This is a genomic window from Shimia aestuarii, from assembly GCF_900114635.1.
Classification (GTDB): Bacteria; Pseudomonadota; Alphaproteobacteria; order Rhodobacterales; family Rhodobacteraceae; genus Shimia; species Shimia aestuarii.
The window spans coordinates 1-55,275 of the sequence record NZ_FOTQ01000013.1; the positions used below are offsets into that span (position 1 = coordinate 1).

The 55,275-nt window shown below is 60.4% G+C and carries 54 protein-coding genes and 1 tRNA gene; 34 read left to right on the forward strand and 21 right to left on the reverse strand.

All coding sequences use genetic code 11. The annotated features are described in order from the left end of the window. Nucleotides 1–24: 24 nt before the first annotated feature. The gene (locus BMZ35_RS19140) at nt 25–1,203 is read left to right on the forward strand and encodes an acyl-CoA dehydrogenase (protein ID WP_093096787.1); all 1,179 of its coding nucleotides are present in this window, start codon (nt 25–27) and stop codon (nt 1,201–1,203) included. Here BMZ35_RS19140 and BMZ35_RS19145 read toward each other — a convergent pair. From BMZ35_RS19145 to BMZ35_RS19155, 3 genes are read right to left on the reverse strand one after another with little or no spacing between them, the layout of a single operon-like run. Further along, complete coding sequence (locus BMZ35_RS19145) at nt 1,200–2,942, reverse strand: hydantoinase B/oxoprolinase family protein (RefSeq protein ID WP_093096660.1); 1,743 nt, start codon at nt 2,940–2,942, stop codon at nt 1,200–1,202. The genes BMZ35_RS19140 and BMZ35_RS19145 overlap by 4 nt on opposite strands. Continuing rightward, complete coding sequence (locus tag BMZ35_RS19150) at nt 2,939–4,996, reverse strand: hydantoinase/oxoprolinase family protein (protein WP_093096663.1); 2,058 nt, start codon at nt 4,994–4,996, stop codon at nt 2,939–2,941. The genes BMZ35_RS19145 and BMZ35_RS19150 overlap by 4 nt, the downstream gene beginning before the upstream one ends. Before the next feature lie 60 nt (nt 4,997–5,056). After that, a complete protein-coding gene (locus BMZ35_RS19155; RefSeq protein ID WP_093096666.1) occupies nt 5,057–5,842 on the reverse strand; it encodes a copper chaperone PCu(A)C in 786 nt (261 codons plus the stop codon). Between the two features lie 28 nt (nt 5,843–5,870). Here BMZ35_RS19155 and BMZ35_RS19160 point away from each other — a divergent pair, with 28 nt between their 5' ends. The 6 genes from BMZ35_RS19160 (at nt 5,871) to BMZ35_RS19185 (ending at nt 12,051) form a co-directional block, all read left to right on the forward strand. Further along, on the forward strand, nt 5,871–7,289 hold the full coding sequence (locus BMZ35_RS19160; RefSeq protein ID WP_242654863.1) for a hypothetical protein: 1,419 nt from the start codon (nt 5,871–5,873) through the stop codon (nt 7,287–7,289). Between the two features lie 106 nt (nt 7,290–7,395). Continuing rightward, on the forward strand, nt 7,396–8,700 hold the full coding sequence (locus BMZ35_RS19165; RefSeq protein ID WP_093096669.1) for an ABC transporter substrate-binding protein: 1,305 nt from the start codon (nt 7,396–7,398) through the stop codon (nt 8,698–8,700). An 84-nt stretch (nt 8,701–8,784) separates the two neighbouring features. After that, a complete protein-coding gene (locus tag BMZ35_RS19170; RefSeq protein WP_093096672.1) occupies nt 8,785–9,711 on the forward strand; it encodes a branched-chain amino acid ABC transporter permease in 927 nt (308 codons plus the stop codon). After that, a complete protein-coding gene (locus tag BMZ35_RS19175; protein ID WP_093096675.1) occupies nt 9,708–10,652 on the forward strand; it encodes a branched-chain amino acid ABC transporter permease in 945 nt (314 codons plus the stop codon). Before BMZ35_RS19170 ends, BMZ35_RS19175 begins: the two co-directional genes overlap by 4 nt. Next, a complete protein-coding gene (locus BMZ35_RS19180; protein WP_093096678.1) occupies nt 10,649–11,356 on the forward strand; it encodes an ABC transporter ATP-binding protein in 708 nt (235 codons plus the stop codon). Before BMZ35_RS19175 ends, BMZ35_RS19180 begins: the two co-directional genes overlap by 4 nt. Beyond that, a complete protein-coding gene (locus BMZ35_RS19185) occupies nt 11,356–12,051 on the forward strand; it encodes an ABC transporter ATP-binding protein (protein WP_093096681.1) in 696 nt (231 codons plus the stop codon). Before BMZ35_RS19180 ends, BMZ35_RS19185 begins: the two co-directional genes overlap by 1 nt. Before the next feature lie 57 nt (nt 12,052–12,108). On the opposite strand, the gene BMZ35_RS19190 is transcribed toward BMZ35_RS19185, so the two are convergent. Then, nucleotides 12,109–12,534, reverse strand: a complete 426-nt coding sequence (locus BMZ35_RS19190) for a MarR family winged helix-turn-helix transcriptional regulator (protein ID WP_093096684.1) — start codon at nt 12,532–12,534, stop codon at nt 12,109–12,111. Nucleotides 12,535–12,646: 112 nt separating this feature from the next. On the opposite strand from BMZ35_RS19190, the gene BMZ35_RS19195 reads away from it, so the two are divergent. The 6 genes from BMZ35_RS19195 to BMZ35_RS19220 all read left to right on the forward strand — a co-directional run bounded on the left by BMZ35_RS19195 (nt 12,647) and on the right by BMZ35_RS19220 (nt 20,177). Continuing rightward, nucleotides 12,647–13,489 (forward strand): FAD binding domain-containing protein, encoded by an 843-nt coding sequence (locus tag BMZ35_RS19195; RefSeq protein ID WP_093096687.1) that lies wholly within the window; start codon nt 12,647–12,649, stop codon nt 13,487–13,489. Continuing rightward, nucleotides 13,486–16,218, forward strand: coding sequence for a molybdopterin-dependent oxidoreductase (locus BMZ35_RS19200; RefSeq protein WP_093096690.1), 2,733 nt, complete (start codon nt 13,486–13,488; stop codon nt 16,216–16,218). Before BMZ35_RS19195 ends, BMZ35_RS19200 begins: the two co-directional genes overlap by 4 nt. After that, nucleotides 16,215–17,675 (forward strand): 6-hydroxynicotinate reductase, encoded by a 1,461-nt coding sequence (locus BMZ35_RS19205; protein WP_093096693.1) that lies wholly within the window; start codon nt 16,215–16,217, stop codon nt 17,673–17,675. The genes BMZ35_RS19200 and BMZ35_RS19205 overlap by 4 nt, the downstream gene beginning before the upstream one ends. After that, nucleotides 17,672–18,517, forward strand: a complete 846-nt coding sequence (locus tag BMZ35_RS19210) for a UPF0280 family protein (RefSeq protein ID WP_093096695.1) — start codon at nt 17,672–17,674, stop codon at nt 18,515–18,517. The genes BMZ35_RS19205 and BMZ35_RS19210 overlap by 4 nt, the downstream gene beginning before the upstream one ends. Next, nucleotides 18,510–19,091 (forward strand): amino acid synthesis family protein, encoded by a 582-nt coding sequence (locus BMZ35_RS19215; RefSeq protein ID WP_093096696.1) that lies wholly within the window; start codon nt 18,510–18,512, stop codon nt 19,089–19,091. Before BMZ35_RS19210 ends, BMZ35_RS19215 begins: the two co-directional genes overlap by 8 nt. Nucleotides 19,092–19,166: 75 nt before the next feature. Then, nucleotides 19,167–20,177, forward strand: a complete 1,011-nt coding sequence (locus BMZ35_RS19220) for an AraC family transcriptional regulator (protein WP_165610138.1) — start codon at nt 19,167–19,169, stop codon at nt 20,175–20,177. Nucleotides 20,178–20,183: 6 nt separating this feature from the next. Here the strand turns inward: BMZ35_RS19220 and BMZ35_RS19225 are convergent, their stop codons facing one another. Beyond that, nucleotides 20,184–20,918 (reverse strand): hypothetical protein, encoded by a 735-nt coding sequence (locus BMZ35_RS19225; RefSeq protein ID WP_093096701.1) that lies wholly within the window; start codon nt 20,916–20,918, stop codon nt 20,184–20,186. A gap of 504 nt (nt 20,919–21,422) precedes the next feature. Here BMZ35_RS19225 and BMZ35_RS19230 point away from each other — a divergent pair. Then, on the forward strand, nt 21,423–22,283 hold the full coding sequence (locus BMZ35_RS19230; RefSeq protein WP_093096704.1) for a YihY/virulence factor BrkB family protein: 861 nt from the start codon (nt 21,423–21,425) through the stop codon (nt 22,281–22,283). Here BMZ35_RS19230 and cls read toward each other — a convergent pair. Then, nucleotides 22,243–23,652 carry a cardiolipin synthase gene (gene cls, locus BMZ35_RS19235; protein ID WP_093096706.1) on the reverse strand — a complete coding sequence of 470 codons (1,410 nt, stop codon included), beginning with the start codon at nt 23,650–23,652 and terminating at the stop codon, nt 22,243–22,245. The genes BMZ35_RS19230 and cls overlap by 41 nt on opposite strands. 124 nt (nt 23,653–23,776) lie before the next feature. On the opposite strand from cls, the gene BMZ35_RS19240 reads away from it, so the two are divergent. Both BMZ35_RS19240 and BMZ35_RS19245 read left to right on the forward strand, forming a co-directional pair. After that, nucleotides 23,777–25,375, forward strand: coding sequence for an AMP-binding protein (locus BMZ35_RS19240; RefSeq protein ID WP_093096710.1), 1,599 nt, complete (start codon nt 23,777–23,779; stop codon nt 25,373–25,375). 86 nt (nt 25,376–25,461) lie between these two features. Beyond that, on the forward strand, nt 25,462–26,619 hold the full coding sequence (locus BMZ35_RS19245) for an alpha-D-ribose 1-methylphosphonate 5-triphosphate diphosphatase (RefSeq protein ID WP_278247171.1): 1,158 nt from the start codon (nt 25,462–25,464) through the stop codon (nt 26,617–26,619). A gap of 132 nt (nt 26,620–26,751) precedes the next feature. On the opposite strand, the gene BMZ35_RS19255 is transcribed toward BMZ35_RS19245, so the two are convergent. From BMZ35_RS19255 to BMZ35_RS19265, 3 genes are read right to left on the reverse strand one after another with little or no spacing between them, the layout of a single operon-like run. Then, complete coding sequence (locus BMZ35_RS19255; RefSeq protein ID WP_093096719.1) at nt 26,752–27,831, reverse strand: methyltetrahydrofolate cobalamin methyltransferase; 1,080 nt, start codon at nt 27,829–27,831, stop codon at nt 26,752–26,754. Nucleotides 27,832–27,854: 23 nt separating this feature from the next. Next, a complete protein-coding gene (locus BMZ35_RS19260; RefSeq protein WP_093096790.1) occupies nt 27,855–28,781 on the reverse strand; it encodes a methylenetetrahydrofolate reductase in 927 nt (308 codons plus the stop codon). Nucleotides 28,782–28,810: 29 nt separating this feature from the next. Then, nucleotides 28,811–29,107, reverse strand: a complete 297-nt coding sequence (locus BMZ35_RS19265) for a virulence factor (RefSeq protein ID WP_093096722.1) — start codon at nt 29,105–29,107, stop codon at nt 28,811–28,813. Between the two features lie 281 nt (nt 29,108–29,388). On the opposite strand from BMZ35_RS19265, the gene BMZ35_RS19270 reads away from it, so the two are divergent. Next, a complete protein-coding gene (locus tag BMZ35_RS19270; RefSeq protein WP_093096725.1) occupies nt 29,389–30,501 on the forward strand; it encodes a Ppx/GppA phosphatase family protein in 1,113 nt (370 codons plus the stop codon). Nucleotides 30,502–30,537: 36 nt separating this feature from the next. Then, nucleotides 30,538–31,254 carry an RlmE family RNA methyltransferase gene (locus BMZ35_RS19275; RefSeq protein ID WP_093096728.1) on the forward strand — a complete coding sequence of 239 codons (717 nt, stop codon included), beginning with the start codon at nt 30,538–30,540 and terminating at the stop codon, nt 31,252–31,254. Here the strand turns inward: BMZ35_RS19275 and BMZ35_RS19280 are convergent. Both BMZ35_RS19280 and BMZ35_RS19285 read right to left on the reverse strand, forming a co-directional pair. Then, on the reverse strand, nt 31,244–31,441 hold the full coding sequence (locus BMZ35_RS19280; RefSeq protein ID WP_093096731.1) for a hypothetical protein: 198 nt from the start codon (nt 31,439–31,441) through the stop codon (nt 31,244–31,246). The genes BMZ35_RS19275 and BMZ35_RS19280 overlap by 11 nt on opposite strands. A gap of 127 nt (nt 31,442–31,568) precedes the next feature. Further along, on the reverse strand, nt 31,569–32,465 hold the full coding sequence (locus tag BMZ35_RS19285; protein WP_093096733.1) for a lysophospholipid acyltransferase family protein: 897 nt from the start codon (nt 32,463–32,465) through the stop codon (nt 31,569–31,571). Between the two features lie 160 nt (nt 32,466–32,625). Between BMZ35_RS19285 and BMZ35_RS19290 the strand changes: the two genes are divergently transcribed. Then, the gene (locus tag BMZ35_RS19290) at nt 32,626–33,330 is read left to right on the forward strand and encodes an acylneuraminate cytidylyltransferase family protein (RefSeq protein WP_093096736.1); all 705 of its coding nucleotides are present in this window, start codon (nt 32,626–32,628) and stop codon (nt 33,328–33,330) included. A gap of 3 nt (nt 33,331–33,333) precedes the next feature. Here BMZ35_RS19290 and BMZ35_RS19295 read toward each other — a convergent pair whose 3' ends face one another. The 7 genes from BMZ35_RS19295 to BMZ35_RS19325 form a co-directional block, all read right to left on the reverse strand. After that, nucleotides 33,334–34,647 (reverse strand): 3-deoxy-D-manno-octulosonic acid transferase, encoded by a 1,314-nt coding sequence (locus BMZ35_RS19295; RefSeq protein ID WP_093096739.1) that lies wholly within the window; start codon nt 34,645–34,647, stop codon nt 33,334–33,336. Then, nucleotides 34,644–35,882, reverse strand: a complete 1,239-nt coding sequence (locus tag BMZ35_RS19300; RefSeq protein WP_093096791.1) for a 3-deoxy-D-manno-octulosonic acid transferase — start codon at nt 35,880–35,882, stop codon at nt 34,644–34,646. Before BMZ35_RS19300 ends, BMZ35_RS19295 begins: the two co-directional genes overlap by 4 nt. A gap of 28 nt (nt 35,883–35,910) precedes the next feature. Beyond that, entirely contained in the window at nt 35,911–37,032 is a 1,122-nt protein-coding gene (gene neuC, locus BMZ35_RS19305) for a UDP-N-acetylglucosamine 2-epimerase (RefSeq protein ID WP_093096742.1), read from the reverse strand. Between the two features lie 70 nt (nt 37,033–37,102). Beyond that, nucleotides 37,103–37,774: a sulfotransferase family 2 domain-containing protein gene (locus BMZ35_RS19310; protein ID WP_093096745.1), complete on the reverse strand. Its 672-nt coding sequence runs from the start codon at nt 37,772–37,774 to the stop codon at nt 37,103–37,105. Further along, the gene (locus tag BMZ35_RS19315) at nt 37,771–38,442 is read right to left on the reverse strand and encodes a sulfotransferase family 2 domain-containing protein (protein WP_165610139.1); all 672 of its coding nucleotides are present in this window, start codon (nt 38,440–38,442) and stop codon (nt 37,771–37,773) included. Before BMZ35_RS19315 ends, BMZ35_RS19310 begins: the two co-directional genes overlap by 4 nt. Nucleotides 38,443–38,446: 4 nt before the next feature. Beyond that, nucleotides 38,447–39,490 carry an N-acetylneuraminate synthase family protein gene (locus BMZ35_RS19320; RefSeq protein WP_207503031.1) on the reverse strand — a complete coding sequence of 348 codons (1,044 nt, stop codon included), beginning with the start codon at nt 39,488–39,490 and terminating at the stop codon, nt 38,447–38,449. A 245-nt stretch (nt 39,491–39,735) separates the two neighbouring features. Then, nucleotides 39,736–39,825 (reverse strand) — tRNA-Ser (locus tag BMZ35_RS19325). 118 nt (nt 39,826–39,943) lie between these two features. Here BMZ35_RS19325 and BMZ35_RS19330 point away from each other — a divergent pair. The 9 genes from BMZ35_RS19330 to BMZ35_RS19370 all read left to right on the forward strand — a co-directional run bounded on the left by BMZ35_RS19330 (nt 39,944) and on the right by BMZ35_RS19370 (nt 47,115). Continuing rightward, nucleotides 39,944–40,786: a DUF2059 domain-containing protein gene (locus BMZ35_RS19330; RefSeq protein WP_242654865.1), complete on the forward strand. Its 843-nt coding sequence runs from the start codon at nt 39,944–39,946 to the stop codon at nt 40,784–40,786. A gap of 65 nt (nt 40,787–40,851) precedes the next feature. After that, nucleotides 40,852–41,214, forward strand: a complete 363-nt coding sequence (locus tag BMZ35_RS19335) for a YybH family protein (protein ID WP_093096750.1) — start codon at nt 40,852–40,854, stop codon at nt 41,212–41,214. A gap of 238 nt (nt 41,215–41,452) precedes the next feature. Beyond that, the gene (locus BMZ35_RS19340; protein ID WP_093096752.1) at nt 41,453–42,049 is read left to right on the forward strand and encodes a 50S ribosomal protein L21; all 597 of its coding nucleotides are present in this window, start codon (nt 41,453–41,455) and stop codon (nt 42,047–42,049) included. Between the two features lie 26 nt (nt 42,050–42,075). After that, nucleotides 42,076–42,345: a 50S ribosomal protein L27 gene (gene rpmA, locus BMZ35_RS19345; RefSeq protein ID WP_093096755.1), complete on the forward strand. Its 270-nt coding sequence runs from the start codon at nt 42,076–42,078 to the stop codon at nt 42,343–42,345. Nucleotides 42,346–42,436: 91 nt separating this feature from the next. Continuing rightward, the gene (locus tag BMZ35_RS19350; RefSeq protein WP_093096757.1) at nt 42,437–43,030 is read left to right on the forward strand and encodes a LysE family translocator; all 594 of its coding nucleotides are present in this window, start codon (nt 42,437–42,439) and stop codon (nt 43,028–43,030) included. An 11-nt stretch (nt 43,031–43,041) separates the two neighbouring features. Continuing rightward, nucleotides 43,042–43,587 (forward strand): GNAT family N-acetyltransferase, encoded by a 546-nt coding sequence (locus tag BMZ35_RS19355; protein WP_093096760.1) that lies wholly within the window; start codon nt 43,042–43,044, stop codon nt 43,585–43,587. A 61-nt stretch (nt 43,588–43,648) separates the two neighbouring features. Then, a complete protein-coding gene (gene obgE / locus BMZ35_RS19360) occupies nt 43,649–44,686 on the forward strand; it encodes a GTPase ObgE (RefSeq protein WP_093096763.1) in 1,038 nt (345 codons plus the stop codon). After that, on the forward strand, nt 44,674–45,780 hold the full coding sequence (proB, locus tag BMZ35_RS19365) for a glutamate 5-kinase (protein WP_093096765.1): 1,107 nt from the start codon (nt 44,674–44,676) through the stop codon (nt 45,778–45,780). Before obgE ends, proB begins: the two co-directional genes overlap by 13 nt. 69 nt (nt 45,781–45,849) lie before the next feature. Continuing rightward, nucleotides 45,850–47,115 (forward strand): glutamate-5-semialdehyde dehydrogenase, encoded by a 1,266-nt coding sequence (locus BMZ35_RS19370; RefSeq protein ID WP_093096768.1) that lies wholly within the window; start codon nt 45,850–45,852, stop codon nt 47,113–47,115. Here BMZ35_RS19370 and BMZ35_RS19375 read toward each other — a convergent pair. Beyond that, nucleotides 47,112–47,708 (reverse strand): histidine phosphotransferase family protein, encoded by a 597-nt coding sequence (locus BMZ35_RS19375; RefSeq protein ID WP_093096770.1) that lies wholly within the window; start codon nt 47,706–47,708, stop codon nt 47,112–47,114. The two genes, BMZ35_RS19370 and BMZ35_RS19375, sit on opposite strands and share 4 nt — an antisense overlap. Nucleotides 47,709–47,738: 30 nt before the next feature. Between BMZ35_RS19375 and BMZ35_RS19380 the strand changes: the two genes are divergently transcribed. The 3 genes from BMZ35_RS19380 (at nt 47,739) to olsA (ending at nt 49,680) form a co-directional block, all read left to right on the forward strand. After that, complete coding sequence (locus BMZ35_RS19380) at nt 47,739–47,918, forward strand: DUF3553 domain-containing protein (protein WP_093096773.1); 180 nt, start codon at nt 47,739–47,741, stop codon at nt 47,916–47,918. Between the two features lie 134 nt (nt 47,919–48,052). After that, nucleotides 48,053–48,832, forward strand: coding sequence for an L-ornithine N(alpha)-acyltransferase (gene olsB, locus BMZ35_RS19385; protein WP_093096775.1), 780 nt, complete (start codon nt 48,053–48,055; stop codon nt 48,830–48,832). After that, the gene (gene olsA, locus BMZ35_RS19390; RefSeq protein WP_479725470.1) at nt 48,829–49,680 is read left to right on the forward strand and encodes a lyso-ornithine lipid O-acyltransferase; all 852 of its coding nucleotides are present in this window, start codon (nt 48,829–48,831) and stop codon (nt 49,678–49,680) included. The genes olsB and olsA overlap by 4 nt, the downstream gene beginning before the upstream one ends. Here the strand turns inward: olsA and BMZ35_RS19395 are convergent. Continuing rightward, complete coding sequence (locus BMZ35_RS19395) at nt 49,665–50,939, reverse strand: porin (protein WP_093096778.1); 1,275 nt, start codon at nt 50,937–50,939, stop codon at nt 49,665–49,667. The genes olsA and BMZ35_RS19395 overlap by 16 nt on opposite strands. Nucleotides 50,940–51,058: 119 nt before the next feature. Here BMZ35_RS19395 and rpsB point away from each other — a divergent pair, with 119 nt between their 5' ends. After that, nucleotides 51,059–51,841 (forward strand): 30S ribosomal protein S2, encoded by a 783-nt coding sequence (gene rpsB, locus BMZ35_RS19400; RefSeq protein WP_093096780.1) that lies wholly within the window; start codon nt 51,059–51,061, stop codon nt 51,839–51,841. A 115-nt stretch (nt 51,842–51,956) separates the two neighbouring features. Further along, nucleotides 51,957–52,832: a translation elongation factor Ts gene (tsf, locus tag BMZ35_RS19405; RefSeq protein ID WP_093096783.1), complete on the forward strand. Its 876-nt coding sequence runs from the start codon at nt 51,957–51,959 to the stop codon at nt 52,830–52,832. Between the two features lie 379 nt (nt 52,833–53,211). Here the strand turns inward: tsf and BMZ35_RS19410 are convergent, their stop codons facing one another. Then, nucleotides 53,212–53,976: a LuxR family transcriptional regulator gene (locus BMZ35_RS19410; RefSeq protein WP_093096785.1), complete on the reverse strand. Its 765-nt coding sequence runs from the start codon at nt 53,974–53,976 to the stop codon at nt 53,212–53,214. A 247-nt stretch (nt 53,977–54,223) separates the two neighbouring features. Here BMZ35_RS19410 and BMZ35_RS19415 point away from each other — a divergent pair, with 247 nt between their 5' ends. After that, complete coding sequence (locus BMZ35_RS19415; protein ID WP_093094197.1) at nt 54,224–55,249, forward strand: IS30 family transposase; 1,026 nt, start codon at nt 54,224–54,226, stop codon at nt 55,247–55,249. Nucleotides 55,250–55,275: the final 26 nt, after the last annotated feature.

Below are 55,275 nucleotides of genomic sequence, written 5' to 3' on the forward strand. Positions count from 1 at the left end.
CTCGCCCCCCAATCGAAACCCGACCTGAATGCCTTCAACTGGGAAGATCCCTTCCTGTTGGAAAGTCAGCTGCTTGAAGACGAGCGGATGATCCGTGATGCGGCCAAGGCCTATTGCGATGAAAAGCTGATGCCGCGTGTGACGGCGGCGTTCGAGAACGAGCAGACCGACCCCGAGATTTTCCGTGAAATGGGCGAAATGGGCCTGTTGGGCACCACGATCCCCGAGGAATACGGCGGCATTGGCGCGGGTTATGTGAGCTATGGCCTGGTCGCGCGCGAGGTTGAGCGGATTGACTCAGGCTACCGCTCGATGATGTCGGTGCAAAGCTCGCTGGTGATGTACCCGATCTATGCCTATGGCAGCGAAGAGCAGCGTCAAAAATACCTGCCCAAGCTGGCCAGCGGTGAATATATCGGATGTTTCGGCCTGACCGAGCCGGATGCGGGCTCTGATCCCGGCAGCATGAAGACCACCGCCAAGAAGGTTGACGGCGGCTATGTGCTGAACGGATCGAAGATGTGGATTTCCAACGCGCCGATCGCGGATGTGTTCGTGGTCTGGGCCAAATCGGATGCGCATGGCGACAAGATCCGCGGCTTCGTGCTCGAGAAGGGCGCCAAGGGTCTGAGCGCGCCCAAGATCGCGAACAAGGCCTCGTTGCGGGCCTCGATCACGGGTGAGATCGTGATGGACAATGTCGCGGTGGCTGACGATGCGCTCCTGCCCAATGTCGAGGGTCTCAAGGGGCCGTTCGGCTGTCTGAACCGGGCGCGCTATGGCATTGCCTGGGGCGCGATGGGCGCGGCCGAGTTCTGCTGGCACGCGGCGCGTCAATACGGGCTGGATCGCAAGCAGTTCAACAAGCCGCTGGCGCAGACGCAGCTGTTCCAGCTCAAGCTGGCCAACATGCAGACCGAGATCTCGCTGGGCCTGCAGGCGGCGCTACGGGTGGGCCGGTTGATGGACGAGGCCAACGCTGCGCCGGAGATGGTGTCGATCATCAAGCGCAACAACTGCGGAAAGGCGTTGGAAATCGCCCGCCACGCGCGCGACATGCATGGCGGCAACGGCATCAGCCTCGATTTCCACGTGATCCGTCACATGGTCAACCTGGAAACCGTGAACACCTACGAAGGCACTCACGACGTCCACGCCCTCATCCTCGGCCGCGCACAGACCGGACTGCAGGCGTTTGCTTAAGCCTTGCCGCGAAGCCGGGCCGTGGCCCGGCTGTCGACCTCGGGCGGCGATCCCGTGAATTCCACTCCGAACAGGTCGCGGGCCTGTTCGGGGGTGTAACGGCCCAGCCGAACATCATTTCGAACATCGTCAACCGACCTTTCAAACGGGTCGCCATAGCCGCCGCCGCCCGGCGTACGGACATGAACCCGATCCCCAGGTCCGAGCGGAATATCCTGTTCCTTGGAAAGGTGTTCGGGGGTGTAGGGTGCGCCGTCGCGATAAACCGTGACAGTATTCACGCCGCCATCCTTGCCTCCGAGAACCCCCTGAGGCCCGAACCGGCCATGATCCATCACGAAACTTGCCTTGGCCGCGCCGCGGCGCAGTTCGACTTCGTAGTCCAGTCCAAAGCCGCCACGGTGCAGTCCCGCGCCGCCTGATCCTTCGTGTAGTGCATATCGGTGGTAAAGTACCGGGAAAGCCTGTTCCATGATTTCAACGGGCGGGGCCTTGGAAATACCGATGGTGGAACAGCCATTGGACAGGCCATCGTGATCGGCATTGCCGCCATAGCCACCGCCAGAAATCTGGTACATCACGAAATCCCGCCCGCGTTGGGGATCATGACCGCCCAGCGCAAAATTGCCGCTGGTGCCGGCCGGAGCCGCGGTGACACGATCGGGCAGGGCGGGTACGAGGGCGGCAAAGACAGCCTCGGCAATACGTTGCGAGACCTCGGCCGCGCAGCCCGACACAGGGCGTGGGTATTGTGCATCAAGGAAGGTGCCCGCGATGCCGGTGATTTTCAGAGGCTCAAATGCTCCGGCGCTCATCGGCACTTCGGGAAAGATATGCCGCATGGCGAGGTAGACTGCGCTGTAGGTGGTGGCCTGAACCGAGTTCATGGGCCCCTGACAGGGCGGACTGGACCCGGCAAAGTCGAAGACAAGCGTGTCGCCATTCTTGGTGATCCGCAGGCGGATTTCCAGAGGATCGTTGATCACGCCATCACTGTCGATCCAGGCCGACGAGGTGTATTGCCCGTCCGCGATGTCGGAGATGAAGGCGCGCATCTGGATGGCAGCACGCTTGCGAAGTTCTGAAATGGCCTCGGAGACGGCCGCGTCCCCGTAGCGATCAAGCAATTCGTTGAGGCGCTTTTCACCGACGAGAAGTGCTGCCGCCTGTGCCTTGACGTCTCCGATCCTCTGGTCGGCCACCCTTATGTTGGAGGAGATGATCGCGAAGATCTCTTCGTCCAGAACGCCCTCTTTGAATAAACGCACCGGGGGCAGGCGCAGCCCTTCTTGTTCGACCGCTGTTGCCGAGGCAGAGAAACCTCCGGGTACGACACCTCCGGTGTCCGGCCAGTGCCCCGTGTTGGAAAGCCAGCAAAAGAGCTTGCCATTGCGGTAAAACGGGCGGGCAAATCGCACATCCATCAGATGCGTGCCCCCAAGATATGGGTCGTTGACGATATAGATGTCGCCGGGCTTGGGCTTTGCAGCTTTGCCCTCGTCGATCATTCGGATCAGAGTGCGGGTGGAGTATTGCATCGTGCCAACAAACACCGGAAGGCCACCGGCCCCCTGTGCGATCAGGGCGCCGTCTTCGGCCGCATAGATCCCGTCCGAGCGGTCATTGGCTTCGGCGATCACAGGGGAAAAGGCGGCGCGGGAAAAGCTGAGGTCCATCTCATCACAGACCTGCTGCAGACCGGCCTGAATGACGGTGAGGGTGATGGGATCAAGGCTCATGAGATGTCTCCGATCCGAACGATGATATTGCCATCCGCGTCGCCCTGGGCGTGGTCGCCCGGTTCAATGAGGATGGTCGTATCCATCTGCTGAAGGATGGCGGGGCCGTCGAGGGCAAAGCCGATAGGCAGGTGTTCGCGCTGGAAGATAGGTGTATTCACCCAAGTCCCTGCAAAAAACACAGGGCGGGTGCCGATTTGCGCCTCGTCCAGCGTGGATTTTCGCAAAGCCGGGTCAAGGAGCACCGAGAGGTCAAGCGCGGCGCGAGTGCCAATGATCGAGCAGTTCACATTGACAACATTGGCGCGGATATTGTCGAGAGCCACATGGAATCGGTCGAAATACGCGGCTTCGAACAGGGATTGTAGTGTGTCTAGGTCGATGTCGGGGCGTTCGAGGGGTACCCGCAGAAGATGCGTTTGACCGACAAACTGCATATCGACCGAATAAAGGTGGCGCACTTCGGAGATGGCGATGTTTTCTTTGGAAATGACCAGTTCGCCCTGTTTGGCCTGGTCCGCGAAGATGCCGTGCAGGTGGGAGGGGTCCAGGGCGTTGAGCGGCGTGTTGATGGTGCGGACGAAATCATGTCGCAGATCGGCAACCACACAGCCAATGGCATTGGTGATACCCGGGCGAGACGGGATCAAAACGCGAGGAATGCCAAGTTCGCGCGCAAGGGCACAAGCATGCGACGGCCCCGCGCCGCCAAAGGCAAACAGCGCAAAATCGCGAGGATCGGCTCCGAGAGAGATCGACACCATGCGGATTGCCCCGGCCATCTTGGTATTGGCAATCCTGATCACGGCTTCGGCGGCCTCCGTCGGCGAAAGCCCGAGCTTGCTGCCAAGCCGGTCTGCAAAGATGTCCTTTACCTGTTCAAGCGTTACGCCGCCTTTGACGGAATTGAGGCGTGCAGGGTCCAGTCGGCCAAGCAGCAGATTGGCATCGGAAATGGTGGGTTCCGTGCCGCCTAGCCCATAACAGATCGGGCCGGGCGTGGCGCCCGCGCTTTCAGGGCCGACTTCGAGAAGGCCCGCCGGGTTCACGCGTGAGATCGAACCGCCTCCTGCACCTACCGTGCGGACATCAACCATGGGCACATGGATCGGCATGGCGTACTCGACCTCGATCTCGTTCGAGACCGAGGGTTCGGCATTTCGGATCAAGGCGACGTCGGTTGACGTTCCACCCATGTCATAGGTGATCAGGTTGCCTTGTCCGGCTTTGCGTCCGACATAAGCTGCGGCCATGACTCCAGAGGCCGGGCCAGACATCACCGTCTTTGCGGCCTCCAAGGCCACGCGGGAGGAGCTGACCATCCCGCCATTGCCATTCATGACGAGCACATCCCCGTCATATCCATTGGCGCCCAGTTCCGAGACAAGGCGGCGGATGTAGCGGTCGAGCAGGGGTTGCACAGCTGCATTGGCGGCCGCAGTCACTCCCCGTTCGAATTCGCGGCTTTCCGACAAGAGCGCATGCCCCATCGTGATGTGGTCATTGGGCCAGAAGGTGCGCAGGATGTCGGCGCTGCGGCGTTCGTGATCGGGATTGGCATAGGCATGAAGGTAGTGAATCACGACGGATTCACAGCCCATGTCAAGGAGTTGCCGCCCCGCATCGCGCACGGCGTCTTCGTCGAGCGCGGTCACAACCTTTCCGTCACAATCCATCCGCTCGGGGACCTCAAGTCGCAGGTCGCGTGGGATCAGTGGCTGAAACTCCCCCTTCATTCCATAAGGCTGCGGTCGGGTGCGTCGGCCGAGTTCAAGGATGTCGCGGAAGCCGGCCGTCGTAATGAGACCGGTTTTGGCAAGCTTTCGCTCCAGCACAGCGTTGGTTGTGGTGGTGGTGCCATGCACGATCAGGTCAAGCGCGGCGAGGTCGCATTCTGCCGCCTTCAGCGCGTTCAATACCCCAAAGGCCTGATTGTCCAGCGTGCTGGGCACCTTGGCGAGCTTCACTTGCCCTGTGGTCTGATCCAGTGCGACGAGATCCGTGAAAGTACCGCCAACATCGACGCCAACAACGGCCCGCGAAGATTCGCCCATCCGGTCCTCCGTTAGAAAACTTGTTTGTGTACGAATGATGTGCGCAGGTCACGCCACCTGTCAATCCACGGTGAGTCGCGCTGTTGCAGTCACAGGCACATCGTCCAGAACATAGGCGCGGTGATCGTTCGTGTTGAGCGTGACCCGGATTTCGTAACTTCCCGCGGGCAAAACCCCGAGCGACGCGGAGGGTGCATAGAGCCGCTGAAGCTTGAGACCGTCCAGATAGAGATGGCCATGCCCGGTGCCCGGTACATGCGGGCCGTCGACCAGATCAGGGGTAAATTCGAAGTCGCTTGAGATGACGCCAACCTCCCAGCCTTGCGCCGTTTGGTTCACGCGCAAAGCGATTTTTGGCGCAGGTTCTCCTTCGCCGACCTGGCAGATATCGCCGATGCCAAACAGACCAAAGGATGCCGCTGCGCCTTTGGTTTTGGGCGCGACAAGTCTTGCCCGCGTCGTGATATCTCCAGCCTTTTCGAATTTCAGCGTCACGGGCAGGGTGCGCCCGTCGTCCAAATCACCTTTTATATCAGACAAATACAGGAATGCGCCGTCTGCCGAGAGCGACGGGGTGCTTGCCGAAGGTACCGCCAAGGTTGGCATTGGGCCCTCGATCCGCGTTGTCGCGGCGACCTCGGAGGATGCTCCAACAAGCCGGTCCGGTCCGCCCGTGTTGGTCAGCTTCAAAAACACGCCAATAGCGCCCGGGTCCCCGTCTATCGGGGCCGCAACGGCATCGGAGATCAGGATTTCATGGGACGTTCGCGGGACGAATTGCCAGATTGCCATAGCGATGAGCATCATCGCGGCGAGAACAAATCGCAAAGTGTTTGTGGCTTTCATCCAATTGCTCCGACGCTATGATCGCGCCATGATGATCCCCCATGCAAATCTGCGGATCAAGTCCGCGACGCCTTTTGCCTCTTTCTTGATTGCGTTGGCCGTTCCCAACCTGGCGCAGGCACATGCCTCAGAAGGGGGATTCGTGCTGCTGCTCCCCACCGATGTCTACATTTTTTCCGGGGCGGCCAGTGTTGCGCTGACCGTCTTGCTTCTGGCCCTCTTGCCGGAACGCCTGCTGTCTCCGATGTTTTCTTCTGTTCCCATGTCGAGGACGCGGGGATCGTTGGCGCCACTGATCACGAGCACGCTTGTCTGCCTGTTCCTGTTCTGGTTGGTGCATGTCGGCAGGACCGGGCCACGCGATCCCTTGGCAAACCCGTTGCCGTTGACGATCTGGTCGTTGTGGTGGATTGCGTTCGTGTTTCTTCAAGGCATGTTTGGTAACCTCTGGAGATGGATCAACCCTTGGACGGGGCCGGTGGCTCTTGCGCGCAAGATATTGGGAATAAAGCCGTTTATGTCGTTTCCCTCCAAGCTGGGGCACAGTCCTGCCGTGATGATCTTTTTGCTGTTCGTTGCGGTTCTTCTTGCCGATCCGGCTCCGGCGGATCCCGCGCGACTGGCGGGGTATGTTGGCGGCTATTGGTTGTTCAGCTTTCTGGCTATACTTGCCTTCGGGCCGCGCTGGCTTCATCGGGGCGAGGGGTTCACGGTGTTTCTGCGCCTTTATGCCAGCTTGGGCGTATTCGGGCGTATCGGGGGTCGATTACGCCTTGGGCTCAATGGTTGGCAGATATTGCGAATGCGCAAGGCTGCACCCTGGATGGCCGTTCTCATGCTCGTCATCCTTGGCAGTGGCAGCTTTGATGGGTTGAACGAGACGTTCTGGTGGCTGGACCTGATCGGGATCAATCCGTTGGAATATCCCGGTCGTTCGGCAGTGATTGCCCAGAACCTGATCGGCCTCGGGGTCGCCAATGGGCTTCTGATATCGGTTTTTGCGGGTGCGGTCTGGCTTGGTTTGCGGCTTGCCAAGGCGGACCTATCGCTTGGAACCGCGTTTTGTCTGTTCGCCCCCACGATCTTGCCGATTGCCCTCGGCTATCACTTTGCCCATTACTTCACGAGCTTCCTTGTGGATGCGCAATACGCATTGGCGGCGGCATCCGATCCGATGGCCAACGGGGCCGACTATCTCGGCCTTGGCACGTTCTACGTCACGACCGGGTTCTTCAATACGCATGACAGCGTGCGAGTGCTTTGGCTGACACAGGCGGGCGCGGTTGTTTTGGGGCATATCCTGGCTGTACTGCTTGCCCACGCGGTCGCGTTACAGCATTTCGGCAGCAATCGGCGCGCGGCGCTTTCTCAGGCGCCACTTGCCATGTTCATGATTTTTTATACATTTTTTGGACTTTGGCTGCTTGCATCGCCCCGCGGGTTTTGAAAAAAGGCCATCCCTCTAGACAGAACGCCGGTTCGTTTGCACTCTAACAAGTATAACGAGTCCGGGTAACGGTCCGAAATTTGATGCCGACAAAGGGGGAAATTCGATGACCAAAACCAAGAAACCACCACTGCAACCCACGCGCCGCGATGCGCTCAAGACGCTGGCGCTTGGCGCTGGTGGAGCCGCGGCAGCCACCAGCCTTCCGCTTTGGGCCCGCTATGCCAGCGCCCAGAGTTCGGAGCCGATCCGCGTTGGCTTTCAGGTGCATCGCACCGGAATCGGCGCTGCCTATGGGCGCTGGTATGACCGCACGACGATGGCGGCGGCCAAGCTGATCAACGAGAACGGCGGAATCAATGGCCGCCCGGTCGAGATCGTGGCCGAAGATGACGGTACCGACCCGAAACGTGGGGCGGAGGTTGTCGAAAAATTCGCCACCCAGCACAACTGCGACATCGGCTTCGGCACGCTGTTCAGCCATGTGGTGATCGGCTCCGCGCCGCGCGCCGGCGAACTGAAGCTGCCCTATTTCGTGGTTTCCGAAGGACATCATGTCGCCAGTGGCATGTTGAACCGTTACACGCTTCAGCCGGGCATTACCGACGTGAAAAGCCAGGTGCAGGCGATGGCGCCTTTCGTGGCATCCAACCTTGGCAAGAAGGTCACGATGATCTTCCCGGATTTCGCATTCGGGCATGACCACCGCGACTATTTCACGGCGGCGATTGAAGCGCAGGGCGGCGAGGTTCTGGAACATATCGCGATCCCGCCGACGGAAACGTCGTTTACCAAGTATTTTCCCAAGATTCCCCGCGATACCGAGGTGATTTATCACGTCATGGTGGGGCCAGCGGTTCTGACCTTCGTTAAGGAGCTGGGCGAGTTCTTTGGACCGCAACGCCCCGAGATGTTTGGATTTATTGACAGCCTGGAGGCCGTGGACATCGGCAGCCCGGGACTCGAGTTCCTCGAAGGGACCTATTTCTGGGAGGGCAACCCGCGCTATGCTCAGGCTGATCAGTCACCATATGATGCCTTCTTCCGGGAACGGGTCGGCGTGGATGCAAATGGCGCTTCCGTGAGCGATCCCAAGGATGTGTCGACCTATGCGCACATGTTCGGTTGCTGGGAAACACTTCATGTGGTCAAGGCCGGAATGGAAGCGGCGGGGTATCAGGGACCTTCTGATCGGGCCAAGCTGATCGAAGCGGTCGAGGCCATGACCGACATGGCGCATTCCAACGCGCACCCGCAAGGGGCCAAGGTCTTCAATGGCAAGACGCATCAGGTCTTCGGCCACCAATACATCACCAAGGTGACGGACGGAAAACTGCTGCTCGTGCACACCACATCCATAGAGGATACGCTCTATCCCGACGAGGTGGACTACACCACACAGCCGCTCTGAGGCAAATACCGCCCGGCGCTGTATTTTACTGCGCCGGGCGCTTTTTCACGAAAACGCAAACCGCGCAGAGGTGGCGAGCAGTACATGGAATTTGGACCGTATCTGATGCTGGCCACGCTGGAAGGCGCGGTGACGGCGGCAGTGCTGGCGCTGACCGCTGTCGGGCTCAGCCTTGTCTTCGGGGTGATGCGCGTGGTGAACGTGGCGCATGGCGAGTTTTTCATGCTTGGCGCCGTGCTGGCCTGGTGGGCCGCAGGCCTTGTGGGCGGGCATCCGGCTCTGGGCTTCGGACTCGCCATTCTCGTTGTACCGATTCTGGTCGGATTGATCGCCGTGGCTGCGGATGTGACAATTCTCAAGCGCATTGATTACGATCCGGAACGCACCATCGTTGCGACGATTGGTATCCTGTATATAATTCAGCAGCTTACTTTGATGACCTACGGCCCGGAGGCGCGCCCGGTTGAGGCGCCGTTCAACACGCGATTGGCATTGCCCTGGTTCGAGTTCGCAGACGGCCGCCCACAGATCTACTGGCCGTGGGGGCTGAGTACGACGAGTTACAAACTGGGCGTCATCGGGGCCGCCGCAGCTGTGCTGGTGGGGGTCTGGGCGCTCATGACTCACACCCGGATCGGGTTGTTGATGCGGGCCACGCAGCTTGATCGCGAGATGGCGCTGGCCTTTGGTATTCCCGTCGAGCGGGTCTATGCGCTGGTCTTCGGGCTAGGTGCCGGACTGGCGGCGCTGGCCGCGGTGTTGATCGTACCCATCCAGCAAGCCCACTACCTGATGGGAGGCGACCCCTTGCTGCTGTCCTTTATCGTGGTGATCATTGGCGGATTGGGAAGCCTTCCCGGAACCGTGGTGGCCGCTATCCTGATCGGGGTTTCGGACGGGATCATCTCGGTCTTTTTCTCGCCGACGCTGGCCAAGATCCTTGCGACGCTGCTCGTCGCACTGGTGCTGGTGTTCCGCCCCCAAGGGCTTTTCGGAGCGCGCCGGGCATGAGTAACACGAAGAAGACGCTGGTCTTGCACCTTGGACTCCTCGTGGTGCTTTTCGCGCTGCAGTTTGTTTTGCCAGCTTACCATCATGGCAATCTCGCCCGGATTATGGTGCTTGCCGCATATGCGGTTGGGTACAATATCCTCTTTGGCTACACTGGTCTCCTGAGCCTCGGACACGCGTTGTTCTTTGCCGCCGGGATGTACGGCATGGGGCTGATGATCAATCAATTTGGCGCCGCACCTTTTCCGGCCTTGATCGCGGGGCTTTTGGCGGGCGCCTTGGTTTCTTTGGCCTTGGGGTTCCTTGCGTTGCGTACCGAAGGGGTGGCGTTCATGATCGTCACGCTGATGTTCGCGCAGGCCGGATACCTGACCGTGCTGTATTTCGGAACATACACGCGGGGGGATGAAGGATTCGTAATCCAGCAGGCCGAACGGGTGCTTTGGTGCATTGACCTTTCCGATCCGACCAACCGGTATTTCGCCGCCTTTCTGATTTTTGGCGTTAGTCTCCTGCTTACGCTACGGTTGGTGCAAACGCCCTTTGGCCGAGTCCTGATTGCCATTCGTGAAAACGAGGAACGCGCGCGCATGCTGGGCTATGATGTGTTTGCCCACAAGCTTGCCGCCGTTGTGCTGTCTGGCACGATTTCAGCAATGGCCGGAGCAGGTTACGGGCTGTTGTTCGGCTATGTCGGAGCCAGTTTTGCCTCGGTCCAATACTCGATATTTCCTCTTCTCTGGGTGCTGCTCGGGGGAGCGGGCACGGTTCTTGGGCCATTTGTCGGAACCCTGTTCATGTTCTACCTGATCGACCTGAGTTCGGGACTGACCTCGGCCTACATGCTGATTGCAGGTGTGGTTCTTGTGCTGCTAACGCTGTTTGCGCCACAGGGGCTGGTTGGAGAACTGCGCAACCGGTTGTGGAAGGAACTTCCATGAGCCTTTTATCCACACGCGGTTTGTCCAAGAATTTTGATGGGTTACAGGCCGTCAGCAACGTCGATTTTGATCTTCCGGAAGGGCAAATTCGCGCCTTGATTGGACCAAACGGGGCGGGCAAGACCACGTTTGTTAGCCTGCTTTGTGGCCGGATCACTCCAAGCAGCGGTTCGGTATCCTTTGACGGACGAGATATTTCGAAATTGCCAGCCCACAAGCGGATCAACCTAGGCATGGCTTATACGTTTCAGATCACCTCGGTTTTTGCCAACTTGAGCGTGTCTGAAAACGTGTCACTTGCGGCCCGCAAACGCGTGCGCGGGCCGTCGGTCATGACAGTCGTGCAGCAGGTTCTGGACAAGGTGGGGCTAGCGGATCGGCTTGATCAAATAGCAGGCGATCTGAGCTATGGGCATCAACGACTTTTGGAAATCGCCATGGGGTTGGCTCAGGCGCCGCGGCTTCTAATTCTGGATGAGCCGACACAGGGTCTGGCAGACAGCGAAATCACGGCTTTCAAGTCACTGATCCGTGATTTGTCGTCGACAACGACGATTCTCTTGATCGAACACAACATGAGCGTTGTCATGGAAACCGCTGATATCATAACTGTTTTGAACTTTGGAGAGGTTCTGGCCGAGGGCTCGCCTGCCGAGATTCACGCAAATGCGGAGGTTCAGACCGCATATCTGGGGACCGGGTGATGCTTGAGGTGAAGGCAATCAATGTCGCCTATGGCAAGGCGCAAGTGCTGCGGGACTTGTCCTTGCGCGTGGAGGCCGGGGAAATCCTGTGCCTTCTCGGGCGCAACGGGGCCGGAAAGACCACGACGATGAAGGCGATCATGGGCTTGTTGCCGTTGATGTCGGGTCAGGTCGTCGTGGCGGGCGAGGCGATCTCGGATCAGCCGCCGCACAAAGTGCCGGGGGCCGGGGTGGGGTATGTGCCGCAGGGGCGGCGGCTGTTTTCGGAACTGACGGTGGCGCAGAACCTGGAAATCGGGCTGGCGGCCAACCGCTCGGGACAGGCGGTTCTGGATAATGTTCTTGAGCTTTTTCCGCGGCTTAGAGAGCGTTGGTCGCAGAGGGCGCAGACGCTTTCGGGGGGGGAGCAGCAGATGCTGGCGACGGCCAGGGCATTGTGTCTGCAACCCAAGGTTCTGCTGTTGGATGAGCCGACCGAAGGGTTGCAGCCCTCGATGATCGAGGCGATCCGTCAGGTCATCACCGTCATGCGCGAGCGCGGCGTCGCGATATTGCTTGTGGAACAACGGGTTGACGCGGTTTTGTCAGTCGCCGACCGGGTCGCTTTCATTGAAAACGGGCGCAATCTAGAGACCGTATCTGCCGACGAAATCCGCGCAGATCACAGCATTGTCGAGCGTCACCTCGGGGTCTGAAACCGGGTTTCGGTATGACGTCGGTATCACGTCGGTATTGCGTCGGTAAACAGGCGCTCAGGTCAGTTTGTGCAATAGCATCAGGAAGATGGCCTGTTCACCGTCGGTGAGCGGCGCAAGCGTATCGCGAGTGATGGCATGCGCGGCGGGCACAAGCGCGTCATAAGCTTCCCACGCGGCCGCATTCGGTTTGAGCAGCAGGCGTCTCTGGTCGTCAGGGTCAGGGCGTTGGTCGACAAACCCCTTGCGGCGCAAGCGGTCCACGACACCCTTGATCGTGGCCGCATCCATGGCCGTTGCCCGTCCGAGCGCGTTTTGGGAGGTTTCACCCAATTCACAGAGCTTGGCCAGCGCTGCGAACTGGGTCGGTGTCAGGTCCGGGATGTGGGCCGCAAACAACCCTAGGTGACGTTGGTTGGCCCGGCGCATGACGAAGCCGACCTGGTCATCCAAAACATAGTCTTTGGTAGGGGCATCAGTCATGGCAACATCCCGGTTCGAGCGGCTTTTGTTGACAGGTTTTGTACGCTGCCGCAAACTCATTTGCGTACAAACAATAATCAACCAACCTCCAGCAGGGAGGGGAGACGCCAGAATGGGGAAGTATCATCGCCCCTGCAACCTGAAAGACGCGCTGTCCGTGTTGGCGGGGGGCGACGTAACGCTTGCAGCCGGATGCACGGACCTGTTCCCCACGACACAGGCACAGGAATTGCCCGGCTCTGTCCTCGATCTCACAGCTGTGGAGGGCCTGCGCGGTATCACGCGGACCGAGGCGGGATGGCGGTTGGGGGCAACGACGACATGGACGGATGTGCTTCGCGCCGAACTGCCGGGCGGGTTCGACATGCTCAAGGCAGCAGCGCGCGAGGTCGGTTCCGTCCAAATCCAGAATGCGGGCACCCTTGCGGGCAACCTGTGTAATGCGTCCCCGGCGGCGGATGGGGTGCCGCCTTTGCTGGCTCTTGATGCGCAAGTGGAAGTGGCGTCGGTGGACGGGAGCCGGGTTTTACCTCTGAGCGATTTTCTGGCTGGCGTGCGCCAGACCGCCCTGCACCCCGGCGAGATGGTGGTCGCGGTGCATGTGCCGGAGGCAGCGGGGCGCGGGCAGAGCGTGTTTCACAAGCTTGGCGCGCGCAGATACCTCGTGATTTCCATAGCGATGGTTGCGGCCCGGATTGTTGCGGAGCAAGGCGTGATCAAGGACGCGGCGATTGCAGTGGGCGCATGCAGCCCGGTGGCGCAGCGCTTGTCGCGGGTCGAGAACAGCTTGCGCGGTTTGCCGCTTCGGGACGCGGCCTCGGCGCTGCGTCGGGTTGATATTGATCCGGGCTTGAGCCCGATTTCGGATGTGCGCGGCAGTTCCGACTATCGCGAGGATGTCGCGTTCGAGTTGGTGCGGCGTGCATTGCTGGACCTAGGAGGAGCGGACGTATGAAGGATGGCTCCGGGCTCGATCTGGTTGTGAATGGCGAACCGCATCACGTGTCGGCGGCCCCCGGTCGGCGGCTTTCCGATGTGTTGCGTAACGACCTTGGGCTGATCGGCACGAAGGTGGGTTGTGACGCCGGGGATTGCGGGGCCTGTTCGGTGTTGGTGGACGGCGAGGTGGTCTGTGCCTGCCTGACCCCGGTGGCCCATGTCACGGGACGGCGGATTGAGACGGTCGAGGCGCTGGCTGATCCGGGGCCGGATGATCTGCAGCGGGCCTTTTTGCGGCACGGCGCGGCGCAATGCGGGATTTGCACCCCCGGGATGTTGATAGCGGCGACCGCGCTGGTGCGCAGGACCCAGACGCCAACGCGGGCCGAGGTCGAAGACGCGCTGGGTGGGGTTCTGTGCCGCTGCACGGGATATACCAAAATCGTAGACGCGGTTTTGGACGTGGCCGGGCAGGGCGCCGGGCCGGAGCCGATTGGGGGGGAAGCCATTGGAGCGCGGGTCGAGAGGCTGGACGGTGTGGCCAAGGTGGTTGGCACGGAAAGCTATGGCGCCGACGCAATGGCGGAAAATGCACTCGAGGTGCGCGCCGTCCGGTCGCCGTTTGCCCATGCACGATTTGACTTTGGCGACCTTCCAGGATGGGCCTCTACACAAGGGGTGCAGGTTTTCACGGCAGCGGACATCCCCGGAGAAAACAGGTTCAGCGTGATCCCGGCTTTTGCCGACCAACCCGCTCTTGCCGAGGGCGTTGCCCGGATGCGAGGCGAAGCGGTGGCGCTTGTCGCCGGGGACGGGCGCACCATGGATGGGCTGGATCTCGATCACTTTCCGATCCGTTGGGAAGAGCTGCCCGCCCTTGAAGACGTGACTGAGGCGCGAAAGGCGCAGGCCGCGTTGATCCATGCGGATCGGGCCGAAAACATCCTGATCGCGGGACATGTGGAACGTGGCGCGGCGCAGGACGCGTTGGCGCGGTCAACGCATGTGGTCGAACGCGCCATGCGGACCGGATATGTGGAACATGCCTATATCGAACCCGAAGCCGGGATCGCGTGGATGGAGGGCGATGTTCTCAACATTCGGGCCTGTACTCAGGCACCGATCATGGACCGCGATGACACGGCGCGGGTTTTGGGTCTTGCGCCCGAGAAAGTGCGGATCAGGCCTGCGGCGACTGGGGGCGGGTTTGGATCGAAGCTGGATGTTTCTCTGCAGCCCCTGATTGGTCTGGTGGCGCTCAGGACTGGGCGCGCGGCGCGCATGGTCTATTCGCGGCGGGAAAGCATGATGTCGACCACAAAGCGACATCCCTCAAAGATGAGCGCACGGATTGGCTGTGACGACGCGGGGCGGCTGACGGGCATGTGGTTTGACGGGGATTTCAACACCGGAGCCTATTCGAGCTGGGGCCCGACGGTGGCGGTGCGGGTGCCGGTGCATGCCTCGGGACCTTACGTGATGCCATCTTATCGCGCCGAGGCGCGGGCCGTGCATACAAATGGTCCGGTGTCGGGCGCGTTTCGCGGTTTTGGCGTGCCGCAGGCGGCGATCATCCAGGAGACACTGTTTGACGAGCTGGCCGAGGCGGTAGGGCTGGATAGGCTGGCGTTCCGGCGCAGGAACGCAATGCGGGACGGGGATGTGTCTGTCTGTGGTCAGCACATGCGGGGTGTGGGCATCGCGGAATGCCTTGAGGCGCTGCAGGCACCGTGGGACGCAGCCATGGAACGGGTGCGGGAGCTTAACGCGTTGGGCGGCACTGTGCGCTACGGGATAGGTGTGGCCTCGTGCTGGTACGGTTGTGGCAATACGGCCTTGCCGAACCCGTCGACGATCCGCATCGGGCTGACACCCGAGGGGCGGGTGGTGCTGCATCAGGGGGCGATGGATATCGGGCAGGGCGCCAACACGGTGATTGCCCAGATCGCGGCAGATGCGCTGGGGATGCCGGTGCATATGCTTGATCTTGTCGATGCCGATACCGGGGTAACGCCCGATTGCGGCAAGACCTCGGCCAGCCGGCAGACGGTTGTCACCGGCAAGGCGGCGATGCTGGCGGGGCGGGCGCTGCGCGCTCAGGTGCTGGCGTTGACGAATATGGGCGACGGGGCCGGGATCACGCTTGGTGACGGCGCGCTTGTGGTCAGCGACGGCGCACGGTCGGCGCGAATTGATCCGGCCGCACTCGCTGTCAATGAACACGGCTATGTGCTGATGGCCGAGGAAAGCTATGACCCGCCGACCAGCGCGCTGGATGAGAACGGGCAAGGGACGCCCTATGCGGTTTATGGCTATGGCGCGCAGCTGGCCGAGGTGGCGGTGGACACGCGACTTGGCACGGTGCGGGTCGAGCGCATCACGGCGGCGCATGATCTGGGGCGGGTGATCAACCCGCTTCTGGCTGAAGGCCAGATCGAGGGCGGGATTGCACAGGGGCTTGGGCTGGCGCTGATGGAGGAATACGTGCCGGGGCGGACCGACAACCTGCATGACTACCTGATCCCGACCATCGGGGATATGCCGGAAATCCGTTCGATCCTGATCGAGAAACCCGACCTCGAGGGGCCGTTCGGTGCCAAGGGGTTGGGAGAACATGTGCTGATCCCGACCGCGCCGGCCATCCTGAATGCCATACGCCACGCCTGTGGTGCACGGATCGACCAGCTTCCGGCACGCCCGGATCGGGTGTTGGCGGCAATTCGCAAGGCGGAGGGACGCGGATGAACGAGACACACACGCGCCGTGTGCGTGAAGAGAAGATCCGTTGCGATGCCTGTCCGGTGATGTGTTACATCGCCGAAGGCCGGATCGGGGCTTGTGATCGTTATGCCAACGAGGGCGGGCGCATCGTGCGCTGTGACCCGCTGACAGTGTTGGACCGAACCATTGCAGACGGGCGCGAGGTGCGTCCTTTCCTGATCTCGGAATGGGATGGGACACTTGCGGCGGATGACCTGTTCGTGACCGCCGTCGGATCGGGCACAACCTATCCTGATTATAAGCCCGCGCCTTTCCTCGTAAGTCGCGAGGTGGACGGGGCCGATTTCGTGACCGTCGTGACCGAGGCGATTTTCAGCTATTGCGGGGTCAAGGTGAAGATCGACACCGACCGCCATCTTGGCCATGAAGGCGCGGTAGTGCGCCATGCGGGCGAGGCCGTCGGGCTGATGATTACCAGTGAATATGGCAGCCAAATGATGTCTCTTGGGGGGGTCGACCACCTCACCGGGGGCTCCAAACCCGAGGGGCGGGTCACCTGTGATGTGTTGATGCGTCTTTGCAATCGTGAGGCGGTGGAACTGAATGTTGACGGTGGAGCCACCGTCGTCGTGCAGGCTGGCGAAGCCCCCATTGTGGACGGGCACAGGGAAGAGCGGATGCGGGTAGGCTGCGGATCGGCGACGATTGGCATGTTTGCAAGTCAATGGAAAGGGTTAGTGGATGAAGTTGTTGTCGTTGACGATCACATAACCGGCGTCGTTAGCGAACATCAGGCGGGCAAGGTTCTGGACTGGCCGGACACCGGCATCCGCATCAAGGGGCGCCGGTCGACGCCGGGGCGGTACTTCCAAGTGGCCGAGCCGGGTCTTGGTTGGGGCGGCACCAATATCGAGGATCCATTGACCATTCTGGGCGATTGGCTTCCCAAGAAGGGCGCGCGACCGGGATTGACGTTGCTGATGGTGTCCACGACGGGTGAGCAATTCGGCTATTACGTACTGGATAACGATCTTGTGCCGCGCCAGCGCCCCCTGCCGGATACGTTGCAACCGTCCGTCGATCTGATTGCCGAAAACTGCGAACCAGCGCTGTGCACGGTGATGTTCATGGGCGGGGCTGGCGGATCATTGCGCTCTGGTGTGACCAAGAATCCGGTGCGTCTGACGCGCTCGGTTCAGGAGCGGCGCACACGGGTCACGGTGGGCGGCGCCGAGGCCTATGTCTGGCCCGGCGGCGGGATCACTATCATGGCGGATGTGACCCGGATGCCGGACAACGCCTTTGGCTATGTGCCGACTCCGGCGATCGTGGCGCCGCTGGAATTCACGGTGTCGCGCGAAGAGTACCGCGCGCTTGGCGGTCACGATGAAGCGGTGCGTGATGTTCATGATGTGCTCGAAAAAGGTGGGGAATATGGCGACCAGGTACGCGCCGTCGCACCGCCCAAAGCGACGAAATGACCGGCGCGCAGATCGCTTTTCTGCCTGATGGCCAAAGAATGCATCTGCATCACGGGCCGATCGACCTGGTTGTCGATGTGACCGGGGCGGGGCGCGCGCCGGCGCTGCGCGAGGCTGCGCGGCGGTTTGAGACACTTCTTGACGAGCTGGTGCTTGACCTAGAACAGCTTCGGTGCCCAGTTGACGCGTGTAATGGGCCGCTTGGACCGGTCGCCGAAACCATGAGGCAGGCCGCGAAGGCGCATTTGCCGATTTTCGTAACCCCCATGGCCGCCGTGGCGGGCGCCGTGGCCGATGAAATCGCGCGGGTGATCGGGGACCATGATTGCGTTGAAACCGCGTACGTGAACAACGGCGGCGACGTCGCGCTTGTGCTGGCACCGGGATCAACCTTGCGCGCGGCCCTGGCCGAGGGTGGATTTGCCGAGATCGGTCATGACAGCCCCGTGCGTGGCGTGGCGACGTCGGGCTGGCGTGGACGCAGCCAGTCATTGGGCATTGCCGACGCGGTGACGGTTCTTGCTGAAAGCGCAGCCAAGGCGGATGTGGCTGCAACGCTGATCGCCAATCATGTCGATCTGCCGGGACATCCAGCCATTGCGCGCATGGCGGCCAGCGCGCTTTTTTCGGATAGTGACCTTGGCGAGCGGGCCGTGACGGTTGATGTTGGCCTGCTTGATCAAGGTGAAGTCGCAGAGGCCCTTGACCGTGGGGTTGCCTATGCCCGCCAGTGTCTTGATCGCGGGTTGATCCAAGCGGCCCATTTGACGCTGAACTCCGATACCCGCCTTGTTGGCGGGGTATACCATCTGAACCGAAAAGAGGATCTGACCCATGCCTGACTTTGCTTTGCGCAAGACCATGCTGTTCATCGAGGATATCCATCATGATGGCGGGCCGGTCGCCGATCACCCCCGCCGCCGCGCGGCCATGGTCGCGCTTGTCAGGAATCCGTTTGCGGGGCGTTATGTTGAGGACCTGCAGTCGGCGATGGACGATCTAAAGCCGCTTGGATTGATGATGACCGACCGCCTTATCGAGGCGATGGGCGGGATCGACGGGATCGACGGTTATGGCAAGGCCGGGCTTGCCGGTGAGGCGGGCGAACTGGAACACACGGCGCTCTGGCATGTGCCGGGGGGATATGCCATGCGGGAACGGTTGGGAGAGGCCAAGGCGATTGTGCCGTCGTCGATGAAGATTGGTGGGGTGGGGACGCGGATCGACATCCCTCTGGGCCATATCAACGCGGCCTATGTGCGCAGCCATTTTGATGGCATGGAGGTGGGCGTGCCGGATGGTCCCAGGGCGGACGAGCTTCTGTTTGCGCTGGCCATGAGCCGTGGTGGGCGCATTCATCACCGCATGGGTGGATTGCAGGTGCACGAGGTCGCGGGCAAGGACGGTCTGCGATAAGCGCATAGCATGACGCGGGTGGACCGGGGAACCTTATGCGGTCTATCCTGTGTTCAGTCGACTGGGGGCAGGTGCATGGCAGGGTATATTCGGGCGTCCGTTCTGGAAGGGTTGGATCATATTGCCGCCCGCGAAGGACAGGACCTCGTAACGATCCTTTCGCGCTATGGTCTGGATCATTCCATTTTCGAAGCGCGGGAAACCGAGATCGATTTCGAGGACGCTTGCTCTATTCTTGAAGACTGTGCACGCAGTTGGAAGGTTCCCGATCTCGGCATTCAGCTGGCCCGCCTGCATTCTCTGGAAACCTTGGGCGTGATCAGCCTTGTCACCCGGATGGAACGCACCGTGCGTGACGCGGCCAAGGCGTTGTTGCGCAACCAGTTCCTGCACACCAATGGGGTTGTGACATCGCTGCGAGAAATCCCGCAGGATGGGCTGGCCGAGGTGATCTATGCCCCGCTGAGCATCACCCGGCCAAGGCAGGCCCGGGAAATGTCGCTGGTGATGGGTCGCAATGTGCTGCGCGAGCTGGCCGGGCGGGCGCCGGAAATCCTGTCGGCGGAGGTGATGTTTGCCGCGCCCTTGGGCAAGGATTTCCTTTCGGCCGAGCTTGGATGCCCGGTTCGCTACGGCGCCAACAGCTATTCCTTCCTGTTTCGGAATGATGTCCTCGACGTCAAGCTGACCAAACAGGATGTCGCCTTTCATCCGATCATCCGCCGCTACCTTGCCGAAATCACGGTTGAGCGTGGCATACCGTTTTCGGAAACCGTCAAGCTCGAGGTGTTCCGACAATTGTCGCTGGGAGTGTGTTCGCAGGACAAGGTGGCAGCGGCGCTCCGGATGCAACCACGATCGCTTCAGCGCAAGCTCAAGCAGGAAGGCACGAATTTCCGAGAGATCATGGACGAACAGCGCCGACGTCGGTCGTTGGCGCTGGTGCAGCAAACGGACCTGCCCTTGGGCGAAGTGGCGCTTGCCGTGGGCTATTCGGACCAGACCGCGTTCAACCAGGCTTTCCGACGCTGGTTCGGACGCACGCCGCTCAAGGTGCGGCGGCGCGAGGGGTTGAGCGCCGCCTGATTTCCCCTAGCTGGCAAGCCGCGCCGTGTCAGGCTCGGCGGCGCTCAGCCAGTCGCACCATGCCTGTTTCCACGATCCGGCAAATTCGATGAACTCGCCCGGACCGGTGTCGGTCAGGGTCCGGGTGTCGCGCGCGACGAGATAGTGTTCCGGATTGTCCAGTGCGATGAACTCGGGCGGGTGCGGCAGGCGTGCGGCAAGGGAAATCGTCTCGGCCCAGTCCGCTGCACGACCCGCCATGTCCGTCACCACACAGGAGCGCGCAGGTGCACTGGCCAGGGATGTGCGCGGGGCACGTCCCATCACGCTCAGCGATGGGGCGAGAAGCGACAATGAGCAGACAGGCACGGGGTTGCCTTCACGGGTGCAATGTGCCAGCCATTTGAACCCGATCAAGGCGCCCGAGCCGAACGTAGCAATATGCATGGCGCCTGCGTTAGGCAGGACGGATCGGATCAGCGCGTCCAGATCACGTACCAGGGGCGAAAACCGTTCACCACCGCCCTCGCGCCAGGGGCGCGCCCAATGCACAAGGTAAAGGGGCCGTTCGCGCAGCGTCAAAAGCGATGCAACTTGCCTGACGCGGATCAGGATGTCGGACCGCCCGACGTCGGTCAGATCGGAGATCAGGACAAGAGGTGCCTTTTGGCCATGGGCTTGGTCGGTCAGGCGCAACAGGCGTGTCGTGCGCGTGCTGCCCGCGAGCGTGCCGTATGACATGGAAAATTCCGCGTCCATCATAGTCGGCTCCTGTTTTGTGTCGTCGGCGGAAATGCCGTGCGACAATAAGGGGTTGGGGGTGGCCGCTGTCCCGGATCACGAAGGGACAGGACGCGATCCGGGGCAGGGCAACCTTCTGCTGGCGCAGATTGGAAAGGGATTGCGTCAGCCCCAAAATCAGGGCTGACGCGGACCTTGGTTCCGTGAGTGCTCAGGTCGTCTCGACCCGATTGCCGGACATCCCCAAGGTCCCAAAGGATGTCGGCGTTCGGCCCCTGCGAGGGAGGGAGAGGAGGAAGAGAGGGGCCATGAGATTGATGTGCTCGATAGGGATGCTTGTTTGTTTGAAACGCTTCGTTTGCTCTCTTCCAAACTGAAATGGGACGCGCTGATCGTTCCAACTTTGTAAAATGCGATCCGTTTTTTGCAGAACCTGTCCACAAGAGATTTCATGCGCGAAACCGGCTTCGGGTTGACCACGCTGGACCTGTGGGGCCTTAATGCTGGCGAACAGGGCGGGATGCCATGAAGCTTTTCTGGACGACATTTCTTGATGCGCTGCAGCGCTTTACCACCAAGGGTGGCTTTGTGCGCGCAAGCCATGTCGCGCTTTCGGTGATGCTGGCGATGTTTCCGTTCTGCATTTTCGTGCTGTCGCTGGCAGGTGTATTGAGCGCGGATACGCAGGTGGACGATCTGGTCGACGTGGTCTTCGGATCGTGGCCCGAGGAGATTTCGGAACCGATTGCCAATGAACTGCGCGCGGTTTTGCAACATGGCGGGGGTACCCTGACCCTTGGGGCGGTGCTGTCGATCGTGTTCGCCTCGAACGGGGTGGATGCGATCCGGCTGGTGATCACCAGCGCCTATCGTGATGACGATCCGCGCCCCTTTTGGAAGACACGCACATTGTCAGTGGGCTTTGTCCTCGCCGGAACGCTTTTGATCATCGCGGCAGGGCTGTTCAGCGTCGCCGTACCGCTGGCGCTACATTTCTTCGAGGAATGGGTCCCGTGGTTGCAGGATTCGATCCTGAGCAATGACCAGTTCCGACAACTCGTGATTGCTGCCATTTTGCTTTTTGCGGTCTATTCCTGCCACAAATGGCTGCCGGGGATAAGGCACTCGGATCGCTCGCTTGCGCCAGGGATTATCCTGACCGTGATACTCTGGACCGTGGCGTCAAATATTTTTTCCTATTATATCAGTCACTTCTCGACCTATTCCGTCACCTATGCGGGGCTGGCCGGGATCATGTCGGCTCTGGTATATCTTTACCTGATGGCCAGCATCTTTGTTCTGGGGGCGGAATATAACGGGAGCCTTTTCGACCAAAGGCGTGCCGCTACAGAAGCGGTGCAAACAGACGTGCCACCGGCGCCATGAGCCGTACCCAGGTGGGCTGTTCGCTCATGGGCTTGGTCAGTGGAATGGACCGCGCGAAGTCGTCTTTCAGGATGATTTCGAGATCTTCGGCAAGATGACTGTCAAAGAATATCGCCGTCTCTTCGAAGTTGAGACGACAGGACCGGCTATCGAGGTTGAGCGTTCCAACCGAGGCAATGGCATCATCCACCAGCACCACCTTTTGATGCATGAACCCCTGTTCATAGGCCCAGAACTCAACCCCAGCGTCGCGCAGCTCGTCGAAATAGGCAAAAGCGGCAAGCCAGGTGATCCAGTGATCGGCGCGTGCGGGCACCAGGATTCTTACCTCAATCCCCCGAAGCGCGGCCAGTTTTAAGGCCGTGGTGACATCCGGGTCGGGCACGAAATAGGGCGAGGCGATCCAGATGCGGCTGCGGGCCGCCACGATCATCGCGTTGAAATAGAGATTGCCGGTTTCCAACGCATCCGCGGGTCCCGACGTCAGTAGCAAGGCATCGCTGTTTTCCGGAACCGCGATGCGCGGCCAGTCAAGCTGATCGTAGAGGTACTCCTGTGTCGCCCAGTGCCAGTCCTCGCAAAAGGCCAGTTGCAACTGCAACACCACCGGGCCCTGTAGCCGGCAATGCGTATCACGCCAGTCGCCAAAGGCCGGATCACGGCCCATGTATTCATCCCCGACATTCAATCCTCCGGTGAAACCAACCGTGCCATCGACCACCAAGGTCTTGCGATGATTGCGAAAATTCAGCTGAAAACGTTTGGTCGGACCGCGCAGCGCATTGGTGTCATAGATGCGTATTCCAAGTTCGGAAAGCTCCTGCACATAGGCCTTGGGAAGGCGCGAGCAGCCCACAGAATCGTAGAGAAAAAAGACCCTCAGCCCACGGTTTTGCGCGGCGATCAGGTGTGTCTTGAGTTTTCGGCCCAGTTGATCGTCACGTACGATATAGAACTGAACCAGAATGTAGGACGTCGCCGCATCAATGGCGTCGAACATGGCCTCGAAGCTCTCTTCACCATCGACCAGTATCTCGCCGCTGTTGCCGGAGAGGATAGGGTTTTCGGCAATGGTTTCAAACGCCTTGTAACCCCGGTTGAGCTCGTCCGGCTTGGGGGGAAAGGCCGTTCTGGCCTGTTCGATGGCCGTGACGACCTCTTGGTATTCCCGGCGGGCCACGACATAGCCGTTGATCCGGGAATGGCCCAGGAAGAGATAGCTGACGATGGCGACATAGGGCGCGGCGATCAGAAAGACGACCCATGCCACCGCACCTTGGGGGGTGCGCGACCCGGACATGGCGCGAAAGGCAAACCAGACGGCAACGGATTCCACCAATAGGACGAAGATAACAAAGAATGTGGCCAAGCGGGGTCTCCTGTTTGAGTCAGGCTAGCGGATCGGAGGCGGGCGCGAAAGACGTTGCGTTGGAACGCTTGCCCATGGCGCGGAGGGTTGTAATCTGGCCGCCAGATCCAGCCGGGAGAGAGATATGTCCAGGACCATCGGAGCGCTGTTCGAACGGCGCGCAGCAGAGCACGCGACCTTTCCGTTTCTGATCGTGCCTGTGGACAAGGAACGTGGCTATCATCCTGACGGATATGAGATTTCCTATGGTGATGCAGCCAAGGTCGTGGACGCGTGGTGCGCCCGGCTTCAGACGGCAGGATATGGGCATGGGCATCGGGTGGCGGTGCTTTTGGAGAACCGGCCGGAGATGCTGTTGATGAAGCTTGCCCTAGCGCGGCTGGGGATCAGCTGGGTGCCGGTGAACCCCGATTATCGTCCGTCAGAGCTGGCCTATCTTTTGCAGGACAGCGGTGCCGCGCTGGCGATTGCGGCGCCGAATATGGAACCTCTGATGCGGGAAGGGATCGGCGAAAGCGGGCGTGATTTGCCAATGGTGGTGATGGAGCGGGATCTGCCTGAGCTGCCGATGTCCTGCGACGCGCCCAAGAGTGATCCGGTGACGGGCGAGACCGAGGCGAGCCTGATTTACACCTCTGGGACAACCGGGCGGCCCAAGGGTTGCATCATGAGCCACGACTACGAAGTCCAGATGGGTGAATGGTATGCCACGCGGGGTGGTTTGATCCAGTTTACAGCTAGAAAATCAAAGGTTTACTGCCCGCTTCCTTTGTTTCATGTCAATGCGGCGATCATCCTGTTCATGGGCATGATCGAGACGGGAAGTGCGCAGATCATTCCGGAACGGTTCCGCGCGAGCGCTTGGTGGCGAGAGCTTGCCGAAACCGGGGCCACAGCGGCGCACTACCTTGGAATCGTCATACCGGCCCTAATGAACCGCGCTCCCGATCCATATGAAAAGAAACATAAAGTCGAGTTTGCTGTTGGCGCTGGGGTGGAGCCGACATTGCACCGCCCCTTCGAGGAACGCTTTGGTTTTCCGCTGATCGAGGTGTGGGGCATGACCGAGATGTGCCGCATTCTTGCCGATTGCCACGAACCCCGCCAGATTGACACCCGCGCCATGGGGCGTCCGCAGCCGGGGCTGGACGTGCGGGTGGTCGACGAACACGACCAAGAGGTGCCGCGAGGGCAGGAAGGCGAAATGGTGCTTCGCTATGATGCCAAAACCCCGCGCAAGGGGGCGTTCTCGGGCTATCTCAACCTGCCGGAGGCCACCGAGGAGGCGTGGCGTGGGGGATGGTTCCATACGGGGGACACGGTGACGATGGATAAGACGGACATGATTTTCTTCGTGGACCGGAAAAAGAATATCATCCGGCGCAGTGGTGAAAATATCGCTGCCGCTGAGATCGAAGCATGTCTTCAGGAACATCCAGCGGTGGAAAGAGTCGCGGTGATCGCGGTGGAAGACGCGATGCGTGACGAAGAGGTCATGGCCTGTATTCAGCCTGTTTTGGCGGGTAGCGAGGCTATGGCGGAAGAGCTTTTTGATCATTGTTTCAAGCATTTGGCCTATTACAAAGCGCCGGGTTGGGTGCGGTTTCTCGATGAAATTCCGATCACAGGAACCCAAAAAATCCAGAAACATGCGATATTTGGCGAAGGAGAAGCACCGACCGACGGTGCGTTCGATTTCCGGTCGCGCAAGAAGCGCGGATAGGCGGCGCGGGGGCGCGGCAGTTGCACGTTAGGCGCCTGAAAAGACGCTTCGGTATCGTGTCGGTATAACGTCGGTATTGCGTCGGTATTGTCGCTCACGCTGCGCGGGCCGATGGCCGGAAAGGGGAGAAGATGCGGTTTGTCGGCGGCGAAGTACTGACTTTGGGTGGGACATTGCGCGCCGATGAGGTGCATGTGTCCGGGGGCGAAATCGCGACCTCTGGAGGCGGGCCCGTGATCGACGTTTCCGGCTGCTGGGTGCTGCCGGGGATGGTGGATGTGCACGGGGATGCATTCGAGACCGCTTTGTTTCCGCGCCCCGGTGTGGAGATGGATTTCGCATTGGCCATGGCGGCGGTGGACCGGCAATTGCTGGCTTGCGGGATTACCACGGCCTATCACGGGCTGTCGGTCGGTTGGGAGCCGGGCGCGCGCGGGATCGCAGCGGCGCGACGGTTCATGTCGGGGCTTGCGGACCTGCGGGGAGACCTGAGCGCAGATCACAGGGTCCAACTGCGCTGGGACGTGTTTGCGCATGATGTGGTCGATGATCTGCGGGTGTGGTTGCGGCAGGAGCCGGTTCCGGCGCTGGCCTTCAACGATCACACCACCGAAACGCTTGAGACGGTGGCGGCGGGGCAGACCGGGCAGCTTGAGAAATGGGCGCGAAGGGCCGGGGTTTCGCTTGAGGCCTATCTTGCAGATCTGGAGATGTTGGCGGCGCCGCAGGATGCGATACCGGAGATGGTCCAGCAAGTGGCTGCCATGGCGCGCGCGGCCGGGGCCGTGATGCTGGGCCATGATGAGGCCACGGCCGAGGAGCGCGCGGCACATCGGGCATTGGGGGTGAGGGTGAGTGAGTTTCCTTTGTCCGAAGCGGTGGCGAAAGCGGCTGTCGAGATGGGGGAGCACGTGGTACTGGGCGCGCCGAACGCGGCGCGCAGGCAAAGCCACAAGGGGAACCTGTCGGCGTGGGAGGCGGTGAAAGGCGGCACGTGTGCGGTGCTGGCGTCGGATTATTATTATCCGAGCCTGCTTTACGTGGTGGAGCAGTTGGTGCGCGACGGGATGGCGCTGGGGGACGCCTGGGCGCTTGTGTCCGGCAATCCCGCCACTGCGATGGGCTTGCACGATCGTGGCGCGATTGTAGCGGGAAAGCGGGCTGATCTGGTGGTGATCGAGCCGGGGAAGCGGTGGCGCATCCGGCATGTGATGGCCGGGGGTGTCCTGAGCAGTTTTGGTTAGGGGGGCAAGCGCCATTGAAGGCGCCCGGCAATAGTTTCCCAAAACCAAGGCATCGCAAGGTGCGATGTGTATGCAACGAAAAAGGCGGATCCGCAGGGATCCGCCTTCTTTTGTATCATGAGCGTCGTGCCGTCAGGCGCGGCGGCGACGGCCACCGCGACGACCGCCACGGCCTCCGGCTTCGCCATCCACTGACGGGGGCTTGTTGAAACGGATCCATGCGGCGCCGCCTTCGTCATTGTTGGTCAGGAAGTTGGCGGCGCGGATGGCCTCCATTTCCTTGCCCGCCATGGGAAGGGTGGAACCGATGCCGAACAGTTTGCAGAAGGTTTCGTCGTCCATGTCGGCAGGCAGAATGATGCCAGCGGCTTCGACTTCGGCCTTTTTCTCGGCCAGTTTCTTGGGGCCGACAGGCAGGGCGACCGGGTTCATGATCGCGCTTGTCATGCCGGCCCCCATCGCCATCGGGAGGAAGGCGTTGTTGATGCCATGACGGTTGGGCAGGCCGAACGAGATGTTCGACGCGCCGCAGGTGGTGTTCACGCCCAGCTCTTCGCGCAGACGGCGCACAAGGGTAAAGACCTGCAAGCCGGCGGTGCCCATGGCGCCGATCGGCATGACCAGCGGGTCAACCACGATGTCATGCGCAGGGATGCCGAAATCGGCGGCGCGCTCGACAATTTTCTTGGCGACGGCAAAACGCACGTCGGGGTCTTCAGAAATGCCGGTGTCGTCGTTGGAGATGGCGACAACCGGGACGTTGTATTTCTTGACCAGCGGCAGCACCATTTCGAGACGCTCTTCTTCACCCGTGACCGAGTTCAGAAGCGGGCGGCCTTCGGCGGCGGCAAGGCCGTTTTCCAGCGCGCCGGGGACCGAACTGTCGATGCAGAGCGGGCAGTCGGTGACTTCCTGCACCTTTTCCACCAGCTCGCGCATCAGGGTGGGTTCGACAAAGTTGTTGTCGGCATAGCGCGGATCTTCGGCCATCTTGTTGGAGAAGACGGCGCCCGAGTTGATATCGAGTACGGTCGCGCCTGCGGCGACCTGTGCCAGCGCATCGGCCTGAACGCGGGAGAAATCGCCGCGCTCCAGCTCTTCGTTGAGGATCTTGCGGCCCGTGGGGTTGATCCGCTCGCCGATCACGCAGAACGGATGATCAAAGCCGATGATCGCGGTTTTTGTTTTAGATTCGATGACGGTACGGGTCATTGTTGATCCTTGATTTCAGCTTTTTACTGCGGGTTTGCAGGGACGCCAGACGCGCCGCCATTGTTGATCGCCCAGGTGGCGTTGGTCTTGATGCCGCCCAGCGGGAAGAAGTGCACCTTGTCGATGTTGAAATCGGGGTTGGCGGCCTTGTGGGCGGCCAGTTCGGCGATCACATCGTTGGGTTCGTAGGGCAACAGGAGCTTGGACACGTCCATGGCGCGTTTCTGCAGAACCTTGAGCGACGGGCCAACGCCACAGGCGATGGCGAACTTGATCAGGGTTTGCAGCTTGGCCGGACCGGCGATGCCGATGTGGATCGGAATGTCCACGCCCGCTGCTTTGACCGCGTCGGCCCATGCGATGATCGGCTTGGCGTCAAAAGCGAACTGGGTGGCGATGGCCATCTCGGCATCGGTGCGCTGCGAGAAATCCTGTTTCCACTGCAGCGCGGCGTCGACATTTGCGGTGCCGCCCTTGGGGTCGATGTCCTTGTTGCCTTCGGGGTGGCCGGCGACGTGTAGGCGTTTGAAGCCCGCTTTGTCAAACAGGCCGGTTTCCAGAAGCTGCATCGAGTCCGAGAAATCGCCGTGCGGTTCGGCCACGCCACCGGCCAGCATCAGTGCCTGTTCGACACCGGCTTCTCCCTGGTACATGGCGATCCAGTTTTCGAGCGTCGCCTTGTCTTTGATGATGCGGGCGGGGAAGTGCGGCATCACCGGGTAGCCATCGGCGGAAAGACGTTTGGCCGTTGCGACCATCTCTTCGATGGGGGTGCCTTCGATATGGGCGATATAGACCCGCGTGCCTTCGGGCAGAAGGGCGCGGAAATCTTCCACCTTGGCGGCGGTGCGGGGCATCACCTCGATCGAATAACCCTGCAGGAAGGCTTCGACCTCGGGCGAGCTGGTAACGACCTCTTGGGTCTTACGCTTGAAATTCAACAAAGCCATCGCGGACTCCCATAGCGAAGGGCGCTTCTTCATGCCCAGCCTTCATTGGCGATCATTTGCTTGATGCGCTCTTGATCGAACTCTGCCTCAAGCCGGGCGGCCTCGCTCTCAGCGACGGCCTGCGGCTCGCCTTCGACCGGGTAGGGATCGCCCTTGCGCCATTCGGCCAGATAGGCGTCCGTGTCGGACGCGCCGATCTTCATCGCCGCCCGGTCAATCGCTTGTTCAAAGCGCTCGGCCAGTTGTTTCTTGGCTCCACGACGGCCTTTGCCCACGATAACCTGGGCAGGGATGTCGCGCCAATAAACGATGGTGACGTCAGGCATGGGGGGTGATTCCTCCGGTTTCAGTAAGACAGTCGTAAGACAGACCGCCCGTTCCGTTTCGCTCAATTTCGACAACTGGTCGGCTTTCCGCGACGCGCGGCCGACATGGTGGTCGCTTTGGTGCCATGCGGGGGGCGGTTTGACCACAGGCCGGGGCTTGAAAATTGCGCATGAAGAAGATGAGCGGCAGCGCCAAGGCGCGCCATCATCACGCGCGGGGGATTGCGCGACCCAAGGCGAGCGACTAGGTTGAGGATAACACGAAATGGAGGGCGTGAGTCATGACGCCCAAGCGTCCCGAAGGTGCGGGCGCATTCCTGAAACCGGTCGAGAGCCCCGCGCCCAAACCGCCGGATCCGAGCGAGCTTTATGCGGCGCTGGATCTGGGCACGAATAGTTGCCGTATGCTGATTGCCCAACCCAAGGGCAACCAGTTTCATGTGGTGGACAGTTTTTCCAAGTCGGTCCAGCTCGGATCGGGGCTTGAAACGACCGGGCGCCTGTCGCGCGGGTCGATGCGACGCACGATTCAGGCGCTGCGCATCTGTCAGCAGAAACTCAAGCGTCACAAGGTACGCCGGATGCGGCTGGTGGCGACCGAAGCCTGTCGGCGCGCGCATAATGCCAAGGAGTTCATTCGGCAGGTTAAGCGCGAAACCGGACTGAGCCTCGAGATCATCCAGCCCGAGGAAGAGGCGCGGCTGGCGGTGATTTCCTGCGCGCCGCTGGTCAGCACCAAGACGGACCAGCTTTTGGTGGTGGATATCGGGGGCGGCTCGACCGAGCTTGTCTGGATTGATCTGAGCGCGGTTCCTAAAGTCGAGCGCCCACGTGCGATCATGCGGCTGCATAGCGGGTTCCACACGGTCGAAAGCCCGTTCCCGGCGGCCAAGGTCGTGGATTGGATCAGCGTTCCCTTGGGGGTGGCGACGCTGCGTGACCAGTTTCGCGATGTCGAGGATGACGCCGCGCGTTTTGCGCTGATGAGCTGGTTTTTCGAAGAGAATCTGGCCGAGTTTGCCCCCTACAAGGACATTCCGCAGAGCGAGGGCTTCCAGATCGTCGGCACTAGCGGCACGGTCACGACTGTTGCGGCGAGCCATCTGGGTTTGCGCCGCTATGACCGGACCAAGGTGGACGGACTGCGCATGACCTCGGACCAGATTGACAGGGTGATCCGGGGCTATCTGGAGTTGGGTCCCAAGGGGCGGCGGATGGATCCGCGCATCGGGCAGGATCGACAGGCCCTCATCATGAGTGGATCGGCGATTTTGCAGGCGTTGCTGCGGTCATGGCCGACGGATCGGTTGTCGGTGGCAGACCGGGGTCTGCGCGAAGGATTGCTTTATGCGCAGATGAGCATGGACGGGGTTCTGGAAGACGGGCCGTTTTGACGGTAAGAGGCACCCAAATGGTGTCAGGTGAAGAGAATGGCGAAGAAACCCACAGGCAAGAACACATCCGGGCGCGGGCAGCGTGACCTGACGATCAAGGTGAAAACTGCGCGCGGACGCAAGTTGAGCTCGACGCGCTGGTTGCAGCGGCAGTTGAACGATCCCTATGTGCAGCGCGCCAAGGCCGAGGGCTATCGCGGGCGGGCCGCATTCAAGATCATGGAGCTGGATGACAAGTTCCGGTTCCTCGTGCCGGGAGCGCGGGTCGTGGACTTGGGCTGTGCGCCGGGGGGCTGGTGCCAGGTGGCGGTTCCGCGCGTGAATGCGCTTGGCGAGAAATCAGGTAAGAAGATCGGCACGATCCTTGGCATTGACCTGCAGGAGGTGGAACCGATTGCGGGGTGCGAGCTGCATCAGCTCGACTTCATGGAAGATGACGCCGATGTAAAGGTCAAGGAATGGCTGGGCGGCAAGGCCGATGTGGTGATGAGCGACATGGCCGCGGCGTCTTCGGGGCATAAACAGACCGACCATTTGCGGATCATGGCGCTGTGCGAGGCGGCGGCCTATTTCGCGTTCGACGTGCTGGAAGAGGGCGGCACTTTTGTCGCCAAGGTGCTGGCCGGGGGCGCCGAGGGCGAGTTGCAGAAGCTTTTGAAGCAGAAATTCGCCAAGGTGGCGAATGTGAAGCCGCCGTCGTCGCGGTCGGATTCTTCGGAAAAATTCGTGGTGGCCACCGGGTTCAGGGGCTGAGCCGGGACGACGGTTTGCCGAGTGAGGCGGCCGCGGTTTTTTTCAGGTAATCACAGACGCTTGCTGTCGGGGCCTGAAGGCGCGACTGTGGCGCGCGGCTGCCCGCCAGAGTTTCCTGGCGGATCAGTTCGAAGAGGCGCGCATGGCGCGTGGTCGGCACAAGGGCCGTTTGACGGACGTGTTGCATGGGACAACTCCTGTGGCAGCGTGATCGGCGAGCAAGGGGATCACGGCGCCAGCATGGGCGGTTGCTCCGGCCAAATTCTTGCGAAAATGGGGTGATTTCTGGGCTTTTGCGCCGGTTCAGGCGGGATTCAGCGATCATCCGGTGTGTCGTTACCCGCCTTTTTCCAGCGGTTGTGCGTCCACATCCATTGTTCCGGATGGGTATAGACCTGGCGTTCCAGCGAGTCATTGAGGGCCTGTGTCATGGCCTCGGGCGTGGAGTGGGGCACCGGAGGCTCGATAATGAGGTCAAAGCTGCCGTCGGGTTTACGGACACCATAGCAAGGCACCAGAAGGGCATCATATTTCAGCGCCAGCTCCGCCGCGGAAAGCGCGGTACGGGCAGGCTTGCCCATGAAGTTCAGAAGTGGCGCTTTGTTGATGCGTTGATCAAAGATGATGCCCACCGTGCCGCCACCGCGCAGGAACTTGACCATGGCGGCCATGCCCCGGCGACTGCGTTCAAAGACGGGGGCGCCGAAACGGGACAGGGCCTTGACGTAATGCGCGTTGAAATAGGGATTTTTCATCGGCTTGTAGAGGCCGCCAACGGAAAAGCCCCGTCCTTCGAGCGCGGCACGCACCGCGTCGTAATTGCCTATATGCCCGGAAATCAGGATAATCCCACGCCCTTCGGCACGGGCCTGTTCAAGCGCGGCGAGGCCGGGGCTGTCTTCGAGGGCGCGCGCGCGGATGCGGTCGGCAAAAGCGCGTTCGGCATATAGCTCCATCACAGAGCGGCCCATGTGATAGGGCACGTCCAGAACGATGCGATGAACTTCATCCGGAGACAGGTCGGGCATGATCAGGGCGAGATTGGCCCGAATGCGCCGGCGCGCGCCGGAAAGCGGGGCCACGACGCGGGACATGGCCAGCCCGGTCACGTGCAAACGCAATTCATACGGCAAGAGGTTCATGAAACCGAGAAATCCGCGGATCGCGAGGTTTGACACCCAATGTCCGAAATTCTGAGACCTTTTGGCCATGTGGGAAGCGTTCCTGAATTGTGCCGCCTTGGCGCGGGATACTTAGTCATAGCACCCTGTCGGCGCAAGGATTTATACCGCAACGTTCCCTTCGGGCGGTTGCAACCGACGTGAGGGGCTTTTAACTGGTGCGCAGCAACGGAAACCGGAGGCAGGCAAGATGATCCTAGGGCATATCGGGGCGCGCAAGGGCTCGAAAGGGGTTCCGGGCAAGAATTTCCGCGACCTGTGCGGCAAGCCGCTGATCGACTGGTCTCTGGACCCGCTTCTGGAAAACCCGCAGGTTGATGCGGTGGTTGTCTCGACCGACGATGAAGAGATGTACGCGCATGCAGTGGCCAAGGGGGCGCTGGATATCGGGTTGCGCCCCGCTGAACTGGCCACGGATTCGGCGCCCAAATGGGGCGTGTGGCAACATGCTCTGGAGGCGTCTCAGGCCATGCTGGGGCAGGAGGTAACGGCGTTTCTGGACCTTGACTGCACATCGCCGCTGCGCTTGCCCGAGGACATCACGGGGGCGCTGGATTTGTTTGCCAGCGCAGCGCCGGACATGGTGATGAGCGTCTGTGAATCGCGCAAGAACCCCTATTTCAACATGGTTGAACCGGACGAAACCGGCGCGTTGCAGGTATCAAAACCGCTGCCCGGCGGGGTCTGGGCGCGCCAGAATGCACCGGTGGTCTATGACCATGTGGGCGTGGTCTACGTCGTGGCGCCGGACTATCTGCGCAGTGCCGAAACCATCTATGAAGGGCGGGTGATCCCGTTTGTCCTGCCTGCGGAGCGCTGTTTGGACGTGGATTCGCCGCTGGACTGGACGATGGTCGAGTTTCTGATGAAAGAGCGGCTGGCCGGGCGGTTCTGAGGGTCAGAAGCGTGTGTTTTCAAGCGCGCGCGGGATCGCATCCATGAGCTTTTGCGTGCCCCCGGCGTGATCGGCAAAGAAGGTCTCAATAGCTTGACTGTCGGGTGCAAAGCCCCCGGCAAGCGCCTCTGCCAATGCGGCGGCGTCCGCGGGGCGGGCAGCGACGCCCGCGGCCTCGGCTTCGACAAAGGGGTATTCGATGGTCCAGATCGACGGCCCGGTCACAACCGGTTTTTTCAGGGCCAGCGGTTCGATGATGTTATGCGCGCCCGCCGGGACGTAGCCCCCTCCCACGACCACGCGGTCCGCCATGGCGAGGTAAAAATACATCTCTCCGAGGCTGTCCCCAAGCAGGATATCGGGCGTTTCCACGGGATCGGCAAAGGCGGTTTCGGTGAGGAACTCAGGCAGATCACGACTGCGTCGTATCACGGTTAACCCAGTATTTTCAAGCATATCGCTTATCAAGTTAAAGCGTTCCGGGCGACGGGGGACATAAACGATCAAGGGTTTCGGGGCGCTGCCCTCGCGCAGACGTTTGGTCGCATCGAGATAGATTTTGTCTTCGCCCTCAACAGTGGAGGCAAATGTGATGACGGGGCGGTCCTGCGCCCCGAGCCAGCGGCGCGCAGCGACTCCGGCGGGGGGAAGATGCGCCGGGATCGGCTGATCAAAGCGCAGCTCTCCGGTCACGTGAAGATTTGGGACGCCAATGGCGCCAAAGCGGTCGGCCTGAAGCTGGGATTTGACAAACCCCCCGGCCATGTTGCGCATGACATCGGGGATCGGGCTGTACCACTTCTGGTCACGCGCGATGGACTTGGTGGGGTATTGCGCGTTGCACATGAAGAGCGGGATGCGGGCGCGGCGTGCCGCCATGACCATGCGAGGCCAGATCTCTATCTCCATCACCAGCCCGTATTTGGGACGGAAGGCGCGGAAGAACCCTGCAAAAGCCCAGGAGGTTTCAAAGGGCACCCAGACCGCGCGCAGGCTTCCGGCTGCGATGGCGTCGGCAAAGACCTTCTCGGATTCGCCGCGCCCGGCCGGGGTGAAATGGGTGGTGACAACGGTTTCCCCGGCGTCGAGCAGCGCCCGGATAAGGGGAACGGCGGACCGTAGTTCACCAAGGCTCACAGCGTGGACCCAGACCGAACCGGGCAGGGGCGCGCGATAGCGGCCAAACCGTTCAGCGATATGTGCGCCATAGGCCGGATCCTTCTTGGCGCGCTTGCGGATATAGAGCAGAACGGCGGGCATGCCGAGATGCCACAAGAGCGACCAGAGGCCGAGAAAGGCGCGGAATTTCAGGCTCATGGCGTGTCTTTCATGAGAGCGAGCAGGTCGGTCGCAAGAGGATCGAGCGCGGTACGCGTCGCTTGCCAGAGCGCGTGGGCGTTGCGGGACATGCCAGGCAGGCGCGGATCACTCAGGGCTGCCGCCAATTGGCCAGGAGACACGCAAAGCGCCGCATCGGCGCCAGTCAGGTGGTCGTAGTCGGCAGCGAAATTGTAGGTGTCAGGGCCAAAGAGAATGGCGGTGTCGAGGGCGGCGGCCTCCCACGGGTTGTGCCCGCCAATGTCATCGAACCCGCCCCCGATCAGAGCCTTGCCGGCAAGGCGGTAGAACAGGCCAAGTTCGCCATAGGTGTCGGCGATATGCACCGCGTCGGCGGGGGTGGGCAGGGCGGTACTGCGCCGAGAATGGGGCAGATTGGCAGCGCTCAACGCCTTTTCGATGTCGGGCGCACGGTCGGGGTTGCGCGGGATCAGGATCAGGAGAGATGCCGAACATTCCTGATAGAGCGCCTGTTGTGCCGCGATGGCCTCGGCCTCGTCTCCTGCATGGGTAGATGCGGCCAGCCAGACCGTGCGGCCCTTGAGCGCGGATTGCAAGGCGCGCAACGCGTCGGGATCATGTCCGAGGGGCGGGGCAGCGGATTTGAGCGACCCTGTCACGCGGATGTTTTCGCCGCCAAGCGCAGCAAGGCGGCGGGCGGTGCCATCTTCCTGTGCCGCGATGAGCGACATGCGAGACAGGATCGCGCGGTAGAGTGCGCGGCCTGCCTTGCGTTTTTCAAAGCTTTGGGCGGTGATGCGGGCATTGACCAGCGCCGCCGGTATGGCGCGTTTGTGAGCGGCAATCACGGCGTTGGGCCAGAGATCCTGTTCAGACCAGATCGAAAGATCCGGGCGCCAGTGATCGAGAAACCGGGCGATGTATTGCGGGGCGTCGACCGGCAGAAACTGGTGTTGTGTGTTGGCAGGCAGGTTGGCCCCCATGACCTGCGCCGAGGAGCGCGCGGTGGAGGTAACGAGAAAACTGAGATCGGGGCGCTGATCGGCCATGGCGGTGATCAGGCCGCGCAGGGCGAGCACTTCTCCCAATCCCACGGCGTGCAGCCAGACAAGCGGGCCGACGGGACGCTGTGCCGTGGGTTCGGCCAGTTTCTCGCGCCAGCGCACCGGGTCTTCCTTGCCCCTCTTGAGGCGGCGGCGCAGAAGTGGCGGAGCAATCAGGGGCAAGGCGCGGCTTGCCAGTTGATAGCCCATCAGCGCGAGGCCGTTTGTGGGACGGCGCTCAGGCAAGATCGTGAAACGCCTTTTGCAGGTCCTGCTGCCAGAACGACTCGTCCTGAAGCGTGGCGACAAAGCGGTCGGCGGCGCGCCCTTCGCCAAACCCGGTATGGCCGCTATGACGCTGGCCCCATTGGGTTTTCAGGAAATCGGAAATGGCAGACCGGTCATCCGCACTGCAGGAAAAGACGGTGTCGGACTGGGCCCGGTTGGTCTGGCGCGTGCCGATATCAAGGGACGGCAGGCCAAGGAACGGCGCTTCGCGCACTCCGGCGGAGGAATTGCCGACCATGCAGGCGGCGTTTTTCATCAGCTCGGAAAAATGGTTGAACCGCATCGAAGGAAACTGGCGAAAGCGGTCGGCGGGTAGCGCGTTGAGCACGGCAAAGATGTCTTCGGAACCGGGATCGTTGTTGGGAGCGATCACGATGAAATTCTTTTCAGAAGCGTCCAGTTCGGAGAACAGGGCGTGGGCCTGAGCGCCCATGGTTGCCTGTTCGGAGGTGACGGGGTGAAAGACCACGATGCCGAAATCGTCAAACGGGATGTCGTAGCGGGCCTTGACCTCGGCCAGCGTCACGCCGCTGTCGCCAGCATGGAAATCAAGTTCTGGCGAGCCGACGACGTGAATTTTGCCTTCGGGTTCGCCCATCGCCATAACCCGCCGCTTGGCGTCCTCGGAGCTGACAAAATGATGGCTGGCAAGCTTGGTGTTGCAGTGACGATAGATCTCGTCGATTGTGCCCGAGACTTCGCCACCTTCGATATGGGCGCAAGGGATATAGTTCGTGGCAGCAACAAGCGCCCCGGCAAGCGCTTCGATGCGGTCGCCATGAACGACGACAAGGTCGGGGCGGGTTTCGGTGACATAGTCGGAAAAGCCGACAACCGTTTTGGCCAGAATGATGTCCTGCGGATCGCCGGGCCGCTGATTCAGGAACTCATGTGCCCGCATGCCGGGCAGGCGGTGCACCTCGATCTTGGTCAGCCCATAGCGTTCGAGCATATGCATGCCGGTCACGAAAAACGACACGCCGAACCCCGCATCGTGCAGTGCTTCGGCGAGTGGCTTCAATTTGCCGAAATCGGCGCGGGTGCCGGTAAGAAACAGGATGTTTCGGGACATGGTCACAGGGTCTTTCGTGCGGTCGGGCGCGCAGGGACGCTAGCTTGGAAACGGGGCGAAGGGCAAGGGTCTAGCCCGGCGCGGGCAGCGTGCGATCATAGCCGAAGAGATCGAAATCGCGGGCATAGAGCTTGCGAACCTTCGAAAGGGTTTCGTCGGTGTAATAATCATCAAGCGGCTTCTTGGGGGCCTTGGTCTTGTTCACCTGTTTAAGTTCGGCATCAAGGTCCAGCTCCTGCATCAACGTATTGAAATCGCTTGCAAGGTTCTCAAAGCGCAGGATGCGGTCGACCGCGACCGTTCCCGTGTCATCAATCACGAAATGCGCCTGGTCGGGCATGCGCGCAAAGAAATTGTCCTTGCCAAAGGCACGTTTCATCCGGTCATCGAGGTATTCTGAAAAGCTCATGGCCGAAACGCGCTTGGCGATGCTCTCGGCGCGGAACTGCTTCATGTACTCGTAATGGGACACGGCATGGGTGTAGGGGTTGCGCACCACCGCAAAGGTAAAGAAATCGTCGAACTGCGCGCGCCCAAGCTTGCGAATGAACCCCCGCGCGGTTTCGTGGCCCCGGAAATGGGCATTTTCTACGGATTCGCGCATGGGCAGGTGACGCGAAGCGCGGCGCAGAAGCGGCTTGTTGCGGTGCCGGCTGTAGGGCATCAACGCGCGCATCATCGCCTGACCGGCGGTCTTGGGAACATGGACAAAGATAAAGCGGTGCGAGGTGGACAGGATCATGTGATCACCGGTTCATAGCCCAGAAGTGCAAAGTCACGCGCATAAAGTTTGTCCACCAACGCTTTGGATTCACTGTCGAAATAACTTTGCCACGGGCGTTTGTCTGCGCGGGAAATGGTTTCGTTTTCACGTCGTAGTGTCACGTCGCCCATGCCAAGGTCATGTGCCATCCGATCAAAGTCATCAGCAAGGCTTTCAAACCTCAAGAGGCGGTGCACCAGCATCTTGTCCTGATTATCGACAAGGAAATAGGACTGGTTGGGCAGGCGGGCAAAGAAAGTATCGTTCCAAAAGGGCGGTTTCATGCGGTAGCGCAAGTAGTCGGCAAAGGACATGTTGGCGACCTTTTCCGCGATCTTGGGAATGCGGAACTGTTTCATGAACTCGTAATGCGAGACCGCGTGGTCATAAGGGTTGCGCACAACGGCAAAGCGGTGAAAGCGGTCAAACACGTCCTGACCCAGCTTGCGACGCACGCCAGCAGCTGTTTCGTGTTTGCGCAGATAGACCTTGTCGGGCGCTTCAACGATGGGCAGGCGGCGCACAAAAGAGCGCCAGAGCGTGCGGGGCGGGTAGACGCCAAAGGGTTCGAGCGCGCTTGTCATCGCGGTGCCCGCGGTCTTGGGCACATGCACGAAAATGAAATTATGGCTTTCAGACAGGATCATGCGGTCAGTCCAGATCTGCCCATTTGAGCTGGGTGTTGCGGGTGACGGCGCGGGTGAGGGTTTTGCCAACAACCTTGTCGAAATCATAGCCCGGAATCTCTCCCGAACCGGGGCGGCGGGCCCAAATGTCGGATTCGGTGATCACGTGGCCTTTGGGCAGGTCACGGTCGGCCACCACGCTTGCGCGGGCGAATTTGTAGACCGGCTCTTCAGCCTCGGTGCGCTGTTTGGGATTGTTGGCGGCAATCCAGATCTCGCGCGAACGGTCGATCAGGTGGCGCAGTTCGGACGGGTCCATCGAGTTGATGATGTCCGGGCCAATCCGATAGCGCGTGTCGGTATAGTGGCGTTCGAGGATGCACGCCCCAAGCGCCACCGAGGCCAGCGCCATTTCCGGGCCGATCGAATGATCCGAAAAACCCACGACCGCATTGGGGAAGGCTTCTCTTAGATCCGTAACACCCTGCAGGGACACAATTTCCGGCGGAGAAGGGTAAAGGTTGGTGCATTCCAGAAGCGCATAGTCCACACCCGCGTCTTCTAGGATCGCCACCGAGCGGCGCATTGTGTCGATTGTCTGCATGCCAGTCGACAGGATCACCGGCTTGCCGAAGCGTGCGATGTGGCGGATCAGGGGAAGGTTATCGGCCTCGCCCGAGCCGATTTTAAACGCGGGCACGCCCGCCTCATTCAGGAAATCCGCCGCCGCACGGGAAAAAGGCGTGGAGATGAAGATCATGCCCAGTTCTTCGGTATAGCGCTTGAGCTCCAGCTCTTCCTCACCCGAAAGGGCACATTGCTCCATCACCTCCCAGATCGAGACATCGGCGTTTGGGGGGAAGATTTCCTTTGCTTCATCGGTCATCTCGTCTTCAACGAAATGTGTCTGATGCTTGACCATCTCACAGCCCGACAGCGCGGCAAGGCGCACCATCTCCTTGGCGACCGCAAGATCGCCGCCATGGTTGATACCGATCTCGGCAATCACCAGCGGCGGATGGTCCGGGCCAACTTCGCGGTTGCCGATTTTGATGGAGCGGTTGGACATGGGGTGGTCTCCTGCCGTGAAATGCCCTGTCGTGCTAGACGCAAAGGGATGTGGTGTAAAGTTTTTGGGACAAGACGGCGCGGCCCGGAGACGGAAGTCGACCAAAGAAGTCACCGGCACATCTGCTCAGGATAAATATGGTCTATGGTGCGGTGCGGGTTTTGGTTTCAGGTGACGAAAAGTTTGGCCCAAACGCAACTCCGATCAACCGGAAACGGTCTTGCGCACATTGTCGGTGGGATGGATGGCGGAGAGACAGGGATTCGAACCCTGGGTCCCCGTGAAGGGACAACGGTTTTCGAGACCGCCCCGTTCGACCACTCCGGCACCTCTCCGCGGGGGTCTTGGTGAGGGCGTCGTTTAATGATGTTTGAAATGGGGCGCAAGAGCGTTTTGCATTGTTTTGACGATGAAATTGGATAGCGTGGAGTCATGACGGTATTTTTGCGGAAAATGCAGCTTGGATCGCTGCGGATATTGGGTCTGGCGCTCATGGCGCTCGCGCTTGTTGGTGTTGCGGGCGCAGGGGGCGCGCGAGCAGCGGATCGCGATCGTGTCGAAGCCTTCCTTGAGGTCACGGGTTTTGATGTCGCGCTTGATTCCATCGCCTTGTCAGCGACGTCGGCACCAAACATGCTTGGGCTTGAAGCCGATGATTTCGGAACCCAATGGATGTTTTTGGCCGAGTCGGTGTTTGACACCGAGCTGATGCGCAAACGGGCGACCGATATCCTGGAGGCGACGCTGGAAGATGATCTGCTGGCGCATGCCGCGGGTTTCTACGCCACGGACCTTGGCCAAAGGCTAGTGGTTGCCGAGAACGAGGCGCATCTGGCAGATGATGACGCAAAATACGCCGAAGGGGCGGAGTTGCTGGCGGTGCTTGAGGAGAACGACGATCCCAGGATCGACCTGTTCCGGCGCATGGGGCACGCGATTGACCCCAATGACATCGGGATGCAGGCCATGACCGAAATCCAGGTACGGTTCATCCTTGCGGCCTCCTATGCGGGGGTGATCAGCTTGCGGGTCGACGAAGACGGGCTGCGCGCGGCTTTGGCCGAAAATGCGGACGAAGTCGCCAAGGAGGTGGAGGTGTCGTCCCTGCAGAACGCGGCCTACACGTACAAGGATTTCACCTTCGAGGAACTGAAGACCTATACCGAGGCGCTTGAGGAGCCGGACATGATGACGGTCTATGAGCTGATGAACGCAGTGCATTTCGAGGTGATGTCGAACCGGTTCGAGGCGCTGGCGCTGAGACTCGGTCAGATGCAGCCCGAGCAGGAATTGTGAGCCGCGCAAATCGGGGCGTTTTGTGCTATGATCGGGCCTTGGTCTCTTAGAACAGGGGGAACAGTATGACCGATCTTGACCAAATCAAATATCTCGACAGCGGCATGGCCGAAGCCATCAACGCAAAAGACGGCGGGGCGGTACGCAACTTCTATACGGACGACGGCGCGATCATGCCCCCCGGCGCACCGATGATGGAAGGCCTCGACGCCATCCAGGATTATTGGCAGGCGGCCATGGATGCCGGGCTGAGCGGGGTGAGCATTGTCGGGGACAGCATAGATATCGACGGGGACACGGCGCTGACTGTTGGCACGCTGAGCGGAGAAATGGGCGGTCAGCCGTTGTCTGGCAAATACATCGTCTCCAGTCGCAGGACAAAGGACGGATGGCGCATCCATCGCGACATCTGGAATTTTGACGCCTGATGGTGGCAGTCGGAGCCCGCCCTGTTTACGGGCGGGCGAAGACCTGAACGGGTGGTCATTTACCCCTTGACTAACTGCCACTTTCCCACGATAAGCCGCCCATCTCGGCGTGAAGCGTGTGCTTTGCGCCGTGTTTTGTTGAAACACAGCCCGGATCAAGGGCGCGCTGTTCGAGGCGGCTTTGCCAAAACACCCGCAAGGGGGCCACAGGACGCGGATAGATCAAAGGAAGAAGGACATGTTCGCAGTCCTGAAGACCGGCGGCAAACAGTACAAGGTGCAGGCAGGTGATATCCTGCGTGTCGAAAAACTGGCTGCAGACGCTGGCGAAAAAGTTCAATTCAACGACGTGCTGATGCTTGGCGGTGAGAACACCGTCGTGGGCGCACCGTTTGTTGAAGGTGCCGCCGTGCAGGCAGACGTGATCGACCAGATCAAAGGCGAAAAGCTGATCAAGTTCGTGAAGCGTCGTCGTAAGCACAGCTCCAAGCGTACCGTTGGCCACCGTCAGAAGCTGACCCTGGTCAAGATCACCGACATTCTGGCGTCGGGCGCCGACAAGTCGGGCGTGAAAGCTGCAATGGGCGCCGGTTCGGTTGCTGCACCTGCTGCTGCCGCTCCTGCCAAGAAGGCCGCCAAAGCCGAAGCCCCCGCCGCAGCCGCAGCTGCTGACGACCTGACCGCCATCACCGGCGTTGGTCCCGCAGCCGCAAAGAAACTGGCCGACGCAGGCATTTCCAGCTATGCTCAGCTGGCAGCCGTGGACGTTGACACGTTCGATGCCGTCAAAGTGAAGCCCGAATGGGTTGAACAGGCCAAGGAACTGGCCAAGTAAGGCCCAAGGATTAGGAGAACAGCGATATGGCACATAAAAAAGCTGGTGGTAGCTCCCGTAACGGACGCGACTCTGCTGGTCGCCGCCTTGGCGTCAAGAAATACGGCGGTGAAGTCGTCGTTCCGGGCAACATCATCGTGCGTCAGCGCGGTACCAAGATGTGGCCGGGCGAAGGCGTCGGCATGGGTCGTGACCACACCATCTTTGCGACCGTCGACGGCAACGTGAAGTTCCACAAGGGCCTCAAGGGCCGCACCTTTATTTCGGTCCTGCCAGTGGCGGAGGCCGCTGAGTAAGCCGACCTTAAAGGTTTTCGAACATGAAGGGGGATCGGCAAAGCGCCGGTCCCCCTTTTCTTTTTGGGCAATTGAACAAACGGGCAGATCCATGAGCGTGGCCTTGGCCAGTTTTAGCGTCTTTGCGGCGAGCCAGGTGGGCACACCTGGTCCGGCGAACATGGCGTTGCTGGCAACGGGTGCGCGGTATGGGTTCCGCGCTGCCCTGCCTTTCGTGGCGGGCGTGGCGCTTGGCAAGCAGTTGATCATCTGGCCAATCGGTTTTGGCCTGATGTCTTTAGCCGAGACCGTGCCGGGGCTTTTTCTGGCGCTGAAATGGATCTCGGCGGCGTATATTTGCTGGCTGGCCTGGCGGGTGGCGCATCTGCGGCTTGATCCGGATGGCGCACGGGTGGAGGAGGCGCCCGGTTTTGTCTCGGGGTTGTGGGTGCACCCGCTCAATCCCAAAGCCTGGGCGATGATTGTGACGGGGTTCACGAGTTTTGTGACGCCTGACACGCCCACGTTTCAGGCCACGGCGACTATTGCCCTGTGCCTGCTGGCAACGCAGGCCGTGTTTCACCCGATCTGGACCCTTGCAGGGGATCGGATTGCCCGGCTTGTCGCGGGACGCCCCGCGGAACGGTATTTGATGGGCACCTTGGCGGCACTGACCGTCGCCTCGGTGCTCTATGTTGTGTTTTGAGGAGGACACGCATGAAACTTGATACGATCGTGAATCAGCCCGTGATTGAGACGGATCGGTTCGTGTTGCGCCCGTTGCGGCGCTCGGACCAGGGGTTGATCGATTTTTATGCCGGGCAGGAGGACGTGGCCCGCATGACGACATCCATCCCGCACCCGCTGCCGCCCGGCGCGATCGAGGCATTCATTACCCGCGCCCAAAGCGATGAGCGGATCGAGGATGTCTGGGCCATGGATGGAAGCGCGTCCGATCAGCCCGAGATCATGGGGCTCATCGGCCTCAAACGGCTGGACACAGAGGTCAGCGAAGTCGGGTATTGGGTTGGCCCGGCGTTCTGGAATACAGGGTTGGCGTCCAAGGCGGTGCGTGCGTTGATCGAGGCCAATCCGCTGAACAACCGAGCTCTGTTCGCCAGCGTGTTTCAGGACAACCCGGCGTCGGCCCGTGTGCTGACAAATTGCGGGTTTGAATATCTCGGCGATGCCGAAAGCTTCTCGGTGGCGCGCAAGGCGTCGGTGCCGACATGGACGTACACGCTGAACCTGCGTGGAAAATGAATTGAGCCGCCCCGCCGGGCACTGTATCAGGCGGGGCAAACATCTTGAGAGGATGTAAACTATGAAATTCCTGGACCTTGCCAAGGTTTACATCCGTTCAGGCGGCGGCGGGGGCGGCTGTGTGTCGTTTCGGCGCGAAAAGTACATCGAATATGGCGGACCGGATGGCGGCGACGGCGGCAATGGCGGCTCGGTCTGGGCCGAAGCGGTCGAAGGGCTGAACACGCTGATCGACTTCCGCTATCAGCAGCATTTCTTTGCCCGCAGCGGTCAGCCGGGGCGCGGACAACAACGCACCGGGGCAAGCGGCGACGACATCGTGCTGCGTGTGCCGGTCGGCACGGAAATTCTCGACGAAGATCAGGAAACGCTGATCGCCGACCTGACCGAAGTGGGGCAGCGGGTATTGCTGGCCAAGGGCGGCAATGGCGGCTTTGGCAACCTGCATTTCAAATCGGCCACCAACCAGGCGCCGCGCCGCGCGAATCCGGGGCAGGAGGGCGTCGAACGTACGATCTGGCTGCGCCTCAAGCTGATTGCCGATGTGGGGCTTCTGGGCCTGCCCAACGCGGGCAAGTCGACCTTTTTGGCCGCGACATCGAATGCCCGCCCCAAGATCGCGGATTACCCGTTCACAACTCTGCATCCCAACCTTGGGGTCGTGGGGGTCGACGGGGTTGAATTCGTGGTTGCGGATATTCCGGGCCTGATCGAAGGCGCCTCGGAAGGGCGTGGCCTTGGCGATCTGTTCCTTGGCCATGTCGAACGCTGCGCGGTGCTCTTGCACTTGGTTGACGGTACTTCCGGCACGCTGCTTGAGGACTATAAGACCATCGTGCAAGAGATTGGCAATTATGCACAAATTCTTGCCGACAAACCGCGCGTGACGGTCCTGAATAAGATTGACTCGCTTGATGAAGAAGAGCGCGCTTTCCTCAGGGAAGAACTTGAGGCGGTGGCCGGTACCAAGGTGTTACTGATGTCGGGGGCGTCGGGTGAAGGCACGGTGGATGTGCTGCGCGCCCTGCGCCGCGAGATCGACGAAGACCGCCTGCGTCAGACCAAATCCGACGAGGAGGACGCGCCTTGGCAACCCTGAGCGGGGCAAAACGGGTTGTGGTCAAGATCGGCTCCGCCTTGCTGGTGGACCGGAACAGCGGCGATTTGCGCCGTGACTGGTTGATTGCCCTGGCCGAGGACGTGGCCATGCTCAAGGCGCGCGGCACGGACGTGATTCTGGTTTCATCCGGCTCGATTGCATTGGGGCGCGGGGTTCTCGGTCTGCCACGCAGTGAACTGCCGCTGGAACAGTCTCAGGCCGCCGCCGCCGTGGGACAAATCCGTCTGGCGCGCGCCTATGAAGAGGTTCTGGCGCCGCATGACATCAAGACGGCGCAGGTTCTGGTGACGCTGGAGGACAGCGCCAACCGCCGCCGTTATCTCAATTCCCGCGCCACGCTCGAGGCGCTTCTGAGCTTTGGCGTCGTGCCGATCGTGAACGAGAACGATACCGTTGCCACGGACGAAATCCGCTATGGAGACAATGACCGCCTGGCGGCGCAGGTGGCGCTGACCACCGGGGCGGATCAGTTGATTCTGCTCTCTGATGTGGACGGATTTTATTCGGACAACCCGATGACCAACCCGCACGCGCGCCGCTTTGATGTGATCGATGACATTACGCCCGAGATCGAGGAAATGGCGGGCGAGGGCACCTCGGGTCTGTCCAAGGGCGGCATGATCACCAAGCTTTTTGCCGCCAAGACCGCAACGGCGGGCGGCTGTGCGATGGCCATCACCGAAGGCAGCGCCCTGCGCCCGCTTTCTGCACTGGAGAACGGGGCCAATGCCACGTGGTTCACGGCCCAGGGCACGCCGCAACTGGCGCGCAAACGCTGGATCGGGTCGATGAAACCCAAGGGCGAAATCACCGTCGACGCCGGCGCCGCCCGCGCGCTCAAAAAAGGCAACAGCCTACTCAGCGCCGGGGTTCGCGTGGTGAGCGGTGCTTTCGGGCGCGGCGATCCGGTGGCGATCCTGGACGCCGAGGGGCACAAGATGGGGCAGGGGCTGGTTGCCTATGCCGCGGACGAGGCCGCCGCGATCAAGGGCGCGCATTCATCTCAGATTGAAGCCATTCTTGGCTATCCGGGGCGTACCGCTCTGATCCACCGGGACGACATGGCCCTCTGATCTGCATTTTGCTAAAAATACTCACGCCGTAGGCATCCCGCATTCTCAACTCGCGAAAGGTCAATACCGATGAAAGACATCGCAGATATCCCCGCTCTCATGGCTCAGATTGGCGCCAATGCCAAAGCAGCAAGCGCGGAACTGGCCTTTGCCCCAGCCGAGGCCAAGACCAAGGCGCTCAACGCCGCCGCCGATGCGGTCTGGGCCAATCGCGCCGAGATCATCGCGGCGAATGCCAAGGATATGGAGTTTGGCCGCGAAAAAGGTCTGTCGGCGGCGATGATGGACCGCCTGATGCTGGACGAAGCACGCATTCAGGGCATCGTGGATGGCTTGCGCGCGGTTGCGGGTCAGGATGATCCGGTGGGCGAGGTTCTGACCGAATGGGACATGCCGTCGGGCCTGCATATCAAACGCGTGCGCACACCGTTGGGCGTTGTCGGCGTGATCTATGAAAGCCGCCCCAACGTGACGGCAGATGCGGGGGCGCTGTGCCTCAAGTCCGGCAATGCGGTGATCCTGCGCGGCGGCTCGGAGAGCTTTCATTCCTCGGGGGCGATCCATGCCTGTCTTGTCGAAGGTCTCAAGGCCGCTGGCCTGCCGGAAACGGCGATCCAGCTCGTGCCGACGCGCGACCGCGCGGCGGTGCAGGAATTGTTGACCATGGTCGACACCGTGGACGTGATCGTGCCGCGCGGCGGCAAAGGGCTGGTGGGGCTGGTTCAGCGTGAAGCGCGGGTGCCGGTCTTTGCCCATCTGGAAGGCATCGTGCATGTCTATCTTGATGCGGCCGCCGATCCGCAAAGGGCGCTTGATGTGGTGATGAATGCCAAGACCCGGCGTACCGGGATTTGTGGCGCGGCCGAATGCCTTTTGATCCACGAAAGCCTTGTCGACACGATCGGGCAGGGCGTGTTGCGCGCGCTGATCGACGCCGGGGTGCGGGTGCATGCCGATGAGACCCTGCAAAAAATCGATGGCACGGTTCCGGCAACTGCCGAGGATTGGGGCAAGGAATATCTCGACATGGATATTGCCGCGCGCGTTGTGCCCAACGTGGATGCGGCAATTGCCCATATCCGCCAACACGGATCAAACCACACCGATTGCATCCTCACCGAGGATGACGCCACCGCCGCCCGCTTCTTTGAGCGGCTCGACAGCGCGATCCTGATGCGCAACGCCTCGACCCAGTTCGCGGACGGGGGCGAGTTCGGCATGGGCGCTGAGATCGGGATTGCGACGGGCAAGATGCACGCGCGCGGACCCGTTGGCGCGGCGCAATTGACCAGCTTCAAATACCTGGTTGAGGGCGACGGTACGACCCGCGCCTAAAAACGCAAGGTCAGGCGGGTTTCGGTGTGCTCTACCGAAATCTGCCGATCGTGGTCTGATGCTACCAGTGGAAAGAGGGCAAATTGCACATGGGCCGGGATCACCCGGTCCGGCGCCTGTCCGCGGGTGATCGGTTCCCACAGGTCCGGGTCGACCTTGAGCGCACGACCTTCTCCAAAAAGAGACCAGCCCGCCGAGTCGTGGCAGATTGAGACCAATCCTCCATAGGGCAGGGCGGTTTCCATGCACATGAAGGCCAGAAAGGCCAATCGCAGATCCGTGCGTTCCACGGCCCCCTGAACCGTCCAGTCAATCTGCAGCCGTGCCCCCACAGAAATCCCGTCAAGAATCGATTGGATCTCACGCTCGCTGACCATTTGCTCTGAACCCGACAGCCCGAAGGCAATCCGAAAGAAGCGAATGCGCGCATTGGCGTTGCCGACACTTTCGCTGATCAGGTCGAGCTCAGGGCCCGGCTGGCCTCCAGTCAGGCCGATGAGTTCCAAACCATTCCCGATGGCCCCCACGGGGCTGATCAGGTCGTGGCAGATTCGAGAGCCTACCAATCCGGCGATTTCGGCAGTATCAGTCATGCCAAACACTCCTGCGCAAGGGAAACCCTGATGGACGATCTGAACGCTTTCCTCGAACCCGGCATGTTGGTGACACATCCCGAACGGCCCGATTGGGGGCTGGGACAGGTGCAATCCAATATTGGTGGCAAGATCACCGTAAATTTCAGAGAAGCGGGAAAAGTCGTCATAGATGGGTCTCGGGTAATGCTGATGCCAGCAAGTGAGTAGCAAAGTGCTTAAGATACCGTTCACACAACCTTGGGTAGAGATTATTTGAGTCCGCACGCGCACACAAGAGCCGGCAGTTGCTTTCATCGTTGCGGCTGATAAAAGGCGCAAACTGTTTCAAAAGTGACGCACCAATGAGCCGACCCGAACCCGATTTCCACCTGAAGCTGGTCGAGACCGACGCTGAGCTGCAAGCGGCGCAGCGGTTACGGTACAGGGTCTTTGTCGAGGAACTGGGCGGCGCGGGGCCGATGGTGGATCATGCGACCCAGCTTGAAAAAGATCGGTTTGATCCGTTCTTCGACCACTTGATCCTGATCGACAGGGCATTGGCGGCTGAGCCGATTGATCAGGTCGTAGGGGTCTATCGGCTTTTGCGGCAGGAAGCTGCGAACGAGATCGGGCAGTTCTACTCGGAAGACGAATATGATCTTGGCGTACTCAAGGGCTCGGGACGTAAGCTGCTCGAGTTGGGGCGGTCTTGTCTGCATGCCGATTATCGTGGCGGCGCGGCGATGTTTCACCTCTGGAACGGATTGGCCGATTACGTGGCCGAGCACGAGATTGAAGTGCTGTTTGGCGTCGCCAGTTTTCACGGTACCGATATTGACGCGTTGGCACAGCCGCTTTCGCTTTTACATGCCCGTCATCTTGCGCCCGATGATCTGCGGGTGCGCGCACAGCCGTCGCATTTCCAAAGGATGGATCTGATCCCCGAAGACCAGATCGACCGGCGGGCCGCGATGCTGCAGGTGCCGGCGCTGATCAAGGCGTATTTACGCCTTGGCGGTTTCGTGGGGGAGGGGGCGTTTATCGACCATCCCTTTAACACGACGGATGTGTGTCTGATCATGGATACGGCGCGGATGAACGCCAAGAACGCTGCACTTTATACCAAGGGGCGGACGCTTTGAGCCGGGAGTGGGATGAACCGGCGGGTTACCCGGTCTGGCCACCGATCATGCTGCTGGGATGGCTGCGTGTCGCATTGCGCGGGCTGGTTCTGGCGGTGCTGGTCTTTGGCTGTCTTCTGATCCTGTTGCTTGTGCGACTGGTGGAAAAGCCGATTTACGGGCTGCATCGCCCCTGGACGCCATGGATCACGCAGTTTGTTTGTCGCAACGCGTTCCGCATTCTGGGTATGGGGTTTTCGGCCCGTGGGGAACTGATGACAGAGCGCGGCGCCGTAGTGGCCAACCATTCCTCGTGGCTCGACATCTTTGCTCTGAACGCGCGCAAACGGATCTATTTCGTGTCCAAGGCCGAAGTGGCGAAATGGCCCGGTATCGGCTGGCTAGCCAAGGCGACCGGCACCGTGTTCATCAATCGTGACCCCAAGGAGGCCCGCGCCCAGAAAGAGGTTTTCGAGGCGCGGCTACTGGCGGGGCACAAGCTTTTGTTTTTTCCAGAAGGGACGAGCACCGACGCGATCCGTGTGTTGCCGTTCAAGCCGACGCTGTTTGCAGCCTTTTTCGCTCCGGAGCTGCGTGACGTCCTGCATGTGCAACCGGTCACGGTGCTCTACCACGCGCCTGATGGGCAAGAGCCGCGGTTCTATGGCTGGTGGGGGGAAATGGATTTCGGCCCCCACCTGCTGCAGGTGCTGGCCGCGCGCAAGCAGGGTCGCGTGGAGCTGATCTATCACCCGCCAGTGGCGGTGCGGGATTTTGCCAACCGCAAGGCGCTGGCCGCGCATTGCGAGGCCGTGATCCGCGCCGGGCACAGCATTGCCGCCGCGCAGGACGATCAGAAGGTGATGTGAGCGCCGATCTGCACGATGTCGGCATCGCGATAAGTTGTCGGCGTACCGTCGGAATAGGAAAAGCGGCGATACCCGGCAAAGAGATCAAGGTTCACGCGCTCGATGCGCTGCATCACGCCAAGGCCCCACATCCGGCTTTCCGCGCCTTTGGTGACGTAATCGCTTCCCTGATGGGTTTCGGCGTAGAACCGGGTTGTGCCAAGCTGCGAGAATGACGCGTTCCAGCCGCCCTTGACCCAGACATAGGACGCGTTGGTGCCCCGTCCGTCACGCCCTGAGGCGACGGTGAGGTTCAACCCGGTGTTGGTATCCAGAACGGCCAGGGAGCCAGCGGTGGTGTATTTTGTCCCACCGCCCGAGACATCAACATAATTGTTGCCGATCCCGGCCTGCACCCGGAGCGCGCCAAAGTCTTGTTTGTAGCGCAAGGCAATGTCGTAATAGGTGTCATCGACGCCATCCTTGAGCACTTCGATGCCATAGGCCATGGCAAGCGAAAACCCGTTCAGATCCGGCGTGTCATAGCGCAGGCGAAACTGACGATCTCCGTCGAAACTGTCAAAACTGTCGCGCAGCGTGACCGTTGAAAGCGCGACGCCCGTGGTGCGGAAGATATATGAGCCGCCCATTTCGTCGATGTTGGACTTGGCCACCACCGTTGTCTTGGCCAGATCCAGTTCGGCAATGCTGTCGGTGGCCATCGACCCCTGACCCAGCCGCAGCTTGCCCCAATCCGCTTCATAGATCAGCTGAACCTGTCGCAGCGCCGTCTTGTCCCAGCCAAAGAAGTCAGGCGTGTTGATCTGGCTGAAGGATTTGGACGGGCTGAGCGCAAGGCCCGTTTCGAATTGAAATGACAGACCCTGAGACGCGCCGTTCTGTTTCAAATAGAACCCGACCCGACTTGTCGAGGTGGACATGTCGACGATGTTCGCGGTGGTCGTTTGCCCGTCATCAAAGGACTGGTAGGCGAGGTTGAAGCGGCCATAGGGGGCAAAACGCCAGCCATTGCCAAACGCGCTTTCTGGCAGGCCAAATTCGGATGCCTGCGCCATCGGTGACGTCAGCGTGGCTATGGCCGCGATCAAGAAAGGCGCGTTCCGCATGCAAAGACTTTCGTGTACTGCACACCCAAAAGTGCGCCTGAATGCGGGTATTTCACCTGATTTCCCCCGATTGCGCAAATACCAATAAAATAAATGCGCAACCGGGCAAACAGCGCTTGTCAATGCCGCATGGCTCAGGTAAAGCCCCCGCATTCAAACCCGCAGGCGGGGTTTGGGTCGGGCAGGGGAGACATCCCTGTCAATCCGCCGGTTGGGACCACATGGTCCTCACTTCACCCCGCCAAGGCGTAAACCGGAAAAGGAAAATTAGCATGGCTCTTCCCGAGTTCACCATGCGCCAGCTGCTCGAAGCAGGCGTACACTTTGGCCACCAGACTCAGCGTTGGAACCCCCGCATGGGCGAGTTCATCTATGGCGCACGCAACGGCATCCACATCATGGACCTGACCCAGACCGTTCCCATGCTGGACGCGGCTCTGAACGCAGTGCGTGAAACCGTTGCCAAGGGCGGTCGCGTTCTGTTCGTCGGCACCAAGCGCCAGGCAGCTGGCCCGATCGCAGACGCAGCCGAAAAATCGGCTCAGTACTACATGAACCACCGCTGGCTGGGCGGCACGCTCACCAACTGGAAAACCGTTTCGCAGTCGATCAACCGTCTGAAGGAAATCGACGAAAAGATGGCAAACGGCGCCGAAGGCCTGACCAAGAAAGAGCGTCTTGGCATGGAGCGTGACCAGGACAAGCTGCAGGCGTCGCTGGGCGGTATCCGTGACATGGGCGGCGTTCCTGACCTGCTCTTCGTCATCGATGTGAAAAAAGAAGCTCTGGCCGTTGCCGAAGCCAACAAGCTGGGCATCCCGGTTGTGGCCGTGGTTGACACCAACTGCTCGCCGGACGGTGTGGACTACATCATCCCCGGTAACGACGACGCAGCCCGCGCGATCTCGCTTTATTGTGACCTGGCAGCGCGCGCCGCGCTGGACGGCATGACTGCACAGATGGGTGCCGCCGGTGTCGACCTGGGTGCTTTCGAAGAAGCCCCAATGGAAGAAGTTGTCGCCGAAGAGGCCGCCGAAGCTCCGGCCGAAGCGTAACAATTCTGATACGAGGGCAGGGTAGTCCCGCCCTCGTGACCCAGTCTTGAATTCAGCGGAACCGGCTCTCATATCGGGGTCTTCGCGTTTCGCATTAACACCTAGGAGAACCAAGATGGCGATTACTGCTGCAATGGTTAAAGAACTGCGCGAGATGACCGGCGCAGGCATGATGGACGCAAAAAAAGCGCTGACCGAAACCGACGGCGATCAGGAAGCGGCGATTGACTGGCTGCGCACCAAAGGTCTGGCGAAAGCGGCAAAGAAATCGGGCCGTATCGCAGCCGAAGGTCTGGTGGCCGTGAAGGTTGATGGCGGCAAGGGCGTTGCCGTTGAAGTGAACTCGGAAACCGACTTTGTCGGCAAGAACGCCGACTTCCAGAAGATGGTTGGCGGGATTGTTGACGTTGCCCTGACCGTGGACAACACCGAAGCGCTGCTCGACGCTGACATGGGCGGCAAATCCGTCAAGGACGTCGTGACCGACGCCGTTGCGACCATTGGCGAGAACATGTCGGTGCGCCGCATGGCGACCGTCGAAGGTGACTCTGTTGTCTCCTATGTCCACAACCCGGCCACCGCCGGCATGGGCAAGATCGGTGTTCTGGTTGCGCTGAAAGGTGGCGACGAGGCATTCGGCAAGCAGGTTGCAATGCACATCGCAGCGGCCAACCCGCAGTCGCTGTCCGAAGCCGACCTGGACCCGGCTGTTGTCGAGAAAGAGAAAAACGTTCAGATCGAGATCGCACGTGAATCGGGCAAGCCCGAGCAGGTGATCGAGAAGATGATCGTCGGCCGCATGAAGAAATTCATGGCCGAAGTCACCCTGCTGGGTCAGAGCTTTGTGATCAACCCCGACCTGACCGTGGAAGCCGCGGCCAAGGAAGCAGGTGCCGAGATCGTTGGTTACGTCCGCATGGAAGTGGGTGAAGGCATCGAGAAGAAAGAAGAAGACTTTGCTGCGGAAGTGGCAAAGGCGGCTCAGGGCTAAGCCCCGACACAGTCTTCTGTTCAAAGAACCGCCCGTGCAGATACTGCGCGGGCGGATTTTATTTGTGCGGTTGCGCGCGTGCGCACTTGATCCTCGTTGCGCTAAAAAAACGGCGCCGCACGAGGCGACGCCGTTTCCATTCCCGGCCTCCATAACATGGGGATGAGGAGACCCGCAGAAAAATCGGCCGATGGTCAAAATAGGCCATCAAACCGATGCCGGATTGGCTACCGGTCGACACACAGAGCCCCACAATTACGGGGGTAAGCGCCGATTTGTTCCAAAGGCCAAAGCCACCACTCACGGAACAATGCCAAAATGACATGTAAACCCTGTGGTAAACAAGTCAGGTATACCCTACTTTTGACGCTACTATGCGTCAAACATGACCATCTGGCAAGTAAATCTGGTGCATGAACGACGCTTTCAGCAACGCTTGCGCTGTTGTTTCCACGTTCATCGCCTCTCGGGCGAGTCGCAGGTGCTTTTCCACGGTGGCAGGTGTACGTCCGATCAGCATCGCGATGTCCTGAATCGTCTTACCGTCTCCGACCCATTCCAACACTTCACGCTGTCGTTTCGTCAGTTCCCGTTCCGGATTGGAATAGGGCAAGGAGTGGATCTTGAGGTGGGTGATATTGTTGATCAGTTCGATTTCACGCCCGTTACGGGCCCAGATTTCGTCGACATCGTCCTGATTGAGACCTTCGCGCGCCACAAGCGAGATCGCACCCTTGGTACGGGAAGACACGGCGGGAAAGCTGATCGCGTAACCGGCGTTCAGTCCGAATTGCCGGTTGATCTCAAGCACGCGCATTTGATCTGCGTCCAACTCTCCGTTTTCCAGGGCACTTTGCACGATGTTCCAGCTCTTGGAGCCGGAGTTGTGCAACGTCCAATCCATCATGGGGCCGTGAAAATAGAGCTGCTCTCCGAGAAACTTGTCGAGATACGCGCGCTTGTGGTTTGAAAGAATGAAGAAATCTTCCACGTCACCGAGCGAGACACCGCTGCGGAAATTGGTGTAGCCATAGAGGAGACGGTCAAAGCCATAGCCACTCATGCGCATGAGATGCATATCCCAGAGGGATTCGAGGCTCGTTTCGTTCATAACGGCTTCGATGTGTTCCAGCGTATCGCGCATTTGGGCTGATGACCTCTGTCGTATTTATTGAGTAATCCCAAGCCAAGGGTCGAAATACTTAATAAAGGAAACATCTTTTTACTGTCTAGCGATACTTTTGAACCCGCGGAGGCGCCGTGGTTTATGTGCATATATAGATAATAACATAATATGTCTTATGCGTATATAAGTGATGGATTGGTGCGCGCTACCTTCAAGTGCGACTCCTATTAGAAAACAATGAGTTATCTAATGAGGAGATTGTGCCATGGGAGCTGTTTACACGCAACTGAGCATTGAGGAACGCCGCAGAATCGAACGCTGGCGACATGCTAAGGTCCCTGTTCGCGAGATGGCGCGTGTGCTGAAGCGCTCGAAAGCCACGATCCACCGCGAGATCAAGCGGAACTTTTTCAGCGATGAATGCATGCCTAAGTGTGACGGCTACTATGGTGCTGCCGCCCATCTGATGGCAGCCGATCGGCGTGCGCGGCAGCGCAAGCTGATCCGCTATCCGCAATTGCTCAAAAGAGTTGTGGAACGGCTCAAGCATGGGTGGACGCCTGAACAGATCGGCAACCGAATGATCTATGAAGGCGCAAGGCTGCGCGTCTGTCAGGAAACGATCTACCGGTACATCTATTCCAAGGAAGGCATGGCGCAGGAGCTGTGGTGGTATCTGCCAAACCACCGCAAGTATCGCCGTCCCCGCCGTGCCAGGGAACGCCAGGCGCCCAAGTTTGACCGCGATGTCAGCATCCTGTTCCGTCCGGATGATGTTGCCCATCGCCGCCAGTTCGGCCACTGGGAAGGCGATTTGATGCTGTTCAAACAGAGCCTTGGGCAATCGAACGTCACATCGCTGGTCGAGCGGGTCAGCCGGTTCACGGTGCTGCTGAAGAACCCGAACAAACGAACCAAACCCGTCATGGGCAAGATTATGAAAGCGGTGCGTGACCTGCCCCACCTGGCGCGCAAATCTATCACCTTCGACCGCGGCACCGAGTTCGTCAGCTGGCCGCACCTTCAGGCCGAGATCGGAACGCAGACGTGGTTCTGTGACCCCTCCTCGCCTTGGCAGAAAGGCACTGTCGAGAACACCAATCGCCGGGTTCGAAGATGGCTGCCCCGAAAACACGACATCACGGCCGTCTCAGACCACGAACTGAAACAGATCTGCGACCGGCTCAACAACACGCCCCGAAAATGCCTCGGGTGGAAAACGCCAGCGGAGGTCTTCAGGGAAAAGATGATGGTGGAACTCGGCCGATCTCCCTACCCTCGAAGGCAATAGGAGTCGCAGTTCAACTATCGCTCACA

Bases quoted from the DNA above. Each gene is read 5' to 3' on its own strand.
- BMZ35_RS19145 (WP_093096660.1), bottom strand. From the start codon at position 2,942: ATGAGCCTTGATCCCATCACCCTCACCGTCATTCAGGCCGGTCTGCAG.
- BMZ35_RS19150 (WP_093096663.1), bottom strand. From the start codon at position 4,996: ATGGGCGAATCTTCGCGGGCCGTTGTTGGCGTCGATGTTGGCGGTACT.
- BMZ35_RS19155 (WP_093096666.1), bottom strand. From the start codon at position 5,842: ATGAAAGCCACAAACACTTTGCGATTTGTTCTCGCCGCGATGATGCTC.
- BMZ35_RS19160 (WP_242654863.1), top strand. From the start codon at position 5,871: ATGATGATCCCCCATGCAAATCTGCGGATCAAGTCCGCGACGCCTTTT.
- BMZ35_RS19165 (WP_093096669.1), top strand. From the start codon at position 7,396: ATGACCAAAACCAAGAAACCACCACTGCAACCCACGCGCCGCGATGCG.
- BMZ35_RS19170 (WP_093096672.1), top strand. From the start codon at position 8,785: ATGGAATTTGGACCGTATCTGATGCTGGCCACGCTGGAAGGCGCGGTG.
- BMZ35_RS19175 (WP_093096675.1), top strand. From the start codon at position 9,708: ATGAGTAACACGAAGAAGACGCTGGTCTTGCACCTTGGACTCCTCGTG.
- BMZ35_RS19180 (WP_093096678.1), top strand. From the start codon at position 10,649: ATGAGCCTTTTATCCACACGCGGTTTGTCCAAGAATTTTGATGGGTTA.
- BMZ35_RS19185 (WP_093096681.1), top strand. From the start codon at position 11,356: ATGCTTGAGGTGAAGGCAATCAATGTCGCCTATGGCAAGGCGCAAGTG.
- BMZ35_RS19190 (WP_093096684.1), bottom strand. From the start codon at position 12,534: ATGACTGATGCCCCTACCAAAGACTATGTTTTGGATGACCAGGTCGGC.
- BMZ35_RS19195 (WP_093096687.1), top strand. From the start codon at position 12,647: ATGGGGAAGTATCATCGCCCCTGCAACCTGAAAGACGCGCTGTCCGTG.
- BMZ35_RS19200 (WP_093096690.1), top strand. From the start codon at position 13,486: ATGAAGGATGGCTCCGGGCTCGATCTGGTTGTGAATGGCGAACCGCAT.
- BMZ35_RS19205 (WP_093096693.1), top strand. From the start codon at position 16,215: ATGAACGAGACACACACGCGCCGTGTGCGTGAAGAGAAGATCCGTTGC.
- BMZ35_RS19210 (WP_093096695.1), top strand. From the start codon at position 17,672: ATGACCGGCGCGCAGATCGCTTTTCTGCCTGATGGCCAAAGAATGCAT.
- BMZ35_RS19215 (WP_093096696.1), top strand. From the start codon at position 18,510: ATGCCTGACTTTGCTTTGCGCAAGACCATGCTGTTCATCGAGGATATC.
- BMZ35_RS19220 (WP_165610138.1), top strand. From the start codon at position 19,167: ATGGCAGGGTATATTCGGGCGTCCGTTCTGGAAGGGTTGGATCATATT.
- BMZ35_RS19225 (WP_093096701.1), bottom strand. From the start codon at position 20,918: ATGATGGACGCGGAATTTTCCATGTCATACGGCACGCTCGCGGGCAGC.
- BMZ35_RS19230 (WP_093096704.1), top strand. From the start codon at position 21,423: ATGAAGCTTTTCTGGACGACATTTCTTGATGCGCTGCAGCGCTTTACC.
- BMZ35_RS19240 (WP_093096710.1), top strand. From the start codon at position 23,777: ATGTCCAGGACCATCGGAGCGCTGTTCGAACGGCGCGCAGCAGAGCAC.
- BMZ35_RS19255 (WP_093096719.1), bottom strand. From the start codon at position 27,831: ATGACCCGTACCGTCATCGAATCTAAAACAAAAACCGCGATCATCGGC.
- BMZ35_RS19260 (WP_093096790.1), bottom strand. From the start codon at position 28,781: ATGGCTTTGTTGAATTTCAAGCGTAAGACCCAAGAGGTCGTTACCAGC.
- BMZ35_RS19265 (WP_093096722.1), bottom strand. From the start codon at position 29,107: ATGCCTGACGTCACCATCGTTTATTGGCGCGACATCCCTGCCCAGGTT.
- BMZ35_RS19270 (WP_093096725.1), top strand. From the start codon at position 29,389: ATGACGCCCAAGCGTCCCGAAGGTGCGGGCGCATTCCTGAAACCGGTC.
- BMZ35_RS19275 (WP_093096728.1), top strand. From the start codon at position 30,538: ATGGCGAAGAAACCCACAGGCAAGAACACATCCGGGCGCGGGCAGCGT.
- BMZ35_RS19280 (WP_093096731.1), bottom strand. From the start codon at position 31,441: ATGCAACACGTCCGTCAAACGGCCCTTGTGCCGACCACGCGCCATGCG.
- BMZ35_RS19285 (WP_093096733.1), bottom strand. From the start codon at position 32,465: ATGGCCAAAAGGTCTCAGAATTTCGGACATTGGGTGTCAAACCTCGCG.
- BMZ35_RS19290 (WP_093096736.1), top strand. From the start codon at position 32,626: ATGATCCTAGGGCATATCGGGGCGCGCAAGGGCTCGAAAGGGGTTCCG.
- BMZ35_RS19295 (WP_093096739.1), bottom strand. From the start codon at position 34,647: ATGAGCCTGAAATTCCGCGCCTTTCTCGGCCTCTGGTCGCTCTTGTGG.
- BMZ35_RS19300 (WP_093096791.1), bottom strand. From the start codon at position 35,882: ATGGGCTATCAACTGGCAAGCCGCGCCTTGCCCCTGATTGCTCCGCCA.
- neuC (WP_093096742.1), bottom strand. From the start codon at position 37,032: ATGTCCCGAAACATCCTGTTTCTTACCGGCACCCGCGCCGATTTCGGC.
- BMZ35_RS19310 (WP_093096745.1), bottom strand. From the start codon at position 37,774: ATGATCCTGTCCACCTCGCACCGCTTTATCTTTGTCCATGTTCCCAAG.
- BMZ35_RS19315 (WP_165610139.1), bottom strand. From the start codon at position 38,442: ATGATCCTGTCTGAAAGCCATAATTTCATTTTCGTGCATGTGCCCAAG.
- BMZ35_RS19320 (WP_207503031.1), bottom strand. From the start codon at position 39,490: ATGTCCAACCGCTCCATCAAAATCGGCAACCGCGAAGTTGGCCCGGAC.
- BMZ35_RS19330 (WP_242654865.1), top strand. From the start codon at position 39,944: ATGCAGCTTGGATCGCTGCGGATATTGGGTCTGGCGCTCATGGCGCTC.
- BMZ35_RS19335 (WP_093096750.1), top strand. From the start codon at position 40,852: ATGACCGATCTTGACCAAATCAAATATCTCGACAGCGGCATGGCCGAA.
- BMZ35_RS19340 (WP_093096752.1), top strand. From the start codon at position 41,453: ATGTTCGCAGTCCTGAAGACCGGCGGCAAACAGTACAAGGTGCAGGCA.
- rpmA (WP_093096755.1), top strand. From the start codon at position 42,076: ATGGCACATAAAAAAGCTGGTGGTAGCTCCCGTAACGGACGCGACTCT.
- BMZ35_RS19350 (WP_093096757.1), top strand. From the start codon at position 42,437: ATGAGCGTGGCCTTGGCCAGTTTTAGCGTCTTTGCGGCGAGCCAGGTG.
- BMZ35_RS19355 (WP_093096760.1), top strand. From the start codon at position 43,042: ATGAAACTTGATACGATCGTGAATCAGCCCGTGATTGAGACGGATCGG.
- obgE (WP_093096763.1), top strand. From the start codon at position 43,649: ATGAAATTCCTGGACCTTGCCAAGGTTTACATCCGTTCAGGCGGCGGC.
- BMZ35_RS19370 (WP_093096768.1), top strand. From the start codon at position 45,850: ATGAAAGACATCGCAGATATCCCCGCTCTCATGGCTCAGATTGGCGCC.
- BMZ35_RS19375 (WP_093096770.1), bottom strand. From the start codon at position 47,708: ATGACTGATACTGCCGAAATCGCCGGATTGGTAGGCTCTCGAATCTGC.
- BMZ35_RS19380 (WP_093096773.1), top strand. From the start codon at position 47,739: ATGGACGATCTGAACGCTTTCCTCGAACCCGGCATGTTGGTGACACAT.
- olsB (WP_093096775.1), top strand. From the start codon at position 48,053: ATGAGCCGACCCGAACCCGATTTCCACCTGAAGCTGGTCGAGACCGAC.
- BMZ35_RS19395 (WP_093096778.1), bottom strand. From the start codon at position 50,939: ATGCGGGGGCTTTACCTGAGCCATGCGGCATTGACAAGCGCTGTTTGC.
- rpsB (WP_093096780.1), top strand. From the start codon at position 51,059: ATGGCTCTTCCCGAGTTCACCATGCGCCAGCTGCTCGAAGCAGGCGTA.
- tsf (WP_093096783.1), top strand. From the start codon at position 51,957: ATGGCGATTACTGCTGCAATGGTTAAAGAACTGCGCGAGATGACCGGC.
- BMZ35_RS19410 (WP_093096785.1), bottom strand. From the start codon at position 53,976: ATGCGCGATACGCTGGAACACATCGAAGCCGTTATGAACGAAACGAGC.
- BMZ35_RS19415 (WP_093094197.1), top strand. From the start codon at position 54,224: ATGGGAGCTGTTTACACGCAACTGAGCATTGAGGAACGCCGCAGAATC.